This window comes from Lentzea sp. NPDC051213, from assembly GCF_044455585.1.
GTDB lineage: Bacteria > Actinomycetota > Actinomycetes > Mycobacteriales > Pseudonocardiaceae > Lentzea.
This window is the reverse complement of record NZ_JBITEX010000002.1, coordinates 1172032-1229078: the sequence shown is the minus strand read 5'-3', so window position 1 is coordinate 1229078 and position 57047 is coordinate 1172032. Positions and strand designations below refer to the sequence as shown.

The following is a 57047-nucleotide window of genomic DNA, read 5'->3' as shown; positions in this document are numbered from 1 at the left end:
CCGCTGTCGCGGTGCTCGACGGTCACGGACGTGATGCGGTCTCCGTCGGAGCGCGCGGCCACGGGCCGGTACGGCTGCAGCACGGTGAGCAGGCCGCTGCCGCGGAACGGGGCGAGCATCTCGTCGATCACCGCCACGGCCACGCGCGGCTCGTGGCAGAGCCTGCTCACGTTGCCGGCGCCGGGGTTGAGCTCACGCCAGGCCCTCGCGCGCGGGGTCAGCGGGTAGTTGCGGCGGTAGTGGTCGCGGATGCCGTCGCGCAGCGCGCGGTACGAGGCCGTGACGCCGAACCGTTCCACCCAGCTGTGCTCGTCGGGCGGCACGGCCTGGCTGGTGAGCTGCCCGCCGAGCCAGTCGAACTCCTCGGTGAGCACGACTCGGCGCCCGGCGCGCAACAGGGCGAGTGCCGCGGCGACACCGCCGAGTCCGCCGCCAACGACGACGACGTCCCCAGAAACATGGTCGAGCAAGGTTCCTCCAGATCAGCCGAGCGTCGAACCCTCGACGAACTCGCAGGCGAGAAGTTCTTGCGGGGAGGTGCCGTGTTCGAGCACCTCGGTGAGCGCCTGCACCGCCCGGCGGCCCATCTCGCGCCGGGGAATGCGGAAACCGGTGAGCGCCAGGTCTTCCGGCGCCGGGCGGGTGGCCGCGCCGAGCATCATCACGGACAGGTCGCCCGGGACCGACAGGCCACGCTCGCGGGCGGCCAAGACCAGTGCGGCGCCGTCGGATACCTCCTCGGTGAGCACGGCGGTGACGCCCGACTCGCGCAACAGATCGAGCGACGCCATCTGCACGTGCAAGCCTTCGACGCCCCGTGCGGCAACGGCTTCGCGGAACCCGCGCAACCGGTCCGCGGACGACTCGGCACCCGAGCCCGGACCGACGTAGGCGAGCTTGCGGTGTCCGAGCGCGACCGCGCGCCGCACCAGGTCGCGCACCGCCGTGACGTAGTCGGCGCCGACGTGCGGCACCGGCCCGCCCGCGTCGTCACGCCGTCCGATCGAGACGAACGGGACGCCTTCCCTGAGCAGTTGCGCCAGGTCGTCGCGGTCGACGGTGCGGCCGAGCAGCAGACAGCCGTCGGCGAGCCGGACCCTGCTGTCGTCGCTGAAGATCCGCCGCCGCTGTCCCGCCGCCTTGGCGCTGGTGAACAGCAGCAGGTCGCAGCCGATGTTCTCGGCCTGCTCCTCGATGCCCTCGAGGAACGGCTGGTAGAAGTCCGCCTTGGTGCTCGGGAACACCGCCTCGTAGGTGAACACGCCGAGGATGCGGTTGCGCCGGTCGTGCAGCCTGCGCGCGATCGGGTTCGCCACGTAGCCGGTCCGGCGGATCACCTCCAGCACCCGCGCACGGGTCTCCGGCGCGATGCGGACGTTGCCGTCCTGCCGGTTGTTGAGCACCAGCGACACCGTCGCCTGGCTGACGCCTGCCATCCGGGCGATGTCCTGCTGGGTGAGACGACGGGTCATGAGCACTCCCGAGTGCCAATTCGAATTGGCACGGATTCTGCGACGCCGCCACCCCGCCCGTCAAGCCTGCAATAATTCGAATTAGCTCCTTGACGCGGACGGCGGCACACGTGAAGGTCTGCCTCGAAGGAGGTAGGCCCGTGAACTCATTCAGCCGACGCAGCCTGATCACCGGCGCCACCGCGCTCGGACTGCTCGCCGCCCTGCCGGGACGCGCTCTCGCCCTGCCACCGGTGACGCCGGACCGCCGCCAGTTCGCGCCCGCGGAACAGCGCTTCGCGCCGTACCTGATGGCGGTGTCGCCGATGCTCTCCGACATGGAGCCCGGCGGCTTCTTCGGCGGTGGCTGGTGGCGCAGCCCGAACGTGTCGTACAACGCCCGCGTCCAGGAGCACGTCTACACCCTCGCGTTGTTCGCGACGCAGTCCCGCACGTGGAACCCCTACCGCGGCAACGCGGAGCTGCTGTCCGCCCTCGACCGCGCCCTCGGCCACTACCTCGGGCTGCAGCACGCCGACGGCTCGTGGCCGGAGTATTCGCCGACCGAGCACTCGCTGGCGGCGACCGGTTTCGCGATGGGATACCTGAGCAAGACCAACACCCTGCTGAGCCGGGCCGGCGTGCTGGCGGCGCGGCAGACCCAGATCACCGCCGCGCTGCAGCGCGCGATGACGTGGTTCCTCAACCCGGCCAACGGCACCGTGTGGCAGCCGAAGATCCACTTCTCCAACCAGGTCACCGCGGGGCTCGCGGGCTCGGCCCTCGCACTCAGGCAGAACCCGGATCCCGTTCTGCGGCAACGACTGACCGAGGCCTTCACCCGGCTCGCCGCCACCGGGCAGAGCCCGGCCGGGTACTTCTACGAGGAGACCGGCGCGGACACGAACTACAACTTCGAGGTGATGCTGCCGGAATTGGCCGACGCGTGGCGGCAGTCCGACGACGCCACCCTCGTGACCATGACCCGCAGGTACACCGACTGGCTCGGCTACAACCTGCTGCGCGAACCGGACGGCTCCGGCTGGTTCGCCAACGTCGCACCGAACTCCCGCACCACGTCGAAGTTCTACGCCGATGTGCGCCCCGATCCCGAACGCACCGCGCTGAACAACCAGTTCGTGCCCGCGGTGCCGGCCCTGGCCGCGTTCATGTCCAGCCGGGAGGACCTCGCGGCCGCGCGCGCGACGTGGGCGGCGAACCCGGCGCCCGTGCCCGCACTGGTCAAGCCGGACACCTCACCCCGGATTCTGGCGCACGCGATCTACGACGAGCGCTACCCCACCTGCGCCGCCCGGACCGCGGCCATCGCGCGACTGCCCTACCGGCGGGCGCGGTTCACCGAGATCCGCAGCGACCAGGGCCAGGACTTCCTGTTCCTGCGCAGGCCGCAGTTCTACCTGGGCGGCTACTTCGGGACCAGGCGCGCGACCACGTTGGCCCGCACCGGACTCACGTTCCTGTGGCACCCGGTGGCGGGCACGGTCGTGCAGTCGATGAACAACAACAACCACGCCTGCTGGGCCACCGTGTTCTCCGGCCAGGTCCCCGACGCCAACGGGCCGCAGGAGGCCGAGTTCCTCGGCGGCGAGCCGTACCGCTTCCGGTACCGGACGCCGAGCGGATCGGTGGTCACCGAGGTGACCGTCGCGGCCGACCGGATCACCCGCACGGTCACCGCGAACGCCGCGGCCGTCGAGCAGATCCCGTTGGTGGTGAAGGATTCCGACATCGTCGAACTGGACTCGCGCGGGCTCACCCTCACCCGCGGCAAGGTGGCGCTGCGGTTCGACTGGGCGCAGTCGCTGACCCCGGACCTGCGGCCAGCGTCGACGATCACCTATCCAGGCCGCCGGATATTCATCCTGACCGTGCCGCACAGCGGAGCCTTCACGGTGACGATCTCGGTTCTGCGTTCATAACTGCCGCGTCAAACAATGGAAACATTCCACGTCGAATGGCGTAGCGCGGTCACCTAGGCCATCAGGCGTATTTTCCGCCGCACCCCCGCAATTCTCTGCACTCAAGCCCGCCTCCAGGTAGTGTCGGTCATTGCTGAATGGCACTCCTGGGGGTGGGCGTGCCGCAGCTCCATGGGGGTGGGGGTGTCGCAGTGGTGCCTGTGTCCAGGCGCCGGGGAGGGTTGTCCCCGGAGCATTTCGTGCCTGTTTCCTGGCAGAAGTGGAAGCTGATCGCCTATCTGGCGATGCTCGTCTTTTCGATCATCTTCGGGTCGACGTATTCCGGCCCGTTCACCGTGCCCGTCCAGGTCTTTTGCATCATTTTCGGGGCACTCCAGTTCATCGGCATCTTCGGGTTGATGCACGAGTCCGCGCACGGGCACTTGGCGGCCAACAGGAAGGTCAACCGGCTGCTCGGGGAGGCGATGTCGCTCATCGTCGGGACGTCGTACCCCGGCTACCGCGCCGCGCACCTGACCCATCACGCGCGGTTCCGCACGGAGGCCGATCCGCAGGAGATCATCTTCCCGAAGCGGTCGGCACCGGCGACGATGGCGCTGCTCACGGTCGCGTCGGTCGTCGGCGCGCCGATCTTCCTGCTGGTCCGCGCGCCGATGATCGCGCTCAAGCACACCGGCGTGCTCCGGGCCCTGTGGGGACCGATCGCCGCGGTGGCGCTGTACGCGCTGCTCAGCCAGGTGCTGCCGAACGAGCAGTGGTACTTCCTGCTGTGGACGATCCTGGCGGGATCGGTGCTGGGCAGCCTGAACGACATGGTCTACCACCAGGGGCTGGTGGCCGAGGACACCCTGCAGGCGTGCACGTCGTTCGACTGCGACGCCTTCGGGCAGATGTTCCTCAGCGGCGCCAACCGGCACGCCGAGCACCACGCCTACCCGGACGTGCCGGGACCGCGGCTGGTCAAGGTCGCCAAGGTGCTCCGTGAGGACTTCCAGTCCCGCGGGATCCCGTACGAGCGCAGCTTCACGGTGGCCTACCTGCGGCGCTTCTTCACCAATCCCCTCTTCCTGCCGCTGGCCTCGCCGCAGGAGCAGGACAAGCCGGCGAGGGCCGACGCGTGACCCGGATGCTCTCGGCCCCGCTCGGGGTGCTGGGCACCGGCACGGCCTTGCCGGGACCGCCGGTGTCGAACGAGGACATGGTGCGGTTCATGGCACTGGGCGCCGGCGCGCACCGCTCCCGGTTCGTCGGGAAGATCGCCGACCAGCTCGGCGTCTACCAGCGCTTTCTGTCCCGCGATCGCCTCGCGACCCGTGAGCTGCCCCGAGCTGGCGACACGAACCCGGAACTGTCCGCGCGAGCCGTGCGTGACGCTGTGGACCAGGCCGGGCTCACGATCGACGACGTCGACCTTCTCATCGGGCACACGACCACGCCGCACACGCTGCTGCCTCCGAACGTCTCGTGGGTCGCCGACCACCTCGGCTACGCCGGGCACTACCTGGAGCTGCGGCAGGCGTGCACTGGCTTCGCCAACGCGTTGATGATCGCCAGCTCGATGCTGACCTCCAAGGCCGCCGACCGCGTGTGCATCGTCGGCAGCGAGACGGGCTCCGTGCTGTTCGACGTCGACGAGGCCCGCAAGGATCGCGGCCAGCTCGTGAACGCGGCGCAGATGGGCGACGGGGCGGGCGCGGTCGTGCTGTCGCGGTACGCCGAGGACGGCGGCGCTCACCTGTCCAACGTCTACTTCGGCACGCTGGGCCTGGGGAAACCCTCCGCCTTCAGCCTCATCACTGGTGGTTCCTCCCGGCCCGCGCACGCCACCGACCAGCCGGGGACGAACTTCTTCGTCAACGACTACAACCTGGCGCGGGCCGAGGGGCTCGACCTGTTCCACGCGGGGTTCGCGGCGCTCAAGTCGGTGGGCCTCGACGAGCCCGAGGTCGCGAGGTACCTGACCCACCAGGCGAACGGCCGCATGGGCGAGGTGCTCTCCCCCGTCCTCGGCATCCCGGAGAAGAAGTTCCACAACTGCGCCGCCGACTACGGCAACACCGGCTCCGCCTCGACCTGGATCGGCCTGCACAGCGTGCGCTCACAGCATCTGCTGCAACCGGGACAGGTGCTCGGCGTGCTCGGCGCGGAGGCGACCAAGTTCATGTTCGGCGGCTTCTCCTACGTGGAGGGCGAGCCATGCGACTGAGCCTGATGTTCTTCGCCGGCGCGCTGGAACCCCGTGCCGCCGACCAGTACCGGACCGTCCTGGAGCTCGCCGAGTTCGCGGACCGCGCCGGGTTCGCCGGCCTCTGGCTGCCGGAACGGCACTTCTCCACCTTCGGCTCCCCGTTCCCGAACCCGGTGCCGCTGCTGGCCGCCGTCGCCGCACGCACGCAACGGCTGACCTTGCGCACCGGCAGCCTGGTCGCGCCGCTGCACGATCCGCTGCGGATGGCCGAGGACCTGGCCGTCCTGGACAACCTGTGCGACGGCCGGCTGGAGGCCGGGTTCGCCTCCGGCTGGTCGCCTGCCGACTTCGCCTTCTACCCCGATCGCTACGAGCGGCGCCACGCCGTGCTCTTCGAGTTGATCGACGAGGTGCAGGCGCTGTGGCGCGGCGGCCTGCACGAGGCCCTTTCAGGCACCAACGAGGTCATCCGGGTGCGCGCGTTGCCGCGTCCGGTGCAGCCGGAGCTCACGGTGTGGATCGCCGCCTCGCAGAGCATCGAGACCTTCCGCAGTGCCGGTCGGCGTGGGGAAGGCGTGGTCACCCACGTGCTCGACGGCAACCTGCAGAAGCTCGAGGAGAACATCGCGGCCTACCGCGCCGAGTTCGCGGCGGCCGGTCGTGATCCGGCGGACGGCCGCGTCGCGCTGATGCTGCACACCTACCTCGGCGCCGACCGGGACGAGGTGGTCGAGCTCGTCCGCGCCCCGTACCGCGACTACCTCAAGTCCATCACGCCGCTGGCCCGCGGCCTCGCCACCGCCAGGAAGCGCGGTGTCGACGTCGACAGGATGAGCGCCCGGCACGTCGAGGAGTTCACCCGGCTGCACTTCCAGCGCGCACTCGACGGCCGCTCGCTCATCGGCACCGTCGACGACGCGCGGGCGACGCTCAAGACCGTGCGCGAGCTCGGCGTCGACGAGGTCGCGTGCCTCGTGGACTTCGGGTTGCGCGGCGAGCAGGTCCGCCGGCAGCTGCCGTTCCTCGCCGAGCTGAACGAGTCCCAGGGAGCTCTCGATGACTGACGACGACCAGACGCGCATCCTCGGCCTGCACTGGGAGAAGACCGAGTTCGAACCCTGGCCGGGTGCGGCGGTGGGCACGGAGTGGGTCCTGCTGTCGTGGGGGCCGAGCCGGGCCGCCGACGCTCTGGCTGTGGTGCTGGGCGACGAGGGCGCGGGCGTCCGGCGGGCGGACCTCGCGACTGAGGACGTCGGCGCCACTGTCTCGCGCGAGGGCACGCGGGGAGCTTTCGTGCGCTTGCCAAGCACGGAAGGCCCCCGCGTGCGGCAAGAAGCCGGCGCGCGGTACGTGTTGTTCCTCGACGAGACCGTGCCGATGACCGGGTCCGGCGCCACGAACTGGGACTGGGCCCACGCGGCCGTCCGCCTGTGCCAGCAGGTCGCTTCCCAGCCGGGAGCCAAGCTGTGGATCGTCACGCGGACCGGGCTGCACGGCCCCGGCACCCACGAGGTGACCCGGCCGGAACACGACTTCGCCTGGGCACTGGGCCGCTGCCACGCCGCCGAGAGCTTCGAGAGCTGGGGCGGCCTCGTCGATCTGGACGTCGACGACCCGGCCACCGCGGGCCGCATGCTGGCGGACCACCTCCTCTCCGACTCCGGCGAGGACGAGGTGCTGCTGCGCGACGACGGCCCACTCGTGGCCCGCCTCCGTGCCTCGACGCTGCCACCGACCGCCAGCGGCCAAGGCCTGTCGCCGGAACGGCTGCACGTGGTCAGCGGCGGCGCGACGGGGCTGAGCTTCGAGGTCGCCCGCTGGCTGGCCCGCCGCGGCGCGAAACGCCTGCTGATCCTCGGCCGCAGCCCGCTGGACGCCGACCGCGAGCGCAACCTCCGGCTGCTCGAGAGCCTGGGCTGCGCGGCGAAGTACGAGGTCCTGGACGTCGGCGACCCGACGGCCGTGCACGCACTCACCGACCGTCTGCGCGGCGACCCTCTCGGCGGGGTATTCCATCTCGCCTCGAATTGGCGGCTCGACGGCCAGTCCTGCGTGACCTCGCTGAAGACCGCCACCGACGAGCAGATCGAGGTCCTGCTCGGAGCCAAGGCCAGTGGCGCATTGCTGCTGAGCCAACTCGCCGAGGACCTCGGTGCCGAGGCGATGGTGCTGTTCTCGTCGGCGGCCGCCACGCTCGGGTCACCGGGGCAGGCCGGGTACGCGGCGGCGAACGCGGTGCTCGACGGAGTGGCCCGGCGCCTGCACCGGGGTCGGGTCCGGGCCGTCAGCATCGCGTGGGGTCCCATCGGCGAGGTCGGCTTCGGTGCCACGCGGGAGGGGTCGCAGCTGCACGACGTGTGGGAGCGGCTCGGGCTGCGGCGGCTGACCGTCGACCAGGTGCTCTCGACCGTCGGCATGGCGCTTGCCCAGGACGAGCCCAACCTCACGGTCGCGGCCTGGGACGAGTCGGCTGACCTGCTGGCCGGTGCGCGGCCCGTGCTCGAAGCGCTCGTCGCGACCGAACCGCAGGGCCTGTCGCTGGAACGGCTGGGCGACCAGGCGGACCGCGTCGGGTTCATCGTCGAGGTCGTCCGCGAGCACCTCGCCCGGATGCTGTCGTGCGCGCCGCAGGAGGTCGATCCGGGCAAGGCGCTCGGGTCGTTGGAGATCGACTCGCTCATCGCCCTCGAAATGCTCTTCGTCATCGAACGCGAGTTCGCCGTCCGGCTCGGGCTGGACGAGGTGCTGGCCGGGATGGACAACACCCTGGTGGCCATGGCCGAGCTGCTCGATCAGCGCATCCGGGAGGACGGCCGATGAAGAAGGTCTGCGTCAGCGGGCTCGGGATCCTGACCGGGCAGGGGTCGAACCTGAAGGAGTTCTGGGAGGGTCTGGTCGACCCGTCGCCCGCCTTCGCGCCGCCGTCGGCCTTCCCGCAGGTGACCGTGCCGGTCGCGGAGATCCGCACGACCGACTGGATCACCGAGTCGGCTGTCTCGAACCCGGCGCTGGTCGACCGGTCGGCGCTGCTGGCCGTGGCGGCCGCGCGCGGTGCGCTGGAGGACGCCGCTCTGGACGCGGGCTCGTTCGAACCGGACCGGGTCGCGGTGATCGTCGGCAGTGGCGCTCCCGGCCTCGCGACCCTGGACGAGCAGTACGAGCTGCTCTACCGGCAGCGCCAGACGAAGCTGACCCCGCTCACCGTGCCGAAGATGATGGCCAGCGCCGCGCCGAGCTGGATCAGCATGACGTTCGGCTTCCGCGGCCCCGCCTTCGCCGTCGCCAGTGCCTGCGCGTCGGCGACGCACGCGATCGGGATCGCCGCCCAGCTCATCGAGTCGGGCGTCGTCGACGTCGCCGTGTGCGGCGGCACCGAGGCGTGCCTGGTCGAGGGCGCCCTGAGGGGATGGATGTCCCTCGGGGTGCTGACGTCCGACACCTGCCGTCCCTTCGCCGCCGGCCGCAGCGGTCTGGTGCTCGCCGAGGGCTCCGGCATGCTCGTGCTGGAGTCCGCCGAGCACGCGCGGGCCAGGGGGTTCGTGCCCAGGGCGAGGGTGTCCGGCTTCGGCTGGAGCGCGGACGCCGGGCACCTCACCCGGCCCGCCGCCACGGGGATGGCGGCGGCCGTGACGACGGCGCTGCGCTCGGCCGGGATCTCCCCCGCGGAGGTCGACTACATCAACGCCCACGGCACGGGCACGGCCGCCAACGACCCGGCCGAGACCGCGGCGCTCAAAACCGTTTTCGGCGACTCGGTGCCGGTCTTCTCGTCGACGAAAGGCACCACCGGCCACGCTCTCGGTGCCTCCGGGGGAATCGAGGCGGTGGCCGCACTCCTGACCCTCGAACACGGCGTGGTTCCGCCCACGGCCAACTTCGACGGACCGGATACGGAATGCGACCTCGACTGCGTGCCGAACATCGCGCGAGGACACAAATCCCGCGTGGTGATGTCGAACTCGTTCGCATTCGGAGGGCTCAACGCGTCAGTCGTGTTCGCGCGCACGTGAGCGGGCACGCAGGAATTGGGGGATCACCGTGGCTTTTTCGATATCCGCAATAGCGACAGTGCTGGGGTATTTCGTCTCGGGCGGCATCACGTGGACCTTCCTGGAATGGCTCCTGCACGGGCAGCTCTTCCACACCCGCAAGCTCCGCAACCCGTTCGCCAAGGAGCACGCGCTCCACCACGCCGACCCGCTGCACATGGTCGGCTGGCCCCGCAAGCTCCTCGGGGTCGCGTTCGTGACCGGCACCCTCATCGCGATCCTGCGGCTGGCCTCCGGGCACTACGAGGCCGCGGCCTTCCCGGTCGGACTCGGGCTCGGGTACGTCCTCTACGAGACGATCCACCGGATCATCCACCTGAAGGCGCCGCGCACGGCGTACGGGCGGTGGTTGCGGCTGCAGCACGTCCAGCACCACTTCCACACTCCCAGAAGGAACTTCGGCGTCACGTCAGCCGTGTGGGACCGCGTCTTCGGCACCTACGTGCCGTTCACGATGCCGCTGGCGGTGCCGGAGCGGCTCGCGATGCCGTGGCTGATCGACCGCGAGAGCGGGAAGATCGCCGACGAGTTCGCGGAGGACTACGTGCTGGTGCGCCGGATCCGGGACGTTCCCGCGGGCGCCGACCGTTGAGCTGGATCCCTTTCGTCCGCGTCGCGGGCGTGGCGTACCTCGGTTTCATGGTGTTCTCGAGTGGCCCCTTGCTGTTCCGGGTCGTCCTCGGGGCCGTGGCGGCAGTCGTGGTGCTCACCTGTCACCGATGGCAGGCGTTCGCGCTCTTCGCCTCCCCGTTCCTGATCCAGCTCCTGGTCTACGACCGGCAACGCGTGCTCTCCCCCGCCGTCACGGGGAGAACGGTCGACGTCACCGGTCCGCGCGACTGGGAACTGGCCTGGTTCGGCATCCCGGCCGGGCAGGGCGAGGTGACGCCGCCCGAGTGGTTCCAGAGCCACACGTCGCCGGTGCTCGACGTCGTCTGCGGCCTGACCTACCTCGGGTTCATGTACGGGTTCGTGCTTCTGGCCGCCTGGTGGCGTTTCCGGGAGAAGCGCACGGATGCGCAGGTCGTCATGTGGTCGCTGCTCGCGCTGCACCTGATCGGCTACACGCTGCACTTCCTGCACCCGACGGCGCCGCCCTGGTACGTCATGGACTACGGCACCGGACCGGCCGTGCTCACCGCGCCCCCGGACGCGGCGGGCGGTCTGCGGTTCGACGAGCTGCTGGGCGTCCACTGGTTCTCCGGGCAGTACCGGGCCAGTTCCAGCGTCTTCGGCGCGCTGCCGTCCCTCCACGTTGGACAGACGTTCCTCGCCGCGCTGTTCGCGACCCAGTACCGCTCGCTGCGCGTGCTCGCGTGGTCGTTCTTCGGCCTCGTCCTGCTGGCGTCGGTCTACCTGAACCACCACTACGTCGTCGACGGGATCGCCGGCATGGCCATCGCCGGTCTGGTGTTCGCCGCCGTCGTGTACCTCACCCGGCTGCGCCGGCGCGCACCCGCTTCCGGCCCGGCGTCCACCAGTTGAGGTCGCCGAGGACCGCCATCGTGGCCGGGACGAGCAGGCAGCGCACGACGGTCGCGTCCACGGCGATCGCGACCGCCAGGCCGACGCCGAACATCTTGATCGTCGGGTCGTTGTTGGGCACGAACGCGAGGAAGACGCCGACCATGATCGCCGCCGCCGCGCTGATCACCCGGCCGGTGCCGAGCAGGCCCTCGCGCACCGAGCGCAGGTTGTCCCCGGTCAGCTGCCAGCGCCGCTGGACGTCGCTGAGCAGGAAGACCTCGTAGTCCATCGACAGGCCGAACAGCAGGGCGAAGAGCATCAACGGCACGAAGCTCGGGATGGGCACCGGACCGGACAGCCCGATCCAGGTCACGCCCCAGCCCCAGGTGAACACCGCCGTCAGGACACCGTAGGCCGCACCGATGGAGATGAAGTCCATGACGGCGGCCTTCAGTGCCAGCAGCGGCGCCCGGAAAGACAGCAGCAGCACCAGAACGGACAGCAGCAGCACGGCCCCGATGACGAGCGGCAGCTTGTCCGTGACCCGGTCGGCAAGATCGACCCTGGCCGCGGTGTTGCCGCCGACGTGCACGGTCATACCCGGCACGGACTGACTTCGCAGGCGGTGCACCAAGTCCGCCGTCGCCGGGTCACCGCCCGAAGTCGACGCGATCGCCTGAACCGTGACGACCCGTCCGTCACCGGACGGCGTCGGCGGCCCGACGGCGGCCACGCCCGGCTGGGCTCGCACCATCGCCACGAGCGGGGCCAGGCGGGGATCCTGGGCGCTGGCGACCGGCGTCGAGAGTTGCCCGAGCACGGTGAGCGGCGTGCCCGTGCCGGGACCGAACGCGGCGGAGACGGCGTCGTTGGCCTGACGGACGGCGGTGACCTCCGGCGAAGACCCGGCGTCGAGCTGACCGAGCCGCAGATCCAGCGCCGGCGCGGCGAGCAGGACCAGCAGCACGACCGCGGAACCGCCGGCCAGCCACGGCCGCCGGGTCACGCGGTCGGCCTGGCGCGCCCAGAACCCACCGGAACCGGCGCGGCTCGCCAGCCGGTTGTAGAGCTTCCCGCCGCGGGCGAGCCGGGATCCGGCGAGCGAGGTCAGCGCCGGCAACAGGGTGAGCGCGGCCAGCACGGCGGAGAAGACCGCGATTCCGCACGTCCAGGCCAGCGTCTGCAGCAGCGGCACCCCGGTCAGGCTCAGCCCGGCGAGCGCCACCGCGACCGTCACCCCGGCCACGACCACCGCCGTGCCGGAGTCGCCGGCCGCGCGTTCGATCGCGTCGGGCACCGACAGGCCCTCACGGGACAACGTGCGGAACCGGCTGAGCAGGAACAACGAGTAGTCGATGCCGACGCCGAGGCCGATCATGAGGGCCAGGGTCGAGGCTTGGGCGGGCATCGACGTCAGGTTCCCGGCGAGCCCCACGATCTCCAGCGTCGCGAACACCGAGAGCGCCGCCGACAACAGCGGCAGCGCCGCGCCGACGATCCCGCCGAGCGCGAGGAAGAGCACGAGGGCGGCGAGGAGCAGGCCGAAGTACTCGTTGCCGGTGCTGCCCGACCCGTCGATCACCTGGGCGAACCCGCCGCCGGGAAGCACTCGCAGCCCAGCGTCCCTGGCGGGCCCGGCGGCGTCGATCACGGTCTGTGCCATGGGCTTCTTGAGCTCTGCCCGGCGGACGTCCAGGCCGACCGTGAACCAGCCGGTGCGGCCGTCCGCGGACAGCGATCCGTCCTTTGTGGCCGGTGGCTTCACCGTGGTGACGTGCTCGGCCCGTTGCAGGGAAGCCGCCGTCGCTGCCAGCACACCGTCGTCGAGCCTGCCGCCGGGGGCCACCAGGATCACGGTTCCCGAGGTGAGCGGGGCTTCCGGTGACGCGGTCAGGTCCCGCACGAGCTGCGCGTCGGTTCCCGGCAGGCTCACGTCGTTGTCCGTCGGCGTGCCGATCATTCTCGCGCCGATCACCAGCGCCAGCACCACGAGCAGCCACGCACCGATCACGGCGAACCGGTGCCGGACGCTCGCCCTGCCCACCGCCGCGACGGCTCGCGCTGCCCGGCCGTCCTGTGCACTCATCGTGTCAATCCCCCAGCCCTCACCGCAGTGGAGGGCGATGTGAAGTCAGTTTTCCGCCGCTGCGCACGAACCGGCGCGGCGCGATCCTGGAGATCCAGGCCAGTCCTTTGTAGATCGGGCCCGGCACCGAGATCACCTTGCCCCTGCCGACGTCGGCGAGGCAGTCTCGGACGACCCGCGGCGCGTCGAGCCACAGGCGCTCGGACGCCTTGTCGACGCTGATCCCGGAGCGCTGGTGGAACTCGGTGCGCACCAGTCCCGGGCACAGCACCGTCACGGTGACCCCGGACGAGGCCAGTTCGCCCGCCAGGCCCTCGCTGAACGCGATGACCCACGACTTCGCCGCCGAGTACGTTCCTCCCGCGACCCAGCCCGCGACGCTGGCGACGTTGATGATCGTGCCGCTGCCGCGGTCCCGCATGGCGCGTCCGGCGGCGTGGCTCACGACCAGGACCGCGCGGCACAGCACGTCGAGGAGTGCCTCTTCTGCGGCGCGCTCGTTGTCGAGAAACCACTGCTGGAGTCCGAATCCGGCGTTGTTGACCAAGACGCCGACGGTACGCGCACGGTCCGCGATGCGCTCGACGTCGGCGCGCACGGACAGGTCGGCGAGGACGGTCTCGACCTCGACGCCGTACTTCGCGGCCAGCTCGGCCGACACCGCGGCGAGCCGATCGTCCTCGTTGGAGACGAGCACGAGGTGATGGCCGCGCGCGCCGAGCTGATGTGCGAACTCCAGCCCGATGCCCGAGGTGGCACCGGTGATCATCGCTGCGGTCATGCGCGACGGGCTTTCGCGACGGCACTACCGCTCTGGCGCAGGAACCGCCGCGGTACCAGACGCAGGGCGAGCACGATCGCCTTGTACATCGGCCCGGGAACCGAGAGAACCTTGCCCTTGGCCGCGTCACGCAGACAGGTGCGCACCACCCGCCGGGCATCGAGCCACGCCCTGGCGGGGATCGCGCCGGTGCCGATCCCGGCTCGCTGGTGGAACTCGGTGCGGACGAAACCGGGGCACAGCGCGGTGACGGAGACGCCGGACGCGGCGAACTCGCCGGAGAGGCTCTCGCTGAACACGGTGACCCAGGACTTCGCCGCCGAATACGTGCCGGAGGCCAGCCAGCCGGCCACACTGGACACGTTGATGATCTGGCCCGTGCCGCGCTCCTTCATGCCCCTGCCCGCGGCGTGGCAGAGGGCGAGGACGGCCCGGCACATCACCTCGAACATCTCCTCCTCCGCCGCCAGGTCGTTGTCCAGAAAGCTTTGGCGCAGACCGAATCCGGCGTTGTTCACCAGCGTGTCGACGGTCCTCGCCCGCGCGGCGACCCGCTCGACGTCCGCCCGGTCGGCCAGGTCGGCGACGAGCACCTCGGCCGTGACGCCGTAGGCTGCTTCGAGTTCGGCGGCCACCTCGCGCAGCCGCGTCTCGGTGCGGGCGACGAGAACGACCGCGTCCCCGCGGGCTGCCAGCTGACAGGCGAACTCGAGTCCCAGACCGGCCGTGGCACCCGTGACGAGAGCGGTTGGCATGCCTCGACTCTAGCGAGAGCGCCACCCGTTCCGAGGTGGATCAGATGTATTCCACCACGCTGTTTATGCCGTGCCGCAAGGAATTCACTCCCTGAGCAACGACTCCTCACGGCCGGGGTTTCGCCGCGCCGACAGCACGAAGAGCACCACGGCCACGAGCCCCAGGATCAGGGACGTCCAGATGTTCAGGCGCAGACCGAGGATCTGGTTCGCCGGATCGACCCGCAGCGCCTCGATCCACAACCGGCCCGCGGTGTACAGCGCCACGTACAGCCAGAACGCGCGGCCGTGGCCGAGCACGAACCGGCGGTCCGCCCAGATCACCACGGCGGCCACCCCGAAGTTCCACAACAGCTCGTAGAGGAAGGCGGGGTGGAAAGTCCCCAGCACGACCGGCATACCGTCCGGGCCGATGACGGCGCGGCCGGCCGACTGGTCCCACTCGTAGATCCGCAACGCCCACGGCAGATCCGTGGGGCCGCCGTACACCTCGTTGTTGAACCAGTTGCCCAGGCGGCCGATCCCCTGTGCCAGCGCGATTCCAGGTGCCGCGGCATCGGCCATCGGCGGCAGCTTCACCCCGGCACGTCTGGCGCCGATCCACGCTCCGAGCGCGCCGAGGGCGATGGCACCCCAGACACCCATGCCGCCTTCCCAGATGTACAACGCGCGCAGCGGGTCGCCGTCCGGGCCGAAGTACGGCTGCCAGGACGTGATCACGTGGTACACCCGGCCGCCGACGATCCCGAACGGGACCGCCCAGGTCGCGATGTCCATGACGGCACCGGGTCTGCCGCCACGCCGCACCCACCGGCGTTCGGTGAGCCACACGGCGACGAGGATGCCCGCGATGATGCAGATGGCGTAAGCACGCAGTGGTAACGGCCCGAGGTGCCAGACACCCTGGGCCGGGCTTGGAATCGTGGCAAGAATCAAGGACGGCTCATCCCCCAGAACCATCACGTCAGCATAGCCACGGATCTTCGTGACTGTCAGGCGGTGGCCCCCAGGACCCGAGGGGCCACCGATCCCTCAGGCGCGGCGCAGCGTGATCTCGTCGATCAGCGTGCCGTCCTCGGCGAGCGCCCGTACGGTCATCGTTCCCGGGGTGACGTCGACGGCGACCAGGCTGTAGCCGCGATAGCGCACACGTGACCAGGCGACCTCGGTGTCGGTGTGACTGTCGCTGTTCTTCTTGAAGCACTTCATCGTCGGCGAGCCACCGGTGTTCTCGTGGTCGAGGTAGCTCTCGGGTGCGTCCTTGTAGAACATGTCGAGCGCTTCACCGCCACCACCGGCCGTGATGTACGTCGTGCCGTCCGCGGAGGGGACCGCGGTGCCGCGCGGCCTCACCTGCTTCGTGCCCTTGCCCGCCCGGATCGGGTCGGTGCGTTCGTACAACCGGTTGTGGGCGTTGAGAACCAGGTCCACCTTGTGCTTGTCGAACACCGGCGCCCACTTCTGCTGGGCGACGCTCTCGGCACCGCCCGCGTCGGCGGTGGAGTACGGGGCGTGGTGCAGGTAGACGACGATGAAGTCGATCGTGGGGTCGGCGCGCAACGCCTTGAGCCTGCTGTTCAACCAGGTGAGTTGCTTTCCCTTGGTGTGGTCCAGGTTGGCGCTGTTGCGGTTGCAGATGTCGTTGCTGTCCAGGCTGATCAGGCCGACGTTCTGGTAGCGCCACGAGTAGACGCCGGTGGCGACCGCGTTGTCCGGCATCGTGAACCGGGCCTTGACGCCGCTGTAGCCCGTGCTGGAGTACCAGTCCTCCATCTCGCGGTTGCCGAGCGCGATCATCCACGGCGTTCCCGCGGCGACGATCTCGTTCTGCGCGAAGTACGAGTTCCACCGCGCGGCGTCGAACTCGTCCGTGCCCGTGTGCCCGCCTTCGTTGTTGGCAGCGCCCTTCTTGATGGCGTAGCTCAGGTTTCCCAGCGCCAGGTGGAAAGCCGGAGCCTGATCGGCGATCAGGCTGTTGAGCCTGCGGGCGTTGTAGCCGACGCCGTGGTCGCCGAACGCGGTGAACGAGAACCCGCCCGGGCTGCCCGGCGCGGTGCGGAACGTGGCGATCTCGCCGAGGCGTCCGCTGGTGGTGGGGTCGTAGTCCCGGTGTCCCACGACGTAGTGGTAGGTCGTGCCCGGCGTCAGGTCGGTGAGCCGGACGTGCAGGTAGTACTGGCTCATCGTGGCCGGCGTGCGCGGCGGGAAGTCGTGTTCTGGTTTCTGCCAGTCGAGTTTGCTGTCGAGCCTGCGCATCTCGGCGGCGATCGGACGGCCGAACTCGCCACCCTTGGTCGCGATGCGGACGTACGGCCCGCTCACCTGGCTCAGTTCCTGCCAGGAGATCACGACCTGGCGAGACGGGTCGGCACCGAAGGCGAGGTGGCGGCCGAGCGGCCGGAGGGTCGAGTTCTGGGCTGCCGAGGCGGCTGAGGGACGCAGGACGGCCGCGGTGGCGAGCGCGGCACCGCCCAGTGTGAACAACGCCCGGCGCGAGTGCTGGTTCATCGGTGTTCCTCTCAGCTGCGCCGCAGCGTGATCTCGTCGACGAGCGTGCCCGTCTCGGTGAGTGCGCGGATCTTCAGCTGCGCGGGGCTGCCGTTCGCGGCCGGTGTGGCGTCGACGGCGACGAGGCTGTAGCCGCGGAACCGCACCCGCGACCAGTCGACCTTGATCATCGCCTCCTCGCCGCTCTCCTGGTCGAGCCGCATCGTGGCGGTGGCGTCCCTGACGTTGCCGAGGTAGGAGTCGGCGATCTTGGGGTCGACCCATTTGTTGATGCTCTCGCCGCCACCGCCCGCGGTGATGTAGGTGGTGCCGTCCTTGGCGGGATCGATGGTGCTGCGCACCGGCGCCCGGCGGGTGGCCTTGCCCGCGCGGATCGGGTCAGTCCGTTCGTAGACGTGGTTGTGCCCGTTGAGCACCAGGTCCACCTGGTACTGGTCGAACAGCGGCGCCCACCGCTGCTGAGCACCGAGCTCGGCGCCGTTGGAGCTGGACGTGGAGTAGGTGCACTGGTGGCAGTAGGCGACGATGAAGTCGATCGTGGGGTCCGCGCGGAACCTCGCGAGCTGGGCCTTGAGCCACGTCTGCTGCCTGCCGCCGGTGTAGTCCAGGTTGGACGGACTGTTGAAGCAGATGTCGTTGCCGTCCAGGCTGATCAGGCCGACGTTCTGGTAGCGCCACGAGTAGATGCAGGTCGAGCCGTCCCACGCGTTGTCGGGCATGGAGAACCGCGCCCGCATGCCGCCGTAGCCGTGGTTGTCGTACCAGCCCTCCATCTCGTGGTTGCCGAGTGCGACCATCCACGGGATGCCCGCCGCGATGACCTCGTTCTGCTGGAAGAACGAGTCCCACTTCCGGGCGTCGTACAGGTCCTCCGCCGGGTGGCCGCCCTCGCCGTTGAGCGCGTAGCTCAGGTCGCCCATGGCGACGTGGAACCGCGGCGCGAGGTCCGCGATCAGGCTGTTGGTCGCGAGCGCGTTGTAGCCGACGCCCTGGTCACCGAACGCGGTGAAGGAGAACCCGGCCGTACTGCCCGCCGCGGGAGCCGTGCGGAACGTGGCGATCTCACCGACCCGTCCGCTGGTCGTCGGGTCGTAGCCCTGATGGCCGACCACGTAGTAGTAGGTCGTGTTGGGCACGAGGTCGCCGAGCCGGACGTGGAGGTAGTACTGGGTCACGGCCTTCTCGAGGTGCGGCGAGAAGGTGTGGTCCGGTGTCTGCCAGGCCAGGTCGCTGGTCAGCGCGCGGACCTCAGCGGGGACGGCCTCACCGAACTCACCCGCGACCGTGCCGATCCTCAGGTACGGCGCGGTGACCTTCGCCGGTGTCTGCCACGAGACCACGACCTGCCGCGACGGATCCGCGCCGAAGGCGAGGTGCCTGCCGAACGGCCGCAACGCGGAGCCCGCCACCGTCTCGGAGGTCAGCAGCACGGCAGGGGCCGCGACGGCGCCGGGGGCCAGCACACCGCCGGCGAGCGCGACACTCCCGAAAGTACCGATCTGGAAGATCTTGCGGCGCGAGTAGCCGCGCATGGCGTCGTCGTACCGCTCGGCGATGCGAGGGTGCGCGGACGCCTTTCTGGGTGGAGGATTTTCACGCATGCACCGACGCTAGGGAAAGACTCTTTACGAAGTCAATGGCGAGTGCGATGCGCGGTTTTCATCCGTGAACTGCCGGTATTCTTCCGGTGTTTCCGCATGCGTTCTCGGCGGACATGTCCAGAATGGGGATTTCGCGGGCCCGGCGGTCGTGCCTCCGCCGGGTCGGCTCGTGGTCAGTCCAGGGCGACCCAGCCGCCGTCGTTCTCGTCGTCGGTGCCGAGCAGGACGTCACGCCCGCCGGTGAGGGTGACCGCCTCGATCTTGTGGCCGTCGAACGTGCCGAGCAGCCGCGGCGTCTTGCTCAGCTCGACGCTCACGGTGTCCTGGCGCGGCACCAGGCGTCCGGCCTCGCGCAACGACGACGTGAACGGGCCGTCGTCACCGGGGTCCACCGCCGAGGAGATCAGCAGCGAGCCCTGCCCGGTGATCGCGATGTCCGACGCGTGCCGGACGGACTCGTCGTTGCCGGCAGTGCGGTACTGGACGGACGTGACCTTGCCGAACCCGTGGTCGCGCACCGAGAAGTACGCCGAGAACAGGGTCGAGGCCCTGGTCCCCGCGCCGCGGTCCGCCCACACCGCGACCAGCCGTGATCCGGCGGCGTGCAGCGCGAAGCTCTCCATGTTGTAGGCCGTGTTGTCGCCCGGCAGGTCGAAGGCCGCGAGCACGCTCACGACGTCACCCTTCACCCGCAGGTGGAAGGCACGGCTGTCGCTGGCCACCGCGACGAACTCGTCGGACCGGCCCGGCACGCGGGTGACCGCCTCGAGGTCGACCGGCGTCTCCCCCGCCCAGGTCAGCGTCCGCACCGCGGTGACCTCGCCGGCGCGGAACACCATCCGGCGGGCGCGGTCCTGGCCCGCCTTCTTGTTGTCGACGACCGAGAGCGCTTCGAGCCGGTCACCCCGCGCGGACAGCACGGCGAGGCCGCTGACGCCCTCGGTGATGCCGCTGCCGACCCGCTGCCACTGGGTGGCCGCGGCCGTCGCGGTGGTCGGGACGAGGAGTGCGGCAGTGAGTGCGAGCGCGCATCCGCGCAGCAGAAAACGGGACAAGGAATCGTTCCTTTCAGGTCGAACGGAGCCCCGGAATGCTTCTGTGCACACCCGGCAATGCTTGCCGACGGGTGTGTTGCCGGTAATCGCGACGCATTCCCGGCGCGTGGAAGTCACTCGAACCTGGCATAGTGGCGCCGTGTCGTCAATTGTCCGCCGCAGCGCTTTTCCGTTAATCGTCTCGGCGGGTGTCGCCGGAAAGACGGTGCGGCACCCGCCGCCATACGACCTGGGTACTAAGCCCCGAGTATGACGACGCGCGAGCAGCGAAGTGGATAGGGTCCGTCCTGGGGTTACCGCAGACCCCGAAGCCCTTGCCGCCGAAGGGGAACGTGCGCCATGAGAGACGTTCTGCACTCAGCAACCACCGTGCGCTCACGGGTGACCGAGTGGATGGGACGGCGGCTGCTCGCCCGGCTCAGCCGGACCGGGTTCGACCTCGAGTCGTCCTGGTTCGTGCCATCACGCGTGATGGCACCGTTGCGGCGCAACGGTTTGGACCCGGTGCCCGAGCTCGCGCGGATGCACGCCGCGGGCCCGATCACCCGCCTGCCGCTGCCGGTGACGGTGTGGCTCGTGACCGGCTACGACGCGGCCAAGCGGGTGCTGGTCGACGCCGAGTCGTTCAGCAACGACTTCAGCCACTTCAAGGAGCTCGGTGTGTTCTCCGCCGAGGCACCGGGCGGGCTGGGCTTCAGCGACCCTCCCGAGCACACCCGGCTGCGGAAGGTGCTGACGCCGGAGTTCACCATGAGAAGGCTCTCCCGGCTCGTGCCGCGGATCGAGACCATCGTGGCGGACCAGCTCGACATCATGTCCATGAAGGACGGTCCGGTCGACCTCGTCGAGGACTTCGCGCTTCCCGTGCCGGCGCTCACGATCTGCGAACTGCTCGGCGTGCCCGCGAGCGAGCGCGAGGAGTTCCAGCGGCGCAGCGTGGCGCGCTTCGACCTGGGCGGGGCCGCCACGGCGTCGCTGTCCGCCGTGTCCGAGTCGATCGTCTACTTCCGGGAACTCGTCCGGGCCCAGCGGCTGGCCCCGACCGACGGACTGCTCGGCGAACTCGTGCGCAAGCACGGTGACGAGCTGGACGACGACGAGCTGGCAGGCCTGGCCGACGGCCTGGTCACCGGCGGCTTCGAGACCACGGCGAGCATGATCTCGCTGGGCACCCTCGCGATGCTGCGCTCCCCCGACCTGATGGACCACGTCCGTGGCGACGAGGAGGCTGTGAGCGGGCTCGTCGACGAACTGCTGCGCCACCTCACCGTGGTGCAGGTCGCGTTCCTCCGGGTCGCCCGCCGCGATGTCGACATCGCCGGCACGAAGGTGCGCGCCGGGGACATCGTCGCGTGCTCGCTGTCCCAGGCGAACCGCGACCCGAGCGTGTACGGCGCGCCCGACGACATCTGCCCGGAGCGGTCCGCAGGGCAGCACCTCGCGTTCGGCTACGGCGCCCACCGGTGCATCGGCGCCGAGCTCGCCAAGATGGAGCTGCGCATCGCGTACCCGGCGCTCGCGAAGCGGTTCCCCCGGATGCGGCTGGCGGTCGAGCCGGGCGCGCTGTCGTTCCGCAAGCTGTCCATCGTCTACGGGCTGCACTCCCTGCCGGTCGACCTCGGCAGCCCGACCCGGTCGGCGGAGGAGCACCTGCTCGGCTGAGGTGAGAACCGCAGCACGTTCTCGCCCCATCCGGTCACCGGATGGGTAGAACGAGATCATGACGACGCCACGTGTCACGGTCTGCCGGGGTTGCTGTTGCGGCACCGCTCGCAAGCATCCCGACGTCGACCACGACCAGCAGCTGGAGGTCCTGCGCGGGCGCCTGACCGCGGTGCGCGTGGCGGACTGCCTCGACGCGTGCACCGAGTCCAACGTGGTCGTCGTGCAGCCCAGCCCGGCCGCCCGCGCAGCCGGGGCGAAGCCGGTGTGGGTCGGATCCGTGCTGGACGACGACGCGGTGCACGGCGTGATCGACTGGATCGACGCCGGCGGTCCCGGCCTCGCTCCCCCACCGCCCTCGGTCTCCGCCCGCATCGTGCCCGCGCCGGCGGTGAAGCCGGACCGGCAGGAAGCTGCCGATCCGGCTTGATCCCGTCCTAGAACTCCTCGTCGAACGACACCGTGCCGGTCACGCCGACCTGGTACGCCGACACCCGGCGCTCGAAGAAGTTCGACAGCTCCTGCACATCCTGCAGCTCCATGAACGCGAACGGGTTCTTGGAGCCGTAGATCGGCTCGATGCCGAGCACCTGCAGCCGCCGGTCGGCGACGTGCTCGAGGTAGGACCGCATGTCCGCGACCGACATGCCGGCCACGCCACCACCGAGCAGGTCCTCGGCGAACTGGACCTCCGCGTCGACGGCCTCGCGCAGCATCTGCCGCACCTCTTCGTACAGCGACTCGTCGAACAGGTCCGGCTCCTCGCGCCGCACCGTGTCCACGACGTCGAACGCGAACGCCATGTGCATCGACTCGTCGCGGAACACCCAGTTGGTGCCGGACGCGAGGCCGTTGAGCAGGCCGCGCGAGCGCAGGAAGTACACGTAGGCGAAGGCGCCGTAGAAGAACAGGCCCTCGATGCACGCCGCGAAGCAGATCAGGTTCAGCAGGAACGAGCGGCGGTCCTCACGGGTGCGCAGCTCGGTCAGCGCGGAGATCGAGTCGATCCACTTGTAGCAGAACTCGGCCTTCGCGCGGATCGACGGGATCGTCTCCACCGCGGCGAACGCCTCGATGCGGTCGTTCTCGTCGGGCAGGTAGGTGTCGAGCAGCGTCAGGTAGAACTGGACGTGCACGGCCTCCTCGAACAGCTGGCGCGACAGGTAGAGCCGGGCCTCCGGCGCGTTCACGTGCTCGTAGAGGTTCAGCACCAGGTTGTTCGCGACGATCGTGTCGCCGGTGGCGAAGAACGCGACGAGCCGGTTGACCAGGTGCCGCTCGGCCTCCGACAGCTTGTTCAGGTCCGCGAGGTCGGAGTGCAGGTCGACCTCCTCGACGGTCCACGTGTTCTTGATCGCGTCACGGAAACGCTCGTAGAACAACGGATAGCGCATGGGCCGCAGCGTGAGGTCCATGCCGGGGTCCAGCAGGGCGAGCTTGCGGGTGGTGTTCTCGAGGGTGGTCACTGGCAGGCCTCACAGGACTCGGGGTTTTCCAGGGAGCAGGCGACGGCGTCGGCCGACGTGACGGTCGGGACGGTGACGGTGGCCTGCTGGATGCGCGTCGCCGGACGGGAGCGCAGGTAGTACGTGGTCTTCAGCCCGGCTTTCCAGGCGTAGAGGTACATCGAGGAGAGCTTGCCGATCGTCGGCGACGCGACGAACAGGTTGAGCGACTGGCTCTGGTCGATGTACGGGCCGCGCGCGGCGGCCAGTTCGATCAGCGCCTTCTGCGGCAACTCCCAGGCCGTGCGGAACAACGAGCGCACCTCGGCGGGCAGTTCGGCGATGCCCTGCGCGGACCCGTCGTCCTGCTTGAGCCGGTTGCGGACCGCCTCGGTCCACAGGCCGCGCGACTTGAGCTCGCGCACCAGGTAGGAGTTGATCTGCAGGAACTCACCGGACAGCGTCTCGCGCTTGAACGTGTTGGACACCTGCGGCTCGATGCACTCGAAGCAGCCGGCGATCGACGCGATCGTGGCGGTCGGCGCGACGGCGATCAGCAGCGAGTTGCGCAGGCCGTGCTCGGCGATCCGCTCGCGAACGGCGGTCCAGCGTTCGGTCTGCGTGGGCGTGACGCCCCACAGGTCCGGCTGCAGGTCGCCCTTGGCCGCGCGAGTCTCGGCGTAGGCGGGGTGCGCCCCCGCCGACGAGGCGAGCTCGGCCGACGACTCCAGGGCCGTCAGGTAGATCTCCTCGGCGATCCTGGTCGACAGCTCCCGCGCCTGCGGTGAGTCGAAGTCCAGGCGCAGCTTGAAGAACACGTCCTGCAGGCCCATGACACCGAGCCCGACCGGGCGCCAGCGCGGGTTGCTGCGCGCCGCCTGCTCCGTCGGGTAGTAGTTGATGTCGATCACCCGGTCGAGGAACACCACGGCCGTGCGGACGGTGGTGCGCAGGCGTTCCCAGTCGATGCCGCCATCAGCGACGTGCGCACCGAGGTTGACCGAGCCGAGGTTGCAGACCGCGGTCTCCTCGTCGCTGGTGACCTCGAGGATCTCCGTGCACAGGTTGGACAGGTGCACCACGTTGCCGGGTTCGGCGGTCTGGTTGCAGGTGCGGTTCGCGGTGTCCTTGAACGTCATCCAGCCGTTGCCGGTCTGCGCCAGCGTGCGGATCATCCGTCCATAAAGGTCACGAGCCTTCACCGTGCGCACGGCACGACCGGCCTCTTCGGCACCGCGGTAGGCGCGGTCGAACTCGTCGCCCCAGAGGTCGACGAGCTCCGGCACCTCGTCCGGGTCGAACAGCGACCAGTCCGCGTCCGCCTCGACCCGGCGCATGAACTCGTCCGGGATCCAGTTCGCGAGGTTGAGGTTGTGCGTGCGGCGGGCGTCCTCGCCGGTGTTGTCGCGCAGCTCCAGGAACTCGTCGATGTCCGGGTGCCAGGTCTCGAGGTACACGCAGGCTGCACCCTTGCGGCGGCCGCCCTGGTTCACCGCCGAGACCGAGGCGTCCAGCGTGCGCAGCCACGGCACGATGCCGTTGGAGTGCCCGTTCGTGCCGCGGATCAACGCGCCGCGCGAGCGCACCCGTGACCACTGCACGCCGATGCCACCGGCGAACTTGGACAGCCGGGCGATCTGGGCGTACCGGTCGTAGATCGACTCGAGCTCGTCGCGCGGCGAGTCCAGCAGGTAGCACGAGGACATCTGGGTGTGCACCGTGCCGGAGTTGAACAGCGTCGGCGAGCTGGGCAGGTAGGCCAGCGACGACATCAGCCGGTAGAAGTCGATCGCCTCGGACGCGGTGTGCGACAGGCCGCACGCGACGCGCAGCAGCCAGTACTGCGGCTGCTCGATGACCGAGCGCTTCGCGGGGTGGCGCAGCAGGTAGCGGTCGTACACGGTGCGCAGGCCGAAGTACTCGAACCGGCGGTCCGCGTCCAGGTCGATGGCGTCGTCGAGCTTGCGGGCGTTGGCCGCGACGAACTTCGCGGTCGCGTCGCCGATCAGGCCTTCCGCGTGCCCGAGCGCGACGCTCTGGCTGAAGGACTGCACGCCCTGGCGGCGCACTTCCTTCTCGATGTAGGCGGCCAGCAGACCGGCCGCCAGCTTGGAGTACTCGGGTTCCTCGGCTACCAGCGCGGCGGCGGTCTGGATCGAGAGACGGTCCAGCTCCTCGGTGGTGGCACCGTCGTACAGGCCGCTGATGGTCTTGGTGGCGACCCGCAGCGGGTCCACGTCGTGCAGACCCACCGTGCAGCGCTCAACCGCGCGCACGATCTTGTTGAGGTCTACCGGTTCGAGTGAACCGTTGCGTTTCTTGACGCGCATGGTGGTGGTGACAGTGTCGACCGCCGTCACAGCTCTCTCCTCGCGAGCTAGGTGGCCACGAGAGCAGCGAGGAGTAGACGGGCGCGCGCGACCGCCACGTCCTCCCGCCCTCCCTCGGGGCCGCGGACGCCCGCACGCAGGCACGTGCGGGGTGCTGGCAGGTCTTCGGACTCGTGGGCACGCCTGTCGGCTCCTACCGGCCGTCGCTTCCCAGACATCGGTGTCCAGTGCTTCTGACGGCTTTCGTTCCCACTCACCGCTGCGGGGCAGTCCCGGATTCACACCGGGTTCCCTCTTGCGACGACCGATCTGGATGATCGGCCGAACCAGCTTCGAGGCACAATACATGGACGCCGGGAGCGATCCACCACCTACATGTAGTGGGCGTGTCGCCTACTTGGAGCAGCTCCAAACGATCACTCTGTGATCACGACGACCGAGGGGGCGGAACCGTGGATCACACCACCCGCTGGCAGCGGTACTGGGACCGCAAGTCGGCGAACTACGACGATCAGATGGGCGTCCTGGACCGCAAGGTCTTCGGCGACTCCCGCCGCTGGGCCTGCTCGCAGGCCACCGGGGAGGTCCTCGAGGTCGCCATCGGCACCGGACTCAACCTGCCGTTCTACCCCGCTGCCGTCACCTTGACCGGCCTCGATCTCAGCGAACGGATGCTCGACCTCGCGCGATCCCGCGCCCGGGAACTCGGCCGCGAAGTGACGCTGCAGCAAGGAACCGCGCACGCCCTCCCGTTCGCCGACGGCGCGTTCGACACCGTGGTGTGCACGCTGGGGTTGTGCGCCATCCCCGACCCCTCGGTCGCGGTCGGCGAGATGATCAGGGTGCTGCGTCCCGGCGGGCGGCTGATCCTGCTCGACCACGTCGCGGGCTCGGCCCGGCTCACCCGCGGCGTGCAGTGGCTGGTGGAGCGAGCCACGATTCCGCTGGCAGGCGAGCACTTCCGCCGCCGGCCGCTGCTCCTGCTCCAGGCACGCGGCCTCGAAGTCGAGCAACGGCAACGCTTCAAGCTCGGCCTGGTGGAACGACTCGTCGCCCGCAAACCCGTGGAGGACTGATGGACGTCCGTGTCGAGACTTCAGGCACCACAACGGTGATCTGGATGGACCGCCCGGACCGGCGCAACGCCGTCGACGGCCCGATGGCCGCCGAACTGCGGGACGCCTTCCTCGCGTTCGAGGCGGATCCCGGCCAGCGAGTGGCGGTGCTCGCGGGCGCGGGCGGGACGTTCTGCGCGGGCGCGGACCTGACCTCGGTCAGCGACCCGTTGCGGCGCAACGAACTCGACCCCGACGGCGGTGGCACCGGCCCGATGGGACCGACGCGGTTGCAGTTGAGCAAGCCGCTGATCGCGGCGGTCAGCGGCCACGCCGTCGCGGGTGGACTGGAGCTGGCGCTGCTCGCGGACCTGCGGGTCGTCGAGAGCGATGCGGTGTTCGGCGTGTTCTGCCGGCGGTGGGGCGTGCCGCTGATCGACGGCGGCACGGTGCGCCTGCCGAGGGTCGTCGGGCTGGGGCGGGCGCTGGACCTGATCCTGACCGGCCGTCCCGTGCACGCCGACGAGGCGCTGGCGATCGGGCTGGCCAACCGGGTCGTCGAGCCTGGCGAGGCCGTACCCGCGGCGCTGCGGCTGGCCTCGCAGATCGCCGCGTTTCCGTTCGAGTGCGTGCTCGCTGATCGGGCGTCGACCTACGCGGGTCTTGACCTGCCGCTGGCGGAGGCGTTGCGCGCTGAGGGGGCGGCCGGGGTGCCGATCGTGCGGCAGGAAGGGGTTGCCGGCGCGGCCCGGTTCGCGTCTGGGGCGGGGCGGCACGGTCACTTCGACGGCGGGCCGGGGTAGATCGGTGGCGAGCAGGTTCACGTCCGGCACGGTCACTTCGACGACCGGCCGAAGCAGCCTGCCCCGCCCGATTCACGTCCAGCGCGGTCACTTCGACGGCGGCCCGGGGTAGACCGGCGGCGAGCCGGTGTCCATAGGTGGCACGACCTCCCCACCCTTGCGCACGACGAACGCCATGTCCGGGTAACGCTCGTGCAGCGCACCGGCGAAGTCGCCGGCCTCGTTCACCGACGTCACCTCGACGCCCGATCCGTCGACCTTCGGTCCCACAGCGGAAATGGTCAGGCCACGGCCTTTCCAGTACTCGCGGTCGTCCATGACCCGCCCGCCGGCCGCCTTCATCTCGGCCAGCGAGTACTTCGCGTCGCGGAACTCCACCCGCACGCCGGACGCGGCCTTACCGACCTCGGCGTCGAGCCGAGGGTCGGGCTTGCGGTAGACCACCAGGGACGGCACCTCGTGCCGGAGTTCGAGCCCGGCGAAGGTGCCGGTGAACGACTCCAGCAACGGCTGGATCGCGGCCGCGGCGGCGGTGAGCGCGGGGTCGACGGGCGGCGGACTGCCCTGCTCGGTGGCGTTCCTCCCGCAGGAGGCCACGAGCATGGCCAGCAGCGCGACCACGACAGCCTTGCGCACCATCACCCCTCCGCGTCCGGTCTGGTTCCGTCCTGCACAGAGGACGGAACCAGACGCCTCCCAGGTTGCTCAGCCGGTGGTGGTGTTGAGCCGCACGCCGACCCTGGCCATCGAATTCTGCAGGTCGGCGAAGAACACCACCCTGGAACACACCCGGCCGGGTGGCACGTAACCCTGGCACGGCTGCTCGAAGTTGGACCCGGTCGCCATTCCGCTGATCACGCCACGGGCGAGCACGCCGCCGTCGTTGGTCGGGCTGACCACGGGCCCGCCGCTGTCACCGTTGCCGACGATGCCGATACCGCGGGTGCCGGTCACGTCGGCGCCCTGGACGAGGTTCGTCACGCGCCCGACGCCGTTGGACGGCGGGTCGTAGGTGATCGTGATGTTGGTGCCGGTGACCCGGATGTCGGCGCCGGGGCACACCGTGCCGGAGTACGAACCGGACAGGCAGAACGCGTTGCCGGTGCTGTTCGGCGTCCAGCCGCGCACCGACACGCCGTCGTTCGTGCCGGGATCGCCGGCGGGCGGGTTCATGTAGCTGCCCCAGTAGACCCCGGCTCCGTCGATGGCCGGCGTGAGAATGAGCTGCACGTCGATGTCCGTCGCCCGGCCCGCCGGAATGGTGTTTCCGTAAACGTTCTGCTGGAGGTTCCCGTTCGCGTCGCGGTACAGCGCGCTACCCCACGTGCCTTCACCACAATGCGCAGCGGTGAGCAGATAGGTGGCGGCACCGTTGAGACCGGTCACGCCGAACGCGCTCGAGCACGAATTGCCGTTGGCGCGGCGGTGGATGTAACTGCCACCCCAATACGGTTCGGTGTCGAACGCACGGGTGGTGAACGAGACCTGATCGGTGGCGGTGACCTTCAGCGGCACCGTGCTGTCGAGTGCCGGAACCACCTGCCGGGCCTGCTGCGGCGCGACCTCCGCCGGCAGGCCGTGCAGGCCGACGTCCAGCCCGGTGCCGTCGGGCCGCGGGCTCACCTTCATCATCCGCTGACCCGTGCGCGGCCCGTTGAACAGTGGCTTTCGCGAGATCCGGTCGGCCTCCGCCAGCAGTTCGGCCTCGGTGTAGGGCGCCTGCCGCACCTCGACCGCGATGCCGTCCGCCGCCTTGATCCGGCCGACGACCGCCGCGGGCGGGGTGCCTTTCCAGTACAGCGTCACTTTCCCGTGGTCCGGATCGACGACCACGCCGGAAATGCCGCCGGATTCACCGCTCGTGCGGATGTCCTTGACGAGGCTGTCGATCTTCTCCTGCTTCTGCCAGAGATTCGTCGTGATTTCGACGCGCGCAGGTCTTTTGGCGTCATCGCCCGCCAATGCGGACGGTGCGGCGGCTGCGAAAAGAACGGCAGCACACGTGAAGACAGTCGTGTGCCTCAGAAGTGGCTTCATGAATGACCCCCCAGTCATTTGCATCGCACCCCGATCGTGGCAGCGCTCCTGTCCGCACCACAAGCGTCCGTTCGGAGCAGCCGACACCCGGAAGGTTCCATACACCAGCGAATCAAATACAGCGCTATTCCGTATTGGACGTATGAGTCGGACCCGTCCTAGCGTGCGGTCATGAAAACGATCGGGATCGTCGGCGGCCTGGCATGGCCGAGTTCGATCGTCTACTACCGGGTCATCAACGAGCTGATCGCGCAGCGTTCGGGCGACGGCGGTCTGCACAGCGCGAAACTCGTCATGGCACAGACCGATTTCGCGGAGGTCGAGCGCAACCAGCGACTCGGCCGGTGGGACGTGGTCGGTCAGCTGCTCGCCGAACAGGCCACCAGGCTGAAGGCGGCCGGTGCGGACTTCTTCCTGGTGGCGTGCAACACCGTCCACGCCGCCGCCGAACACTTCGAGAACGCCGTGGATCTCCCGTTCCTGCACGTGGTCGACCCGACCGCGCGCCGGATCCTGGATGGCGGCTTCCACACCGTCGGGCTGCTCGGCAGCCGCTACACCATGATCGGCGGCTACTTCGTGGACCGGCTACGGGAGCGCTACGGCCTGGAAGTGCTTGTCGCGGAAGGAGAACACCGGGACCACGTGCACAACGCGCTGTACGACGAACTCGCCAAAGGGATCTTCCGGCCCGAGACGCGCAAACGGTTCAAGGCGGCGATCGCCGACCTGGTGGACCGGGGAGCGGAAGTGGTCGTCCTGGGGTGCACCGAGTTCGGCATGCTCGTCGAGGCGCAGGACAGCCCGGTGCCCCTCGTCGACACCGCGCTCGTCCACGCCGAGGCCGCCGTCGACCTGGCGCTGAGCACGCCGGAGACGAGGGCTACGGCCGGCGGAAGATCGTGATGGAGTGGCCGACCTCGTCGATCCGCGTGCTGCCGGAGACCAACGCCTTGAGGCGATCGTCAGCCTTGGCGATGGCCGAATCCGACACGACGAGCAGCCCGCGCACCTGATCCGGTGGCACCTCACGTGGATCGGCGGCGTCGATGCCGTAGTACGACGGCACCCCGCTTCCCTTGTAGACGAGCCAGATCCGCTCACCGGGGTAGCGCTGCCGCAGGCGGTCCGCCAGCCGGCCCAGGTCCTGGCCCCAGTCGACGTTCGAGTCGTGCAGCCGCTGATGGGTCTCCGCCGGCCCGCCGAACGCCTCGTTGGAGTACGGCAGGTAGTAGGGGAACGTCCGAAGCGAACTGACCGCGGCGAAGACGACTAGAACCGCCACTGCGACATGCACCCACCGCCGCCGCACGGCGACCACACCGGCCACCGCGACCGCCAGGAACATCGGCACGAAGATCGCGTACCGGACGCCCAGGTCACGGTTGCCGGTCATGGCCGCGGCCAGCAGCACGGCCGTGGGAAGGAGGACGTACAACGCTGCCGGGCGCAGCCGCCGCACCGACACCAGCGCGACGGCACCGGCCAGCCAGAGCGCCAAGGCGCCCAACGGTGTCTTCACCAGCAGCGCGGCCGGCAGGTAGTACCACCGCGAACCGAGGTAGTGCGTCCCGAACAGGAAACCGCCCCACACCCGCTCCTCCAGGCCGAACTGGACGCGCATGCCGTCCCGGAACGGCTCGGGGAACGGCAGCCAACGCATGCCCTCAACGTCCGGCAGATCCGCCGGTGACTCCCAACGCAGCTGCGGATCCACCACGAGATAGGACATCCACACGACGGCAACCGCGGCCATGACGAACCAGAAGAGCCGAGCCCGCAGGCCGGCCAGTGCGGCCAGGACCAGCAACACCGGGACCACAGCCAGGGTGCTCATCTTCGTGGCGAGGGCCGCGCCAAGGGCGAGTCCCGCGAGGGGTAGGTAGAGACCGGGGCGGCTGCGGGCTCGCCACAACAGCCACACCGACGTCAGCAGGAAACCGGCCGCCGGCACGTCGAGCGTGGCCAGCGACCCGTGCGCGATGACGTCCGGCGAGAACGCGTACACGGCGAGCGCCGCCAGCCCGCCCGCACGGCCGGCGACATCACTGGCGAACCCGAGCACGACGAGCCCGAACAGCAGTGTCAGCACGATCATCGGCAGCCGCGCCAGCAGCAACAGCCTGGCCGGATCGTTGCCCGACTCGTAGAGCACGTGCCGGCCGAGCTGCGTCTGGTCGCCCGCGAAGGCCGGGTCGAGGCGCACGTCGGCGAAGGCGAGGCCCGCCGCCATGATGAGCTTGCCGAGCGGCGGGTGCTCCGGGTTGTACCGCAGGCTGTGCTGCTGCAGCTGGACGATCGCCGCGCCGACGTAGACCGGCTCGTCGATCGTCGGGGACTGCCGCACGGCCGTCGTGATCATCACGATCGCCATCTGGGCGAGGAGCGCGACCACGACGAGCGTGAACCACCACCGGCGCGGGGGACGTGCGACAGCAACTGGCGACGGGGCCGGCGGCGTCAGCGACGGTGCTTTCCCAGAGGTGAGCATGTCCACCACTACTAGACAGACACGCCTGCCGAATGGTTGTCAACGGGCGGTTCGGCGTCTGTCCCACCAAATCGCGGCTGCGGTGATCACCGCACCCGCGGCCGATGGGGCCCGTGTTGACGGCCGCGACGGACGTGCCCTTCATAGTGAACCCGCAGCGGGTCGTCCGCCGGGTACTCGGCGCGGCCTTCAGCGTGACCACCCCGGAGTCCGGGTCGGGCCGCGCGCACCCTCGTCGAGGGGATGGACCGCCTGCGCTCGATCCTGCAGGGACGCAACCCTTTCTGACCGGTCTGGAGTTCTCGATGTCCGTTGTTGGCGCACTACCACCGCGCGACCAGCACACGGTCCGGCGAACTCGTTCTTCGGGTTTGCACCTCGGCATTCGAGGGCCGCTCCCGATCGTTCTGCACGTCCACGGTGACGGCTGGGGTGCAGGACAGGCAACGAAACGGCGTCCGGAAGTGCGAGACGATCGAGTCGCTCACCTGCACAATCGACGTGTCCGAACGCGAACGCGCCGATCCTGCCCGCAGCAGCGATGCTGGCGGCCCAGCGACACCACCTACCGACCGGCGAGACTCGCTGATCTCCCCTGCACGCCGCGGACGTCACAGGGCTCCCACCCACCACCGTTGTGGTCGCGGGCAACGACCCGCTGCACGACGAAGATCTCGCGCAGGCTCGACGCCGCTGGGTTCCCGTCGGGTTCTGTGCCCTACCCGCGGATGGCCCACGGCTTCATGAACGTGCCTCGAATGTTCGCCGATGCACCCGACGCGATGACGAAAGTCGGTGTGGCACAACGACGTTGATTACAGGTCTAGGCCCTGACGGGGCGCGCAGTTTCTTCAGCGAGCTCGTGTTTCTTTGAGCGCCTACACGATCACCTGTATCCGCAATGATTCGACACACCGCCATCACAAGTGGTCGACAAAGTTGGCCAGCAGCAGCCCCAGAAAGACGACCAAGAACACGGCAGCCGCCCACCGCAGGATCCGTACTGCGCGGCGCAGGCGCTCGTATCTGTGCCTGTGCTGCCGAACGATGATCCATAGCTCAACGTGCGCAGCCTCAAGGATGTGTGCGTGGTCCTGAGTCAAGGCGACCGACTGGAACTCGTTGAATGACGTCAGATGTCGCGACGAGTACGAGCCGTTGAAAATCGGAGAAGGGGGTAAATCTGCTCCCTCTGCGAATAGTGTTCTACTGTCCTTGATTGTCACCAAGGCGCCTGCCGCAGCGATCAAGGACGCGACAACCATGGAAGCGCTCGTGGCCAGGCCTACGCTGAATCCGGCGAGAAGCCAGGAGTTGTCCCAGCCACTCGAACCGAACAACTGTGCGAGGATCACCGCGTTGCCGGCCGAAAGCAGCGCTCCTGCACTCAGAACAACTGCAGCTCGGCTCGCCGTCGACGCACGCAGCCTGTCATAGCGGTCGATGTGCCATTTGACAAGCGCGACCTGGTCTGTCAACGCACCCGATGCTTCACTGGCCGATTGCATCAGCCAAGACCTCCAACCTGCCACCCTGCTGGCGGATACCAGCGAAGCCAATACCCGAGTAGACACGCGGTGCCGTCGCTCTCTGGTGCCGGGCGCTGAGGCGGAACGATCTTATCGAGGTCATGTACTGAGGGAGACCGCCCAACAGGTGAGGGGGCCGGCGTTGCTCGCCAACGAAGAAGTGTGGCTGGACAGGGTCGCCCCAGACGTCGTCACGGCCCTCAGCGAATGGACCGAGACAGCCGCAGTGGAGCTGGAATGGCGCGCCTGGCTGTCCGGTCGAAGCGGCTCCGCGATTGCGCGCGTGCGCACGAAGGTCCGAACTGGACGACGGGAACAGATCCTCAAACTGATCCCTCCAGAACTAGGGAAGCTGGAATCGCGCAACGTCAGCCTTGCGAAGCAGCACTCTCCAAGCGCATTCTTCGACAGGCACATCATTCCGACCATCGTCTCCGAAAAGCTTCCGGGATGCTCTTGGTACCTCCACGTCCAGGATGTGGGTGGCGGGGACGTGAGCAGTTGGGTGCCTCTCGCCAATATCATGATCGATCCCGCATTGGGTGACCACTGCGCTTCCATAATAAAATCAGTACACCTGGAGTGGAACGCCGAGCAGCCTTACGAGCACACTGAAGTCCCAGTCAACGAATATGTGCACAAGTCCATCGCAGACTACCTGCGTCCCGGCTGCGGACTCAGCACTTTCACCCAGGAAACGGGACTAAACCTCGAAAAGCCCGACCCATACGTGGATTTCTCTGGCCGAAAAGAGCGTCTACCTAACCCCCTAGCATTGCTGCGCCCGACAGACGAAGTGATCGAGATCTGGTCTGGCTTGTGCCATGGAGATCTGCACGTGCACAACCTACTCGTGCCAACCAAGCCAGTGATTGACGCGAACTCATACAAACTGCTCGACCTTGGAAGATTCACATACAACGGGCCATTGGCACGAGACCCGATGAAGTTGCTCGGATCGATAGCCGCCGAATGGCTGCCCGATCTTGCGCCCGACACCGGCCTCCGACGACGACTCGCAGAGTTGATCGTAGAACCAGACACCACCTCAGAGACTCCTCCGACCACGGGATATCGCGCGGTAAGCCAACGAATCCACGAGGCATCAGAGCTCCTCGCACTCGAGAGCGGCGCCGGCCACGACTGGCCGCGCCAGAAGTTGCTCGCACTGGCGATCGTGGCCCTGAGGCTCACATCCCAACACGCCCGATTCCCGTCCATCGCCGATCGTCGGTGGTTCTTCGAAGTTGCCGCACTTGCAACGCGTGCGTTCCACAATCTCGACCACACAAACCGAAATCAGCCCGGCGCACCAATTGAAATGCACAGAGCGGCAGCAGTCCACGAATTGGAATTCGACGAACCTGCAGCTGACCGAAGCGCACCGCCTGAGGCAAAGATCATCCAGCTGCGTCCGCGACCACATCCGGACGTTGTCCCAGAACTGCTCCTGCAGCTCTTACACGGAATCGATAACCTCTCACCGACGTCCAGCGGCGAACGCCTCGCAGACATCGGAGAGGGGCTGCGGGCACTAGCAACCCGACTGGAACACATCCTCGAAGATGCCGGGGACACTCTCGAGGTGCAACTCGAACTCAGAGCGGTTCGCGAGAAGCTCATCAGGATGTCCAACGCTGTCATCGCCCACAAGGTGCTGCCTGACATCCGCCAGGCAGGCGAAGAGTTGCGCCGTTCTGCGGACCAACGCTGGACCCGCAGCCAGAATTGACTCGCCGTGATCAGCCTATCCTCAACACTGGAGAATTGGCGTGATGAGGCCGAGCGCGTACTCGACGAACTTCAGAAAGCACCGGGAAAAGGTGGCAGTTACAAGGATAAATTCAGAGAATGGAACAAGACCGCAATAAGGGTACACAGGTCGAGTGAGAAGCTTTCCTCTCTCATGCACGCGCGCCGCAGAGAGTTCAGCAAACGGAACATCGCCATCAAAACAAAACTGGCCACCATTGCCACCTGGGAAATGGCAGCAACAAACCTGATTACCGTGCTCACCGGAATTACCGAGCAGCACGCGGGAAGCAAAACCCCCACCCGAACGGCCGACCAAATGAAAAGAGAGGCGCGCGCAGCTACGGAACTGCTTTTCGCCGTCAGACACTCTATGCTGGAAGCCATCGAGAGCATTGAGGAGCTCATCGTTGAGGTACGCAGCAAGTCCGAAAGCGCTGCGTCGATTCCTCGTCTAGAAGTCCGAGTGGACACGCACCGGTTCCGCCCTTCTGATGAAACGCTTCCAGACCTGAATGATGCGTCCTGATATGTCGAGTGAGGCGAGCCGGCCAGCGTCGTGGCCTGCTCTGCGGATCACTTCGGAGGACCGCTCGCGAGGACAACCAGGCTGGCATTCGCAGGGGTACGGCACTCAGTTGAGCCTGCTGCTACCGTGGGTGTGGAGATCAACGTCCCTGACGAGGAGTTCGACGTGCTGGTAGGTGAAGACGACATCTCCGGGTGAGCCCGGAAGGTGACAGGCCATGAGCGGCAACGCCGTGGTGGCCACTTCGTCGTTCCCCTGTCCATACGCGCGGTAGTCCCCGCGCAGCACCCTCCCGAGGTCTCTCCCATGTCACTTGTCGTGTCCAACCTGTCCTTCGCCTGGCCGGACGACACCGCGGTCTTCGACGGCCTGTCCGTCACGTTTCCCGACGGCCACACCGGTCTCGTCGCCCCGAACGGCGCCGGGAAGTCGACGCTGCTCAAGCTCGCCGCGGGGGCGTTGACGCCGGCCGAGGGCAGCGTCACCGCCGACGGCGTGATCGGCTACCTCCCCCAGGACCTGCCGCTGACCGCCGAACTCACGGTGGCCGAGGTGCTCGGCATCGCGGAGGTCCTGCGCTCCATCGCGGCCGTGGAGTCCGGCGACGTCGGCGAGGAGCACTTCACCGTCATCGGCAGCGACTGGGACATCGAGGAACGCACCCGCGCCCAGCTCGACCGCCTCGGTCTCGGCGACCTCGCGCTCGACCGCACGCTCGGCACGCTGAGCGGCGGGCAGATCGTCTCGCTCGGGCTCGCGGCCCAGTTGCTCAAGCAGCCGGACGTGCTGCTGCTCGACGAACCGACCAACAACCTCGACCTCGATGCCCGCCGCCGGCTCTACGCCGTGCTGGACGACTGGCGCGGGTGCCTGGTCGTGGTCAGCCACGACCGCGCGTTGCTCGACCGGATGGACCGCGTCGCGGAGCTCGACGGCGGCGAGATCCGGTTCTACGGCGGCAACTTCAGCTCCTACGAACAGGCGGTCACGGCCGAGCGCGAGGTCGCGGAGAAGAACATCCGCAGCGCCGAGCAGGAGGTCAAGCGCGAGAAGCGGGAGATGCAGCAGGCCCGTGAACGCGCCGCCCGGCGCGCCTCGAACGCGCAGCGCAACCTGTCCAACGCGGGTCTGCCAAGGATCTTCGCCGGCAACATGAAACGCAACGCGGAGGTGTCCGCCGCCAGGGCCGACGGCACGCACGCGAACCGGCTCAGTGCCGCCAAGGACCGGCTCGACCAGGCCGAGCGCTCGGTGAAGGACGAGCAGAAGATCAGCCTGGAGCTGCCGCAGACCGCCGTGCCCGCCGGACGCACGCTCTTCTCCGGCGCGGGCATCCGGGTGCGCGAGCTGTTCGAGGGCGTGGACCTCACGATCCGCGGCCCGGAACGCATCGCGCTCGCCGCCCCGAACGGCGCGGGCAAGTCGACGTTGCTGCGCGTCATCGACGGTTCCCTGACGCCGGACAGCGGTGAGGTGAAGCGGGCCGACGGCCGGATCGCCTACCTGTCCCAGCGCCTCGACCTGCTCGACGACGCCCGCACGGTGGCCGAGAACCTGGCCGCGGCCGCTCCGGCGATGCCGCCCGCGGAGCGGATGAACCTGTTGGCGCGCTTCCTCTTCCGGGGCGCGCGGGCCCACCTGCCGGTCGCGGCGCTGTCCGGTGGCGAGCGGCTGCGCGCCACGCTGGCGTGCATCCTGTTCGCCGAACCCGCGCCACAACTGCTGTTGCTCGACGAACCCACGAACAACCTCGACCTCGTCAGCGCCGCGCAGCTGGAGAGTGCGCTCAACTCCTACCAGGGCGCGTTCGTCATCGTCAGCCACGACGAGCGGTTCCTGAACGAGGTGAAGATCGACCGCTGGTTGCGCCTGGACAACGGCGTGCTGCTCGACGGAGCTATGCCGAACGAGTGAAGGATGCGAACATGTGTTCGTGACCGCCGCGACCATCCTGCACGCCGACCTGGACGCGTTCTACGCGTCCGTCGAGCAGCGGGACGACCCACGCCTGCGGGGCCGCCCGGTGATCGTCGGCGGCGGGGTGGTGCTGGCCGCGAGTTACGAGGCCAAGGCGCGCGGCGTGCGCACCGCGATGGGTGGCGCGCAGGCGTTGCGGCTGTGTCCACACGCGATCGTCGTGCCACCGCGGATGTCGGCGTACTCCGCCGCGAGCAAGGCGGTGTTCGAGGTCTTCCGCAACACCACGCCGCTGGTCGAGGGCCTGTCGATCGACGAGGCGTTCCTGGACGTCGGCGGCCTGCACCGGATCGCCGGTCCGCCGGAGGTGATCGCCGCACGACTGCGGGCGGACGTGCTCGAGCTGGTCGGGCTGCCGATCACCGTCGGCGTGGCCAGGACGAAGTTCCTGGCCAAGGTCGCGAGCGCGGTGGCCAAGCCGGACGGGCTGCTGGTCGTGCCACCGGACGGTGAGCTCGAGTTCCTCCACCCGTTGCCGGTCGAACGGCTGTGGGGCGTCGGCGAGGTGACCGCGGCCAAGCTGCACGACCGCGGCCTGCACACGGTCGCCCAGGTCGCCGCGTTCGACCAGCGAACCCTGGTGGCGATCCTGGGCAAAGCGGCCGGCAGGCACCTGCACGCGTTGGCGCACAACCAGGATCCGCGTCCGGTGCAGACCGGGAGACGCCGCCGTTCGATCGGCTCGCAGCGGGCGCTGGGCCGCCGGCCACGCACACCCGACGACCTCGAGGCCATCCTCGCCTCCCTCATCGACGGCGTCTCCCGGCGCCTGCGCACGGCCCACCGCGCGTGCCGGACCGTGGTGCTGCGCCTGCGTTTCGCCGACTTCACGCGGGCGACCCGCTCACACACGTTGCCGCATCCCACGACGGCAACGGATGTGCTGCTGACGACGGCGAAACTGCTTCTCACCACGGCGATGCCCCTGATCACGAGCCGCGGCATCACGTTGCTGGGCGTGTCCCTCGCCAATCTCCAGGACGAGAACCCGATGCAGCTCATGCTCCCGTTCGAGGACCACGAGCCGGGCGCGCTCGACTCCGCACTGGACCACGTGCGGGACCGCTTCGGCACCTCGGCGGTGACGCGGGCGGTGCTGCTCGGGCGCGACCCCGGCATCTCGGTGCCGCTGCTACCGGACTGACGAGGCGTGCGTCAGGCGTTCATGGGGAGGCGGCGCAGCGCGGACTTGAGCACCTTGCCCGACCCCGTGCGCGGCAGTTCGGCCACCACCTCGACGTGCACCGGGATCTTGTACTTCGCCAGCCGGGGCAGCAGGAACTCCCGCAGGCCGGCGGCGTCGAGAGCGGAACCCGGTCGTGAGCGCACGAACGCGCGGCCGACCTCGCCCCAGCGTGCGTCGGGGACGCCGACCACCGCCACCTCGGCGACGTCGGGGTGGTCGGCGATCACGTTCTCCACCTCGGCCGGGTACACGTTCTCGCCGCCGGAGATGTACATGTCCTTGACCCGGTCCACGACGTACAGGTGACCGTCGTCGTCGAGGCGGCCGATGTCGCCGGTGCGGAACCAGCCGTCGTCGGTGAACGCGGCGGCTGTCGCGACGGGGTCGTTCCAGTAGCCGGGGGTGACGTTCGGTCCCTGCACCTCGATCTCACCGTTCCCGGCGAGCCGGATGTCGTCGAAGAACACCGGCACACCGGCGGATCCCGCCTTGCGCACGCTGTCGCCCGCCTCCAGGAACGTGGCGCCCGGCGCGGTCTCGGTGAGGCCGTAACCCTGGCAGAACACCAGACCTCGTTCCTGGTAGGTCCGGATCACGGCGTCCGGCACGGCCGCTCCCCCGCACATCAGCATCCGCACCGACGACAGGTCGGCGGTGCGCCAGTGCGGGGAAGCGGCGAGGTCGCCGTACATCGTGGACACCCCGAACATGTACGTCACCCGGTACTTCTCGATCAGGGCGACGCACTCGCCGATGTCCCAGCCGGGGGTGATGACGCTGCGGCCGCCCTTGATGAAGGTCGGCAGCAGCGTCTGGGTGAGAGCGGCGACGTGGAACAGCGGCGCGGTGACGAGCGTGACCTCGTCGCTCGCGAGGTCCGCGCCCACCAGCAGGTTGAACGTGTTCCACAGCAGGTTGGCGTGGCTCAGCACGGCGCCCTTGGGCCTGCCGGTGGTGCCGGAGGTGTAGAGGATCAGCGCGGGGTCGTCGATCGCGACCGGCACGTCGAGCGGTGCGGACGAGCCGGCGGCGAGCCACTCCTCGTAGCCGTCGAGCGAGATCGCCGCCTGGTGCTCTGCCCGGTGCGACGGCGCGTGGATCAGCACGCGCGCGCCGCTGTCGGCCAGCTGGTAGTTGAGCTCCGCGGGGGTGAGGCGGAAGTTCAGCGGGACGAAGATCGCGCCGAGCAGGTGGGCGGCGAACATCGTCTCGGCGAACGACGGATGGTTGGGGCCGAGGTAGGCGACCCGGTCACCACGCCCGACGCCGAGTTGTTCCAGTTGCCGCGCCAGCCGCGTGGTGCGGTCGGCCAGTTCCGCGTAGGTGGTGGAGACGCCGTCGAAGGTGAGAGCGTCACGCGCCGGCGCGATTCGGGCGCGGCGCGCCGGCCAGCTGCCCAGTCCCGCGTTCCGCATTCCGGTCTCCTGTCAGGCTCGTGCGGCTGGTCTCCTGCAACGCCAACGTGCACACGACGGTGAGCAGGCAGAACGCCGCGAGGATGAACGAGATGGCGGTGGTGCCCGAAACAGACTGCACCTGGGCGAACAGCAGCGGGGCGAGCCCGGCGCCGAGTCCCGCCAGCTGGTAGCCGAGCGAGGCGCCGGTGTAGCGGCTGCCGGTGCTGAAGAGCTCGCTGTAGAGGGCGGCGAGCGGGCCGTACATCATCGGGTGGATCACGGCCTGCCCCAGCACGAGGGCGATGATCAGGAAGCCGTTGTCCACCAACGGGAAGAGCACGAACCCGAACGCTGCCATGATGACCGCGCCGGCGAGCACCACCGGCCGCCTGCCGAACTTGTCCGAGGCCGCGGACCAGCCGAGGATGCCGAGCACGGCGAGCGCGGACGACAGCGTGAGGGCGTTGAGGATCACCTGCCTGCTGGTGCCGGCCTGGACGCCGTACGCGAGCACGAACGTCGTCAGCGTCGACTGCGCGACGAACGCCGAGAGGCCGACCCCGATGGCGAGCAGCAACGTGCGCGGGTGGTTGCGCAGCACGTCCATCAGCGGCGCGGAGGAGCGCTTGCGCTCCGCCTTGAACACCGGCGTCTCCTCGACCTTGCTGCGCACGAACAGGCCGATACCGAGCAGCACCAGGCTGAGCAGGAACGGCACCCGCCAGCCCCAGTCGAGGAACGCCCGCTCCCCCACCAGCGCCGCGGTGCCGGTGAGCGCGGCGGTCGACAGCACCATGCCGCACGGCGCGCCGGCGTTGGTGAAGCTCGCCCACAGGCCACGGCGTGAAGTGGCGTGCTCGGCGGACATCAGCACCGCTCCGCCCCACTCACCGCCGACCGAGATGCCCTGCACGACCCTCAGCAGCACGAGCCCGGCCGGTGCGAGCCAGCCGATCTGGGCGTAGGTGGGCAGCACACCGATGAGGAAGCTCGCGATGCCCATCATGCTCATCGTGAGCACGAGCATCTTCTTGCGCCCCAGCAGGTCGCCGAAGTGTCCGAAGAGGACACCGCCGAGCGGGCGGGCGAGGTAACCGGTGGCGAACGTGCCGAAGCTCGCGATGGTCGCGACCAGCGGGTCCAGCGAGGAGAAGAACACCTTGCCGAACACGACCGCGGAGGCCGTGGCGTAGAGCAGGAAGTCGTAATACTCGATCACACTGCCGAGGAAGCTCGACGCGACGGCCCGGCGTAACTGCGTTGTTGTCGCCATGACTTCACTTCACCTTATGCGTAGTGGCGGTAAACGGCGCGTGCGACGCACGCGGGCTTCTCTGACCCCTCGATCTCGACCGTGAAGTCGACGACCATCTGCACGCCGTTGCCCGCGACCTCGTCGGCGGACACGACCTGGCCCTTCAAGCGGATCTTGGCGCCGACCGGCACGGGCGCGGGGAACCGCACCTTCTCCAGGCCGTAGTTGACGCTCATCCGCACGCCCCCGATGGCCAGCAGGTCACCGAAGAGCGGGATGAGCAGGGACAACGTCAGGTAGCCGTGCGCGATCGTGCCGCCGAACGGGCCGGCCGCGGCTCGTGCGGGGTCGACGTGGATCCACTGGTGGTCGTCGGTGGCGTCGGCGAAGGTGTTGACGCGCTCCTGGTCGACCTGGAGCCAGTCGGTGTAGCCGAGGTCGGTGCCGGCGAGGGCCCTGAGTTCGTCCAGTCCCTGTACAGCGGTGGTCATGCGTCCTCCTTGACGAGTCCGAGCAGGCGGGCGGCGTTGTGCTTGAGGATCTTCGGCCGCACCTCGTCCTTGATGTCGAGCGCGGCGAAATCTTGAAGCCAGCGGTCCGGCGTGATCACCGGGTGGTCCGAGCCGAACAGGACCTTGTCCTGCAGCACGGTGTTGGCGTAGCGGACCAGGTTCGGCGGGAAGTACTTGGGCGACCAGCCGGACAGGTCGATGTACACGAACGGCTTGTGCGTGGCGACCGCGAGCGCCTCGTCCTGCCACGGGAACGACGGGTGCGCGAGCACGATCTTGAGGTGCGGGAAGTCGACCGCGACGTCGTCGACGAGCATCGGGTTGGAGTGCTTGAGCCGGATCCCGCCGCCACCGGGCACCCCGGCACCGATCCCGGTCTGTCCACTGTGGAACAGCGCGGGCACGCCGAGCTCCTCGATCACGTCGTAGAGCGGGTAGGCCATCCGGTCGTTCGGCGCGAAGTCCTGCAGGCTGGGGTGGAACTTGAAGCCGCGCACGCCGTGCTCCTCGACCAGCCTGCGCGCCTCCCGCACCGCCGCGCGCCCCTTCCACGGGTCGACGCTCGCGAACGGGATGAGCACGTCGGCGTGCTCGGCGCAGGACGCTGCGATCTCCTCGTTGGCGATGCGCGGGTGGCCGGTGGCGTGCTCGGCGTCGACGGTGAAGATCACCGCGGCCATCGAGCGTTCGCGGTAGATCTCGGCGGTCTCGGCGATCGTGGGCTGGCGGTGGGCCGCCTTGAAGTACTTGGCGGAGGCCTCGATCAGCGCCGGGCTCAGGGAACTGTGGCCGTCACCGGAGATCTCGGCGTGCGTGTGCACGTCGATGGCCACCAGGTCGTCGATGTTCATGGCGCCACCGGAAGCGGAATGCCGTAGGTCTCGGGCTCGACCACGTCCCACTGCCCGGCGATCGCGTCCGCGCTCCAGCCACCGTCGGCGAACAGCACCTGCTTCTCGGCGGGGTGCCGCCACAGCGCGAGCCGGTCGCCGCCGATGCCGATCGCCTGCCCGGTCACGCCCTTGGCCGCGTCGGAGGCGAGGTAGACGATCAGTTCCGCGACGTCGCCGACGGTGCCGAGCCCCTCGTCGCGCCGCACCCAGTCCGGCAGCGGCTCGCCGGTGCGTTCGGCCTCCTCGATCAACGGCCCGAACGCGGGAATCGTCTTGGTCATCTCGGTGGCGGCGACCGGGACGACCGCGTTCACCGCGATGTCCGATCTGGAGAGCTCCAGCGCCCAGGTGCGCGCCATCGCGACGATGCCGGCCTTGGCGGCGGCGTAGTTGGTCTGGCCGAAGTTGCCGCGCTGCCCGGCCGGTGACGAGATCAGCACGAGGCTGCCGCCCGTCCCCTGCTCCCGCATCCGCACCGCCGCCGCGCGGGCGCAGGTGAAGGTGCCGCGCAGGTGGACGTTGATGACGGCGTCGAAGTCGTCGTCGCTCATCTTCCACAGCACCCGGTCGCGCAGGATGCCCGCGTTGGTGACCAGCACGTCCAGCCGCCCGAACTTCTCGACCGCGGCGTCGACCAGCAGCTGGGCGGTCTCCGCCGACCCGACCGGGGCGACTACGGCGTGGCCGCCGATCTGCGCGGCGACCTCCTCGGCGGCGTGGTCCACGTCGTTCACCACGACCTTGGCCCCGTTGCGCGCCAAGGCTTCCGCGTACGCCCGGCCCAGCCCGCGCCCGCTTCCGGTGACGATCGCGACCTTTCCCGACAGATCCATCCGACGAGTCCTCTCCGTTGGGGTCGACACCAACGTACGTCATTTTGGTGACGGTCGTCTAGATTCTGCCCAACATGTATCGTGACAGCGTGACCCCGCAGTCGCTGATGCTCAACTTCCTCGGCCTGTACGTCCTCGGCCGGGACATCGCCGTGTACTCCGGCAGCGTGATCGACGTCTTCGGACGCGTGGACGTGTCGGAGGAGGCGGTGCGCTCCACGCTGACCCGGATGACCGCCCGCGGCTTGCTCGCCAAGCACCGCAACGGCCGCAAGGTCTACTTCGGACTGACCAGCAGAGCGGGCGACGTGCTGCAGGACGGCGAACGCCGCATCTGGCAGACCGGCGCGGTGAACACGGACTGGGACGGCACCTGGACGCTCGTCGGCTTCTCCCTGCCGGAGGGCCGCCGCGGCGACCGGCACGACCTGCGCTCGCAGCTGCAGTGGGCAGGCTTCGGCCCGATCCAGAACGGCCTGTGGATCGCGCCCGGCACCCGCGACGTGACCGAGATGGTGGAGAGCCTCGGCCTGACGGAGAACGTCACGGTGTTCACCGCACAGCACGCCAAGCCGACGGAGGCGGCGGACCTCACCCGGCGCGCGTTCGACACGGCCGCGATCGGCGCCCGCTACCAGGACTTCCTCGCACGCTGGGGTGGCCGCAAGCCGCTGCCGGAGCTACCGGACGACCTCGCGCGCCAGCTCGTGCTGCACTCGGACTGGCTCGACCTGGTGCGCCAGGACCCCCACCTGCCCGCCGAGCTGCTGGCCGCGGACTGGCCGGCGATCGAGGCCGAGCAGCTGTTCCAGACGCTGGCGACCCGTTATGCGGAGACCGCGGCCCCGCTCGCCGCCGTCATGGAGTCGATCAGCGTCTGAAATTCAAGCGGGTGTTCATTCCCGTTGACCGGGGTCCTTTCACTTTTACGTTCTGACTCCGCTGCTTAGCCGGGAGGAATACCGTCGGAAGGCTCTCGTTCCGGCCACGAGGAGTCCCATGTCCACCTCGCTGGGTTTCGCGGAGGCGTTGCGCGCGGCCATCACGGCGCGCGGTCTCTCGCTCGAACGCCTCCGCGACCACCTCGCCCGGCGCGGTGTCTCCCTCAGCTTCGCCACCCTGAGCTACTGGCAGACCGGCCGCAGCCTGCCCGAACGGCGGGCGTCCCTGCTCGCGGTCGGGCACCTGGAGGACGTGCTGGAGGTCGCGCCCGGCACGTTGACCGCTCTGCTCGCGCCAGGGGTGCGCGCCATCAGACGGCAGGAGAACGGCATCGGCGCGCTGTGGCCGGCGCCCGCGGTGATCGACGACGTGGTCGGCCAGGTCGACACGCACTGGGACCACCGGCTCACCCGCATCAGCCAGCACGACCACGTGACGGTGGGGCCGGAACGCGGCGAGCGGAGGTTCCTGTCACGGCAGGTGCTGCGCGCCGAGGAGGACGGCCCGGACCGCTGGGTGGCGATCGTGCACCTCGACGAGCACGACCGGCCGCTGCCGTTGATCAGACCGCGCCACAACTGCCGGCTCGGGCGCGTGGTCACCCGTCCCGGCGAGGGCCTGCTGGTGGCCGAGCTGCTGTTCCGCGCGCCGTTGCGCCGCGGGCAGACCGTGATCACCGAGCACGAGATCGTCAACCACGCCCCGTACCCGCTGGCCACGAACTACGAGCGCAAGTTCCGGCGCCCGGTGCACGAGTACGTGCTGGAGGTGTCGTTCGACGGCGCCGCGCTGCCCCGCACGTGCACGAGGCACGTCACCGACGTGGACGGGACGCGCCAGGAGTTCGGGGTGCGGCTGGACGAGGGCAACGCGGTGCACGGCGTCGCGCTGAAGTTCGGCCCCGGTTGCTACGGCTTCGAGTGGAGCTGGTGACGGATCCCGCTCGGGGATCCGCCACCACCCGGCACCCGGCTAGACCGTGACGGCCCAACCGCTCAGAACACCCGTGTCACCGGGACCGTTGTCCCCGATGCGCAGTGTCCAGGTGCCGCCCGCGGCCTCCCCCGCCGCCGGGACCAAGGTGAACGTCCTGCCCGCGGGGAACGGCGTGCAGGTGTAGTTGCCACCCGGCCACCTCAGCAGCGGGTACCAGCGGCCGCTCGGGCCGACGAGCGTGACGTTCAGGTCTTCCAGGCAGGTGTGCGTGGCGTCGACCTTGACCGTGATCGGGTTCGCGGCCGCCCCGGTCGCCGTGGATCGCACGGCGCTGACGGCCACCTGGTAGTCACGGATCGGGTAGTCCGTGTCGTTCGTGAACGTCCGGCCGCCGGTGTCACCGGGCGCGGTGCGCGCGGACACCGCGACGGTCGGCTTCGACCTGTTGCCAGCCGCATCGGTCGCCTGGACGGTGAAGCTGTACGCGGTGTCGGGCTTCAGGTTCGCCACCGTCGCGGTGGTGCCGGTGACGGTCGCGGCCAGCGTGCTGCCGTTGTAGACCTCGTACCCGGTCACCCCGACGTTGTCCGTCGAGGCGTCCCAGGCCAGCGACACGCTGCTGGACGTGGTACCGGTCGACCGCAGGTTGCCGGGGGTCGTCGGCGGCTCCTCGTCGCCGCCGCCGGGCGGGGTGCTCACCTTGACCTCGGCGCTCGCGGCCGATGCGTTGCCCGCGGCGTCCTTCGCCTTGATCGTGAACGTGTAGGTCGAGTCAGGCTTCAGACCGGACACGGTCGCGGTGGTGCCGGTGACGGTCGCGGCCAGCGCAGACCCGTTGTAGACCTCGTACCCGGTCACCCCGACGTTGTCCGTGGAGGCGTCCCAGGCGAGGGACGCGCTGGTCGACGTGCTGCCGGTCGACCGGGCGTTGCCCGGCGCGCTCGGCGCCGTCGTGTCGCCGGACCCACCCGTGACGAGCGTCAGCGACCACTTCCGCAGCGCCTCGTTCACGGGCTGGAAGATCGACAGGTCGTCGTCCTGGGTGGGGTTCTGCACGCACTGCGACGGGCCGCCGTCGTGCAGGCCGACCGCCTTGTCGCCGAGCAACCAGCCGCCGCCGGAGTCCCCGCCGCGCGAGCACGCCGTGGTCCAGGTCAGGTCCTCGATGATCAGGCCACCGCCGTAATCCACGGCCTTGTGCGTGTACTTGACCTCGCCGCACTGCCATTTCGAGGTGTTGCCGGAGTGGCAGACGCGGTCGCCGACCATCGCCTCGGCCGACCCGGTCACGGTGATCGCGGGCTGGCCCCAGGTGTTGACCGCCGCGGACAGCGTCCAGCCGGGCTCGGTCACCGCGACCACGCCCATGTCGCCTTCCCGGGCGTTGACGCTGCGGGAGCCGCCGACGTTCGACGTGCCGAGCTTGTTCTGCTGGCCGCTCTGGCCGTAAGCGGCCTGGTTGGCGTCGTTCGTGCAGTGGCCGGCGGTGAGGAAGTGCTTGCCACCGTTGGAGTCCGTCGCGGCGAACCCGATCGAGCAGTTCGACTCCGAACCCGGCCACCACGGGCTGCCCGGCTGGACGGTGCCGGCCTGCTGCGACTGCTGTGACTTCGTTTGCACGACGTTCACACCGGCGCCAAGCGCGCGCACCTTCGTCAGGAACTGTTCGGTGGCTTGGGTCTTCTTCGACGTGTTGACGGTGACGTCGACCTGGTTGTCCTTCAGGTCGACACCCCAGCTGTACACGCCGGGCACGCCTTGCCCGACCAGCTTGCGCACCTCGCCGAGCAACCGGTCCAGCTCGGCGGCGCTCCTGCCGACGATCGTTGCCCTGACACCGAGCGCACTGGCCTGTTCGGCGGCCTTCGCGCTCGTCACCGAGACGGTGAGCGCCTTCGCCTCGGGGTCGAACCAGTGGCCGGCCAACTGCGCGCGCAGGTCCTGGGGCAGGCCCTTGAACTTCTTGTGCGCCTCGTCCTGCGCCACGAGCTGGGTGCGCGCCTGCTCGGCCGAGACTCCCAGCGCCTCCGCCACCCCATTCACCGCGGCGGGCGGCACCGAGGGTTCGGCGACCGCGCCGCCCTGGACCACGGCGAGCACCACCGCCGCACCACATGAGGCAGCTATTGCTTTTCTTCCCAATCGCATGACCGAAACTCCTTCGCAGGCAGGGTGGCGAAAACGTAAGCCAGACCTGCACTTCGAAGGCACGTTTAACTTTTCAGTTCGAATTCCAGAAATCCCGGCCGAGTGCCTTTCTCAGGCACTGCTGAGAAAGCGCACCAGCTCGGCGGTGACGAACCGCGGGTTCTCCTCGACGAGCCAATGCCCAGCGTCCGGCACGTCGGCCGCACGCACGATGTTGGTCAGGCGCGGGGCCGCGATGGCGCGGATCGGGTCGAGTTGTCCTTGCGCGGTCAGCAGAAGAGTCGGCGTGCTGACGGGCGCGGCCGCCGTGGTGTCCCGGACGTCGCGGTCGAGACTGCGGTAGAGGTCGAAGCCTCCGGCGAGGACCTCGGGCCTGCGGTAGGTGCGGGCGTACTCGTCGATCTCGGCGCCGGTGAACGGCGAGCGGTCCGCCGTTCCGCCGAAAGCCGTGCCACCGAAGGACACCTGCGGGTAGAACAGCGCCAGGTACTCGCGGACGTCGTCGCCCACCACGGTTTCCGGTACGCGGCGCTGCGAGTGGAACGCGATGTGCCAGCTCAGCGAGCGGTAGGCGGGCGCGTCGATCCCCGGGCCCGGCAACGGCAGGTCGAGGTAGCCGAGCCGGGCGGTGTCGCCGGGGAACTGGGCCGCGTACTGGAACGCCACGGCGGCACCGAGATCGTGCCCGACGACGTTGGCGTCACGCAGGCCGAGCCGGTCGGCGATCAGCGCGTGCACGTACCGCGCGAGGGTCGCTTTGTCGTAGCCGGACGGGGAACCGCTGCTGTCGCCCAGACCGGGCAGGTCGATGGCGTAGACGGTGTGGTGCTCGGCCAGTTCGGGCATGATCTCCCACCAGCCGTACCAGGTCTGCGGCCAGCCGTGGATCAGCACGACCGGGCTGCCGCTCCCGCCGGTCACGTAGTGCATGCGCACGCCGTCGACGTCGGCGAACTCGTGCCGGAACGTGCCGGCGAAGTCCGGGTCGTGCTGGGTGATGGCGGCGTAGGCGGGCACTTCCGGAGCGGTGGCGCAGGCGCCGAGCAGCAGGGCGAGTGCGGCCAGTGTTGTGCGGATCATGATTTCCTGTTCTGTTTCACCGTGTTCAGCGGCCGGTGCGGCCGTCGATCAGCTCGCGGAGGATGTCCGCGTGGCCCGCGTGACGGGCGGTTTCCTCGATCATGTGGGTGAGCGTCCAGCGCATGCCGGTGAGATCGGTGCACCCGTCGAGGACCTCGTTCGCGAGTGCCACCGCCTCCCGGTAGCGGGCGACGACCTCCGTGACGCTGACGTTCCGGCCGGCGCGGAACGTGGCCTTCCAGTTGGTGACCTCATCACCGAGGAACGTCGCCCGTTCGACGCACGTCAGATGGTGGACGAGGCCGAGCAGGTTCGTGCCGGAAGGCACACCGGCGATGCGGACCTGTGGTTCCGGCGCGTCGTCGACCTTGCGCACGATCGAGGCGCGCAGGTAGTCGAGGAAACCGCGCAGCACCTCGGCTTCACTGCCTCCGGTCCGGGGTGGTGGCTTGTCTCGACGCATGCCGGAAGTCTTGCCAGGCCCGGCGCCGACTGGCACGAAAACTTGCCGTTCTGGCAAGTTGGCGGACGTGGACGACGAAACGAAGGACGTGCTCGACTCGGTGGGGCCGCGGCTGCGCGCGCTGCGGCATCAGCGCGGGGTGACCCTGGCCGAGCTCGCGGAGAAGACCGGCACTCCGGAGAGCACCCTGTCCCGGTTGGAGACGGGACAACGCCGGGCCACGCTCGAGCTGCTCCTGCCGCTGGCCCGCGCCCACGACGTGCCGCTCGACGAGCTCGTCGGCGCGCCGCGCACCGGCGATCCGCGCATCCACCTCAAGCCGATCAAGCGGTACGGCATGGTGTTCGTCCCGCTGTCCCGGCGGCCCGGTGGCACGCAGGCGTTCAAGATGCTCATCCCCGCCGTGCCGGAACCGCTGGAACCGACGCCGCAGACCCATGACGGCTCCGAGTGGCTGTACGTCCTCAACGGACGGTTGCGGCTCGTGGTCGGTGATCGCGATCTTGCGCTGTCACCCGGTGAGGCGGCCGAGTTCGACACGTCCGTGCCGCACTGGCTGGGCAGCGCCGACGGCGGCGCGGTCGAGTTGCTGATTCTCTTCGGCCCACAGGGAATGCGCGCACACGTGCGTTCGAAGTGAACGACCCTGGGCCGTCAGTCCTCCGGCACCCAGTCCAGCAACCGCACCTTCGCCACGGTGCGGACGTGCTTGCGCATCGCCGCGGCCGCCTTCTTGGGTTCCCCCGCGGCGATGGCGTCGTAGATCGCGGTGTGCTGCGCCAGTGAACGGGACGGGCGGCCCGGCTGACGCAGCGACTCGTTGCGGCTCTCGGTGATCTGGCCGGCGATGGTCTTCATGAAGTCCGCGAGCAGCGAGCTGTGCGCGGCGGCCGTGACCGCGGCGTGGAAGCGCCGGTCGCCCTCCACGCCAAACCCGCCGCCGGCGATCTCGTCGCTCATGAAGCCGAGTGCCTGCCGGATGTCCTCCAGCTCGGCGTCGGTGCGGCGTTCGGCGGCGAGCTCGGCGAGCTTCGTCTCCAGTGCCTCGCGTGCCTCGAGCACGTCCGGGAGGCGCTTGCGGCGTTCGACGAGCTGCTCGACCGGTTCCACGTCGAGGGTGTCGCGGACCAGGTAGGTGCCGCCGCCGTGCCGTGCTTCGACGAGGCCCTGGACCTCCAGCACCACGATCGCCTGCTTGACCGACGCGCGGCTCACCCCGAGGCGCGTGGCCAGGTCGCGTTCGGCCGGCAGCCGGTCGCCCGCGTGCAGGTCCGCCTCCGCCACGTACTCGCGCAGGCGATCCAGCACCTGCTCGTACAGGCGGGACTTCACCATCGGCCGCAGTGCCTCTGACATCGGTCCAGGGTAGCCCGCCGAGTGGCTCAGCCACTAGGCCACCTCTTGACAGCTGCTGGACAGAGGGCGGAAAGTGGCTGAGCCACTTGGCCACTGTCCTCTGGGAGCCCAACGACGGGAGCGCCCCCGATGTCCCCCGAACTGATTTCGATCCTCGTGCTGGTCGTGGTGTTCGTCATCGCCACGACCAGGTCGGTCAACATGGGCGCGCTCGCGTTCGCCGCGGCCTTCGGGGTCGGCACGCTCGTCGCGGACATGAAGACCGACGAGATCTTCAAAGGCTTCCCCGGCTCGTTGTTCGTCGTGCTGGTCGGCGTGACGTTCCTGTTCGCCATCGCCAGGGCCAACGGCACCACCGACTGGCTGGTGCACATGGCTGTCCGGCTGGTCGGCGGGCGGATCGCGCTGATGCCGTGGGTGATGTTCGCGATCACCGGAGTGCTGACGGCGATCGGTGCCGTGAGCCCGGCGGCGGTCGCGATCGTCGCGCCGATCGCGATGGGCTTCGCCGCGAAGTACCGGATCAGTCCGCTGCTGATGGGCGTGATGGTGGTGCACGGCGCGCAGGCGGGCGGCTTCTCCCCCATCAGCATCTACGGCACGATCGTCAACGGCATCGTGGCCAAGGAAGGCCTGCCGGGCAACGAGATCGTGCTGTTCCTGGCCAGTGCCGTGGTGAACCTGCTGATCGCGGCCGTGGTCTTCGTGGTGCTCGGCGGTCTGAAGCTCGCGAGGCAGCCCGTGGAGGCTCCTGCCCTGGTCCGCACCGGTGGCGGAGGCGGCGACGGCGAGGAGGTCGAGGAACGCGTCGCGCTGACCACTCCGCGCATCGCCACGCTCGCGGGCCTGGCCGCGCTCGTGGTGGCGGCGCTGGTGTTCGATCTCGACGTCGGCCTCGCCGCGATCACGGTCGCGGTGCTGCTCAGCGTGGTGTGGCCGGAGCAGAGCAAGCAGGCGATCACCCAGATCACCTGGCCGACCGTGCTGCTGATCTGCGGCATCCTGACTTATGTCGGCGTGCTGCAGGCGATGGGCACGATCACGTGGGCGGGCAACTCCGTCGCCGGCGTCGGCGCTCCGCTGCTCGCCGCGCTGCTGATCTGCTACATCGGCGCGATCGTGTCGGCGTTCGCCTCGTCGGTCGGCATCATGGGCGCGCTCATCCCGCTCGCCGTGCCGTTCCTGTTGCAGGGCGACGTCAGCGCGGTCGGCCTGATCGCGGCGCTCGCGGTGTCGGCGACCGTGGTCGACGTGAGTCCGTTCTCCACCAACGGCGCGCTGGTGCTCGCCGGTGCGCAGGACGTCGACCGCGACAAGTTCTTCAAGCAGCTCATGGCCTACGGCGGGATCATGGTCGCGGCGGCACCGCCGCTGGTCTGGCTCGCCCTCGTCGTCCCCGGAATCTGGTGAGTCATGTTCCCCAAGTCGCAGTCGGATCGCGTCGCACTCCGCTTCGGTGACCGCACCCTCACTCACGCCAAGCTGGCCTCGTGCGCGGGAGCCCTGGCGCAGCAACTCGCCGGGCTGCCGAGGGTGGCGGTCTGGGCGACGCCGACCATCGAGACGTGCGTGGCGGTCGTCGCCGCTCTGCTCGCCGGGGTGCCCGCCGTGCCGCTCAACCCGAAGGTCGGCGAACGCGAGCTCGCCCACATCGTGGCGGACAGCGCACCTGCCGCCATCCTCGCGGCTCCCGGCGAACGTCTCCCCGAAGGCCTGCATGCGGTGCCCCGCAAGGACGTCACGCTCGACACCGGATCCGCCGAGCTGCCACCGGAACCGGGGCCCGAGGCGCCGGCGTTGATCGTCTACACCTCGGGCACCACCGGGTCACCCAAGGGCGTGGTGCTGCCACGCCGCGCGATCGTGTCCACATTGGACGCGGTGGCGGACGCGTGGGGGTGGACCGGCAAGGACGTGCTGGTGCACGCGTTGCCGCTGTTCCACGTGCACGGGCTGATCCTCGGCGTGCTGGGTCCGTTGCGCCGCGGCGGCACGCTGCACCACCTCGGCAAGTTCTCCACCGAACTGGTCGCACAGGCGCTCGCCGGCGACGGCACGATGCTCTTCGGTGTGCCGACGATGTACCACCGCATCGCCGAGGAGGTCGGCTCCACGCCCAGGCTCGCGAACGCGCTGAGCTGGGCGCGGCTGCTGGTGTCGGGTTCGGCGGCGTTGCCCGTGCGCGACCACGAACGCATCGCCGCCGCCACCGGGCAACGGGTCGTGGAGCGGTACGGCATGACCGAGACCCTGATGAACACCAGCGTTCGCGCGGATGGTGACCGCAAACCCGGCGCCGTCGGCGTGCCCCTAGCCGGTGTCGAGGTCCGGCTCGTCGACGACAGCGGCGCGGAACTGCACGAAACCGGTGCGGTGGGCGAGATCCAGGTGCGCGGGCCGAACCTGTTCACCGAGTACCTCAACCGCCCGGACGCCACCGCGGAGGCGTTCGCGGACGGCTGGTTCCGCACCGGCGACGTGGGCACGCGCGACGGTGACGGCTACTACCGGATCGTCGGGCGCAAGGCCACGGACATCATCAAGAGCGGCGGCTACAAGATCGGCGCCGGGGAGATCGAGAACGCCCTGCTGGAGCACCCGGCGGTGGCGGAGGTGGCGGTGACCGGCGAGCCCGACGACGACCTCGGCGAGCGGATCATCGCCTGGGTCGTGCCCGCGGGTGCGGCGCCCGCCGCGTCCGAGCTGGTCGACCACGTCGCCCGCCTGCTCACCCCGCACAAGCGCCCTCGCCTGGTGCGGTTCGTCGAGTCGTTGCCGCGCAACGACATGGGCAAGGTGATGAAGCGTGCGCTCCGGGAGTGACCCGGCGCGCGGGATGATCGGCCTGGTGGCGTCGGCGTTCACCGAGCTGCCTGCTCCGTCCGAAGTGGACGGGGAGCTCGAGTGGACGGGTGGCCCTCTGCCCGGACCCGACGGGCCGATCGGGTGGCCGGGCTACGCCGAGGCCCTGGCCCGCGCCACCGAACGCACCGGCGAGCACGAGTCCGTCGTCTGCGGCATCGCCGACATCGGCGGCGTCACGACCATGGTGGTGTCGTTCGAGTTCGGCTTCCTCGGCGGCTCACTGGGCACCCGCACCGGCACCAGGATCCAGCAGGCCTTCACGCACGCACGAGACCACGCCCTGCCGGTCGTGTCACTGGTCGCGACCGGCGGCAGCCGCATGCAGGAGGGCACGCCCGCACTGACCCAGCTGCAACGGATCGCGCTCCAACTCGTGCTCACCCGCGAGGCCGGACTGCCGCACATCTCTGTCCTGCGCGATCCCACCACCGGCGGCGGCTGGGCCACGCTCGGGGCGGGCGCCGACGTCGTGCTGGGTCTGCACGGCGCCCAGGTCGGGTTCGCCGGGTCGCGGGTGCGCCCACCGGGGTACTCGGTCACCCAGCAGTTCGAGGCCGGCCTGGTCGACCAGCTCGTGTCGCACGAGGAGCTGCGCGCCCGGCTGGAACGGTGGCTGCGGCTGCTCACCACCCCCGCGACGGACGTGGCCGCGCCGCCGGCGTTGGGCTCGCCGACGTTGCCGGAGACCGGGTGGGACGCGGTACAACGCGCACGTGCGCCCCAAAGGCCGCGCGCCCCGGCCTACCTCGAGGCCTGGTTCGACTGGCACGAACCGATCAACGGAGATCGCTGCGGCGGCGTCGATCCCGGCGTGCTGTGCGGGTTCGGGCAGCGCGACGGCGTGACGATCGCCTACGCGGCACAATGCGGCACGGCCACCCGCCCGGCCGGGTTCCGCACCGCCGCGCGGCTGGTCCGGCTGGCAGACCGGCTCGGCATCCCGGTGCTCACGCTGGTGGACACACCGGGCGCGGCCAACGATCCGGCCGCCGAGCAAGCGGGGGTCGGCGCGGCGATCGCGGACCTGTTCACGGCGATCGCGGCCGCGCGTGTGCCGGTGACGACACTGCTGATCGGCGAGGGCGGGTCCGGTGGGGCGCTGGCCTTCGCGGCACCGGGGCGGATGTGGGTGACGCCGGACAGCTACTTCGCGGTGATCTCGCCCGAGCTGGCGGCGGCGATCCTGAAGCGCGAGCCGTCCAGTGCGCAGGCGACGGCCGATCAGCTGCGGTTGCGGCCGCAGGACCTGGTCGAGCTCGGGATCGCGAATGGAATCGCGGGCGGCCCGGCGGCATGATCCGCAGTGCCCGCTGATCATGCGACCACGCGTTCACCGATGCCGAACTCGCAAACGGAATCGCAGGCGGCCCGGCGGCACGATCCGCCATACCCTCTGATCACGCGACCGCACCTTCACCGATGCCGAACTCGCAAACGAAACCGCAAGCGGCCCGACGGCACGATCCGCCACACCCGCTGATCACGCGACCACACATTCACCGACGTCGAACCCGCAAACGAAACCGCAAGCGGCCCGACGGCACGATCCGCCACACCCGCTGATCACGCGACCACACGCTCACCAATGCCGAACTTGCAAACGGAACCGCATGCGGCCCAGCAGCATGATCCGCCATACCCTCTGATCATGCGACTGCACGTTCACCGATGGGGCCAGGGACCGCGCGTGGTGCTGGTGCACGGCGCCGTGCTCGGCGGCCGGGAGGCCTGGCGGGCCCAGCGGCCGCTCACCGAGCGGTGGACGCTGCTCGCACCCGACCGGCCGGGCCACGGCCAGTCGCCGCCCGCGCGGCAGGACTTCGAGCCGGAGGCCGCGCTCGTCGCCGACCAACTTCTCGACGAACCGAGCCACGTCGTCGGACTGTCCTACGGCGGCATCGTCTCCATGTACGCAGCCGCGGCGAGGCCGGAGAACGTGCTGTCACTGACCATCATCGAGCCGCCGGCCTCCGGGGTGGCCCGCGGCGTCGCAGCCGTCGACGAGTACGCGGCGTCGGTGCGGTCGTTGATCGAGCTCGCCGCCGACCCGGTGGAGACGTTGCGGCGCTTCTTCGTGGTCGCCGGAGTTCCGGTCGAGGTCCCCGACGAACCCCACGAGACGCTGCTCAAGGGCATCCGGCAGCTGCTCGGCGCCCGCCCGCCGGACGAGGCCGAGCCGCCGCTGTCCGCGTTGCGCGCCGCGGCCTTCCCGATCCTGGTGATCTCCGGCGGCCACGGCGAGGCTTACGAGGTCATCTGCGACACGATCGCCCGGGAGACCGGTGCGCAGCGGGCCGTCTGCAAGGGACGGGACCACCTCGTGCCGGAAGCTCCCGGGTTCAACGCGGTGCTGGAGGACTTCCTCAGCCGGGCGGCAGAGCCAGGTCCTCCCGGTCGGCTCTGAGCAACGCCTCCCCCACGAGGGTCGACCGCGTGCGCCGCCACACGCGGTCGTCGACGATCGAACCGGCGGGGAGTCCGGCCGCCGCGGTGACCGGCTCGACGAAGCCGAGCGAGGTGGTCATGTCGAACGGGTCGACCCGGAGCAGGTTCGCCAGGCCGTCGTCGCAGTAGAACCTGACCAGGTCGGAGAACATCTCGCCCAGCTCACCCGGCAGCGCGGCGCGGAAACGCTGCTCCAGGGCAGCCATCAGGTCCCAGCCAATCGTGGTTCTCGCCCGGCCGCGTCGCCAGATCGTGTCCATCAGGTTGACCGCGTCGTCGTAGTTCCCCGGCAACAACCTCGGGTCGACGCCCATCAGGTGTCCCACCACGGACCAGATGTGGAAGAGGTCGCCGAAATCGCTGTCCGGTGACAGCACCCAGGACCTCCGCAGACCCTGCGGCAGGCAGACGGTCAGCGTGCCCACCGTCGCGGCCAGATCCTCCTGGTTCGCACGGAGCAACTCCGGGTCCACGTACTGGCGCGCCGCCGCGTGCAGCAGCCTGATCTTCTGCACCGTCCGCAGGCCGCGGCCGCCTGGATCGAGCAGACCCCCGTCCGCCAGCACGTCCTCGAGCAGCCGGGTGGACTCCATGCCCTGGCGTGTGTGGCGCAACGCCCACGCCGAGCCGTAGCGAACCGGCAGCAGGTAGCAGCACAGCAACGTTGCCAGGTGCGGCCCCAACCGGTCCCACAGCTCCTGCCCGCGCGCGAGCACCGCGCGATCCGCCCACTCCGGCAGGCCGGCCGACTCGGCGAAGTACCGGCGCACCAACGGCGGCAGGTCCTGCGGCACCTCGTCGCCGTTGCGCACGAACCCGGCCAGCACCTCGTTGACCCGGTCCACCGCACCGAGCTCGTACACCTCGGCGATCGCGGCGTCGGCCAGCGGATCACCGGTCTGCCGCAGCGAGTCCAGCACCGCGCCCTCGATCTGCCGGAGCGTCACCTTCCCGAATCCCATCCACTTCCCGAGCGAGCGAGGCACCTCGGGTTTCCGCCCGGCCGAGCGGGCGGCGAAGCCGGCCAGGAGGATCTGCCGCAGTTCTTCCGCGACCTCGTCGGAGATCGGGATCGCGTAGTCGTCGTCACGGCCGGTCCTGGTCTCGTACACGACCATGCACCAGCGCCACCGGCCGATCCGGGGGGTGAACAGGTCCTCGTACCCGATGCCGTCGTGGCCTCCCCACGTCCGGACCAGGCGGCCCGCGGTCGACACGTCGTCGCTCTGACGCTCGACGATCGCG

50 protein-coding genes and 1 riboswitch (2 of these 51 only partly in view) are annotated in these 57047 nt (G+C 69.4%); of the genes, 25 read left to right on the top strand and 25 right to left on the bottom strand.

Going from position 1 to position 57047, the window contains the following annotated elements; all coding sequences use genetic code 11:
- Together ACIA8G_RS12355 and ACIA8G_RS12350 are read right to left on the bottom strand one after the other, a co-directional pair.
- On the bottom strand, positions 1–470 hold the 5' end (the start) of the coding sequence (locus ACIA8G_RS12355; protein ID WP_396418456.1) for an FAD-dependent oxidoreductase. The gene continues 1138 nt to the left of window position 1, outside the view; 470 of the gene's 1608 nt are visible here — the first part of the coding sequence; the start codon lies at positions 468–470; its stop codon lies off the left edge, out of view.
- Positions 471–482: 12 nt separating this feature from the next.
- Positions 483–1472, bottom strand: coding sequence for a LacI family DNA-binding transcriptional regulator (locus ACIA8G_RS12350; protein WP_396418455.1), 990 nt, complete (start codon positions 1470–1472; stop codon positions 483–485).
- 140 nt (positions 1473–1612) lie between these two features.
- Here ACIA8G_RS12350 and ACIA8G_RS12345 point away from each other — a divergent pair, with 140 nt between their 5' ends.
- From ACIA8G_RS12345 to ACIA8G_RS12310, 8 genes are all read left to right on the top strand, one after another.
- Entirely contained in the window at positions 1613–3391 is a 1779-nt protein-coding gene (locus ACIA8G_RS12345; protein WP_396418454.1) for a hypothetical protein, read from the top strand.
- Positions 3392–3630: 239 nt separating this feature from the next.
- Positions 3631–4512: a fatty acid desaturase family protein gene (locus ACIA8G_RS12340; protein WP_396418453.1), complete on the top strand. Its 882-nt coding sequence runs from the start codon at positions 3631–3633 to the stop codon at positions 4510–4512.
- A gap of 5 nt (positions 4513–4517) precedes the next feature.
- Complete coding sequence (locus ACIA8G_RS12335) at positions 4518–5597, top strand: 3-oxoacyl-ACP synthase III family protein (protein ID WP_396418699.1); 1080 nt, start codon at positions 4518–4520, stop codon at positions 5595–5597.
- On the top strand, positions 5588–6643 hold the full coding sequence (locus tag ACIA8G_RS12330; RefSeq protein ID WP_396418452.1) for a MupA/Atu3671 family FMN-dependent luciferase-like monooxygenase: 1056 nt from the start codon (positions 5588–5590) through the stop codon (positions 6641–6643). Before ACIA8G_RS12335 ends, ACIA8G_RS12330 begins: the two co-directional genes overlap by 10 nt.
- On the top strand, positions 6636–8399 hold the full coding sequence (locus ACIA8G_RS12325; RefSeq protein ID WP_396418451.1) for an SDR family oxidoreductase: 1764 nt from the start codon (positions 6636–6638) through the stop codon (positions 8397–8399). Before ACIA8G_RS12330 ends, ACIA8G_RS12325 begins: the two co-directional genes overlap by 8 nt.
- A complete protein-coding gene (locus ACIA8G_RS12320; protein WP_396418450.1) occupies positions 8396–9589 on the top strand; it encodes a beta-ketoacyl-[acyl-carrier-protein] synthase family protein in 1194 nt (397 codons plus the stop codon). The genes ACIA8G_RS12325 and ACIA8G_RS12320 overlap by 4 nt, the downstream gene beginning before the upstream one ends.
- Before the next feature lie 58 nt (positions 9590–9647).
- Positions 9648–10220 (top strand): sterol desaturase family protein, encoded by a 573-nt coding sequence (locus tag ACIA8G_RS12315; RefSeq protein ID WP_396418449.1) that lies wholly within the window; start codon positions 9648–9650, stop codon positions 10218–10220.
- Positions 10217–11113 (top strand): phosphatase PAP2 family protein, encoded by an 897-nt coding sequence (locus ACIA8G_RS12310; protein ID WP_396418448.1) that lies wholly within the window; start codon positions 10217–10219, stop codon positions 11111–11113. The genes ACIA8G_RS12315 and ACIA8G_RS12310 overlap by 4 nt, the downstream gene beginning before the upstream one ends.
- Here the strand turns inward: ACIA8G_RS12310 and ACIA8G_RS12305 are convergent.
- The 7 genes from ACIA8G_RS12305 to ACIA8G_RS12275 all read right to left on the bottom strand — a co-directional run bounded on the left by ACIA8G_RS12305 (position 11061) and on the right by ACIA8G_RS12275 (position 19881).
- Positions 11061–13181, bottom strand: coding sequence for an MMPL family transporter (locus ACIA8G_RS12305; RefSeq protein ID WP_396418447.1), 2121 nt, complete (start codon positions 13179–13181; stop codon positions 11061–11063). The genes ACIA8G_RS12310 and ACIA8G_RS12305 overlap by 53 nt on opposite strands.
- A gap of 19 nt (positions 13182–13200) precedes the next feature.
- On the bottom strand, positions 13201–13962 hold the full coding sequence (locus tag ACIA8G_RS12300; protein ID WP_396418446.1) for an SDR family NAD(P)-dependent oxidoreductase: 762 nt from the start codon (positions 13960–13962) through the stop codon (positions 13201–13203).
- Positions 13959–14717 carry an SDR family NAD(P)-dependent oxidoreductase gene (locus tag ACIA8G_RS12295; protein ID WP_396418445.1) on the bottom strand — a complete coding sequence of 253 codons (759 nt, stop codon included), beginning with the start codon at positions 14715–14717 and terminating at the stop codon, positions 13959–13961. Before ACIA8G_RS12295 ends, ACIA8G_RS12300 begins: the two co-directional genes overlap by 4 nt.
- 84 nt (positions 14718–14801) lie before the next feature.
- Positions 14802–15677 (bottom strand): prolipoprotein diacylglyceryl transferase, encoded by an 876-nt coding sequence (gene lgt / locus ACIA8G_RS12290; RefSeq protein WP_396418444.1) that lies wholly within the window; start codon positions 15675–15677, stop codon positions 14802–14804.
- Between the two features lie 72 nt (positions 15678–15749).
- The gene (locus ACIA8G_RS12285) at positions 15750–17225 is read right to left on the bottom strand and encodes a purple acid phosphatase family protein (protein WP_396418443.1); all 1476 of its coding nucleotides are present in this window, start codon (positions 17223–17225) and stop codon (positions 15750–15752) included.
- 11 nt (positions 17226–17236) lie between these two features.
- Complete coding sequence (locus ACIA8G_RS12280; RefSeq protein ID WP_396418442.1) at positions 17237–18826, bottom strand: purple acid phosphatase family protein; 1590 nt, start codon at positions 18824–18826, stop codon at positions 17237–17239.
- Positions 18827–18999: 173 nt separating this feature from the next.
- A complete protein-coding gene (locus ACIA8G_RS12275; protein WP_396418441.1) occupies positions 19000–19881 on the bottom strand; it encodes a hypothetical protein in 882 nt (293 codons plus the stop codon).
- 339 nt (positions 19882–20220) lie between these two features.
- On the opposite strand from ACIA8G_RS12275, the gene ACIA8G_RS12270 reads away from it, so the two are divergent.
- Both ACIA8G_RS12270 and ACIA8G_RS12265 read left to right on the top strand, forming a co-directional pair.
- Positions 20221–21543: a cytochrome P450 gene (locus ACIA8G_RS12270; protein ID WP_396418440.1), complete on the top strand. Its 1323-nt coding sequence runs from the start codon at positions 20221–20223 to the stop codon at positions 21541–21543.
- A 58-nt stretch (positions 21544–21601) separates the two neighbouring features.
- On the top strand, positions 21602–21973 hold the full coding sequence (locus tag ACIA8G_RS12265; RefSeq protein ID WP_396418439.1) for a hypothetical protein: 372 nt from the start codon (positions 21602–21604) through the stop codon (positions 21971–21973).
- A gap of 7 nt (positions 21974–21980) precedes the next feature.
- Here ACIA8G_RS12265 and ACIA8G_RS12260 read toward each other — a convergent pair whose 3' ends face one another.
- Both ACIA8G_RS12260 and ACIA8G_RS12255 read right to left on the bottom strand, forming a co-directional pair.
- On the bottom strand, positions 21981–23009 hold the full coding sequence (locus tag ACIA8G_RS12260) for a ribonucleotide-diphosphate reductase subunit beta (RefSeq protein ID WP_396418438.1): 1029 nt from the start codon (positions 23007–23009) through the stop codon (positions 21981–21983).
- On the bottom strand, positions 23006–25348 hold the full coding sequence (locus ACIA8G_RS12255; protein ID WP_396418437.1) for a ribonucleoside-diphosphate reductase subunit alpha: 2343 nt from the start codon (positions 25346–25348) through the stop codon (positions 23006–23008). The genes ACIA8G_RS12260 and ACIA8G_RS12255 overlap by 4 nt, the downstream gene beginning before the upstream one ends.
- A gap of 108 nt (positions 25349–25456) precedes the next feature.
- A riboswitch (cobalamin riboswitch) is annotated at positions 25457–25664 on the bottom strand.
- Between the two features lie 106 nt (positions 25665–25770).
- Here ACIA8G_RS12255 and ACIA8G_RS12250 point away from each other — a divergent pair.
- Together ACIA8G_RS12250 and ACIA8G_RS12245 are read left to right on the top strand one after the other, a co-directional pair.
- The gene (locus ACIA8G_RS12250) at positions 25771–26394 is read left to right on the top strand and encodes a methyltransferase domain-containing protein (RefSeq protein ID WP_396418436.1); all 624 of its coding nucleotides are present in this window, start codon (positions 25771–25773) and stop codon (positions 26392–26394) included.
- Positions 26394–27176, top strand: a complete 783-nt coding sequence (locus ACIA8G_RS12245; RefSeq protein ID WP_396418435.1) for a crotonase/enoyl-CoA hydratase family protein — start codon at positions 26394–26396, stop codon at positions 27174–27176. Before ACIA8G_RS12250 ends, ACIA8G_RS12245 begins: the two co-directional genes overlap by 1 nt.
- An 87-nt stretch (positions 27177–27263) precedes the next feature.
- On the opposite strand, the gene ACIA8G_RS12240 is transcribed toward ACIA8G_RS12245, so the two are convergent.
- Positions 27264–27815: a hypothetical protein gene (locus ACIA8G_RS12240; protein ID WP_396418434.1), complete on the bottom strand. Its 552-nt coding sequence runs from the start codon at positions 27813–27815 to the stop codon at positions 27264–27266.
- A gap of 66 nt (positions 27816–27881) precedes the next feature.
- Positions 27882–29213 carry a hypothetical protein gene (locus ACIA8G_RS12235; protein ID WP_396418433.1) on the bottom strand — a complete coding sequence of 444 codons (1332 nt, stop codon included), beginning with the start codon at positions 29211–29213 and terminating at the stop codon, positions 27882–27884.
- Positions 29214–29384: 171 nt separating this feature from the next.
- Here ACIA8G_RS12235 and ACIA8G_RS12230 point away from each other — a divergent pair, with 171 nt between their 5' ends.
- Positions 29385–30119 carry an aspartate/glutamate racemase family protein gene (locus ACIA8G_RS12230; protein WP_396418432.1) on the top strand — a complete coding sequence of 245 codons (735 nt, stop codon included), beginning with the start codon at positions 29385–29387 and terminating at the stop codon, positions 30117–30119.
- On the opposite strand, the gene ACIA8G_RS12225 is transcribed toward ACIA8G_RS12230, so the two are convergent.
- On the bottom strand, positions 30097–31704 hold the full coding sequence (locus ACIA8G_RS12225; protein ID WP_396418431.1) for a phospholipid carrier-dependent glycosyltransferase: 1608 nt from the start codon (positions 31702–31704) through the stop codon (positions 30097–30099). The two genes, ACIA8G_RS12230 and ACIA8G_RS12225, sit on opposite strands and share 23 nt — an antisense overlap.
- A gap of 595 nt (positions 31705–32299) precedes the next feature.
- On the opposite strand from ACIA8G_RS12225, the gene ACIA8G_RS12220 reads away from it, so the two are divergent.
- Entirely contained in the window at positions 32300–32578 is a 279-nt protein-coding gene (locus tag ACIA8G_RS12220; RefSeq protein WP_396418698.1) for a hypothetical protein, read from the top strand.
- 46 nt (positions 32579–32624) lie between these two features.
- On the opposite strand, the gene ACIA8G_RS12215 is transcribed toward ACIA8G_RS12220, so the two are convergent.
- Positions 32625–33212: a hypothetical protein gene (locus ACIA8G_RS12215; RefSeq protein ID WP_396418430.1), complete on the bottom strand. Its 588-nt coding sequence runs from the start codon at positions 33210–33212 to the stop codon at positions 32625–32627.
- A gap of 163 nt (positions 33213–33375) precedes the next feature.
- On the opposite strand from ACIA8G_RS12215, the gene ACIA8G_RS12210 reads away from it, so the two are divergent.
- The 4 genes from ACIA8G_RS12210 to dinB all read left to right on the top strand — a co-directional run bounded on the left by ACIA8G_RS12210 (position 33376) and on the right by dinB (position 38635).
- The gene (locus ACIA8G_RS12210; RefSeq protein ID WP_396418429.1) at positions 33376–34965 is read left to right on the top strand and encodes a hypothetical protein; all 1590 of its coding nucleotides are present in this window, start codon (positions 33376–33378) and stop codon (positions 34963–34965) included.
- A gap of 6 nt (positions 34966–34971) precedes the next feature.
- Positions 34972–35514, top strand: coding sequence for a hypothetical protein (locus ACIA8G_RS12205; RefSeq protein WP_396418428.1), 543 nt, complete (start codon positions 34972–34974; stop codon positions 35512–35514).
- Positions 35515–35820: 306 nt separating this feature from the next.
- Positions 35821–37428 (top strand): ABC-F family ATP-binding cassette domain-containing protein, encoded by a 1608-nt coding sequence (locus tag ACIA8G_RS12200; protein WP_396418427.1) that lies wholly within the window; start codon positions 35821–35823, stop codon positions 37426–37428.
- A 13-nt stretch (positions 37429–37441) separates the two neighbouring features.
- Complete coding sequence (dinB, locus tag ACIA8G_RS12195) at positions 37442–38635, top strand: DNA polymerase IV (RefSeq protein WP_396418426.1); 1194 nt, start codon at positions 37442–37444, stop codon at positions 38633–38635.
- An 11-nt stretch (positions 38636–38646) separates the two neighbouring features.
- Here dinB and ACIA8G_RS12190 read toward each other — a convergent pair whose 3' ends face one another.
- The 5 genes from ACIA8G_RS12190 to ACIA8G_RS12170 are packed head-to-tail and all read right to left on the bottom strand — an operon-like array spanning position 38647 to position 43567.
- Positions 38647–40092: a long-chain fatty acid--CoA ligase gene (locus tag ACIA8G_RS12190; protein ID WP_396418425.1), complete on the bottom strand. Its 1446-nt coding sequence runs from the start codon at positions 40090–40092 to the stop codon at positions 38647–38649.
- Entirely contained in the window at positions 40031–41347 is a 1317-nt protein-coding gene (locus ACIA8G_RS12185) for an MFS transporter (protein ID WP_396418424.1), read from the bottom strand. Before ACIA8G_RS12185 ends, ACIA8G_RS12190 begins: the two co-directional genes overlap by 62 nt.
- Positions 41348–41361: 14 nt before the next feature.
- Positions 41362–41820, bottom strand: a complete 459-nt coding sequence (locus ACIA8G_RS12180) for a MaoC family dehydratase (protein ID WP_396418422.1) — start codon at positions 41818–41820, stop codon at positions 41362–41364.
- Positions 41817–42692, bottom strand: coding sequence for an amidohydrolase family protein (locus tag ACIA8G_RS12175; RefSeq protein ID WP_396418421.1), 876 nt, complete (start codon positions 42690–42692; stop codon positions 41817–41819). Before ACIA8G_RS12175 ends, ACIA8G_RS12180 begins: the two co-directional genes overlap by 4 nt.
- On the bottom strand, positions 42689–43567 hold the full coding sequence (locus ACIA8G_RS12170) for an SDR family NAD(P)-dependent oxidoreductase (RefSeq protein ID WP_396418420.1): 879 nt from the start codon (positions 43565–43567) through the stop codon (positions 42689–42691). The genes ACIA8G_RS12175 and ACIA8G_RS12170 overlap by 4 nt, the downstream gene beginning before the upstream one ends.
- Positions 43568–43656: 89 nt before the next feature.
- Here ACIA8G_RS12170 and ACIA8G_RS12165 point away from each other — a divergent pair, with 89 nt between their 5' ends.
- Positions 43657–44448 (top strand): PaaX family transcriptional regulator C-terminal domain-containing protein, encoded by a 792-nt coding sequence (locus ACIA8G_RS12165; RefSeq protein WP_396418419.1) that lies wholly within the window; start codon positions 43657–43659, stop codon positions 44446–44448.
- A gap of 118 nt (positions 44449–44566) precedes the next feature.
- Complete coding sequence (locus ACIA8G_RS12160; RefSeq protein WP_396418418.1) at positions 44567–45442, top strand: multiprotein-bridging factor 1 family protein; 876 nt, start codon at positions 44567–44569, stop codon at positions 45440–45442.
- Between the two features lie 39 nt (positions 45443–45481).
- Here the strand turns inward: ACIA8G_RS12160 and ACIA8G_RS12155 are convergent, their stop codons facing one another.
- The 3 genes from ACIA8G_RS12155 to ACIA8G_RS12145 all read right to left on the bottom strand — a co-directional run bounded on the left by ACIA8G_RS12155 (position 45482) and on the right by ACIA8G_RS12145 (position 49136).
- The gene (locus tag ACIA8G_RS12155; RefSeq protein ID WP_396418417.1) at positions 45482–47593 is read right to left on the bottom strand and encodes a fibronectin type III domain-containing protein; all 2112 of its coding nucleotides are present in this window, start codon (positions 47591–47593) and stop codon (positions 45482–45484) included.
- Between the two features lie 111 nt (positions 47594–47704).
- Positions 47705–48673, bottom strand: coding sequence for an alpha/beta fold hydrolase (locus ACIA8G_RS12150; protein ID WP_396418416.1), 969 nt, complete (start codon positions 48671–48673; stop codon positions 47705–47707).
- 25 nt (positions 48674–48698) lie between these two features.
- The gene (locus ACIA8G_RS12145) at positions 48699–49136 is read right to left on the bottom strand and encodes a DinB family protein (protein ID WP_396418415.1); all 438 of its coding nucleotides are present in this window, start codon (positions 49134–49136) and stop codon (positions 48699–48701) included.
- 67 nt (positions 49137–49203) lie between these two features.
- Between ACIA8G_RS12145 and ACIA8G_RS12140 the strand changes: the two genes are divergently transcribed.
- Complete coding sequence (locus ACIA8G_RS12140; RefSeq protein ID WP_396418414.1) at positions 49204–49776, top strand: helix-turn-helix domain-containing protein; 573 nt, start codon at positions 49204–49206, stop codon at positions 49774–49776.
- Positions 49777–49790: 14 nt separating this feature from the next.
- Here the strand turns inward: ACIA8G_RS12140 and ACIA8G_RS12135 are convergent, their stop codons facing one another.
- Positions 49791–50492 carry a FadR/GntR family transcriptional regulator gene (locus tag ACIA8G_RS12135; protein WP_396418413.1) on the bottom strand — a complete coding sequence of 234 codons (702 nt, stop codon included), beginning with the start codon at positions 50490–50492 and terminating at the stop codon, positions 49791–49793.
- Positions 50493–50621: 129 nt separating this feature from the next.
- Between ACIA8G_RS12135 and ACIA8G_RS12130 the strand changes: the two genes are divergently transcribed.
- The 4 genes from ACIA8G_RS12130 (at position 50622) to ACIA8G_RS12115 (ending at position 55761) form a co-directional block, all read left to right on the top strand.
- Positions 50622–51902, top strand: coding sequence for an SLC13 family permease (locus tag ACIA8G_RS12130; RefSeq protein ID WP_396418411.1), 1281 nt, complete (start codon positions 50622–50624; stop codon positions 51900–51902).
- 3 nt (positions 51903–51905) lie between these two features.
- A complete protein-coding gene (locus ACIA8G_RS12125) occupies positions 51906–53315 on the top strand; it encodes an acyl-CoA synthetase (protein WP_396418410.1) in 1410 nt (469 codons plus the stop codon).
- Between the two features lie 13 nt (positions 53316–53328).
- Positions 53329–54654 (top strand): carboxyl transferase domain-containing protein, encoded by a 1326-nt coding sequence (locus tag ACIA8G_RS12120; protein WP_396418697.1) that lies wholly within the window; start codon positions 53329–53331, stop codon positions 54652–54654.
- A gap of 351 nt (positions 54655–55005) precedes the next feature.
- Positions 55006–55761 (top strand): alpha/beta fold hydrolase, encoded by a 756-nt coding sequence (locus ACIA8G_RS12115; protein WP_396418409.1) that lies wholly within the window; start codon positions 55006–55008, stop codon positions 55759–55761.
- On the opposite strand, the gene ACIA8G_RS12110 is transcribed toward ACIA8G_RS12115, so the two are convergent.
- Positions 55721–57047: the 3' portion of an oxygenase MpaB family protein gene (locus tag ACIA8G_RS12110; RefSeq protein ID WP_396418408.1), read on the bottom strand. The gene runs 971 nt beyond the window's last position; only the last 1327 of its 2298 coding nucleotides appear in the window; its start codon lies off the right edge, out of view; it ends in the stop codon at positions 55721–55723. The genes ACIA8G_RS12115 and ACIA8G_RS12110 overlap by 41 nt on opposite strands.

Coding starts and splice junctions, on each gene's coding strand:
- ACIA8G_RS12350 (WP_396418455.1), bottom strand. CDS start 1,472: ATGACCCGTCGTCTCACCCAGCAGGACATCGCCCGGATGGCAGGCGTC.
- ACIA8G_RS12335 (WP_396418699.1), top strand. CDS start 4,518: ATGCTCTCGGCCCCGCTCGGGGTGCTGGGCACCGGCACGGCCTTGCCG.
- ACIA8G_RS12330 (WP_396418452.1), top strand. CDS start 5,588: ATGCGACTGAGCCTGATGTTCTTCGCCGGCGCGCTGGAACCCCGTGCC.
- ACIA8G_RS12325 (WP_396418451.1), top strand. CDS start 6,636: ATGACTGACGACGACCAGACGCGCATCCTCGGCCTGCACTGGGAGAAG.
- ACIA8G_RS12320 (WP_396418450.1), top strand. CDS start 8,396: ATGAAGAAGGTCTGCGTCAGCGGGCTCGGGATCCTGACCGGGCAGGGG.
- ACIA8G_RS12305 (WP_396418447.1), bottom strand. CDS start 13,181: ATGAGTGCACAGGACGGCCGGGCAGCGCGAGCCGTCGCGGCGGTGGGC.
- ACIA8G_RS12300 (WP_396418446.1), bottom strand. CDS start 13,962: ATGACCGCAGCGATGATCACCGGTGCCACCTCGGGCATCGGGCTGGAG.
- ACIA8G_RS12295 (WP_396418445.1), bottom strand. CDS start 14,717: ATGCCAACCGCTCTCGTCACGGGTGCCACGGCCGGTCTGGGACTCGAG.
- lgt (WP_396418444.1), bottom strand. CDS start 15,677: ATGGTTCTGGGGGATGAGCCGTCCTTGATTCTTGCCACGATTCCAAGC.
- ACIA8G_RS12285 (WP_396418443.1), bottom strand. CDS start 17,225: ATGAACCAGCACTCGCGCCGGGCGTTGTTCACACTGGGCGGTGCCGCG.
- ACIA8G_RS12280 (WP_396418442.1), bottom strand. CDS start 18,826: ATGCGTGAAAATCCTCCACCCAGAAAGGCGTCCGCGCACCCTCGCATC.
- ACIA8G_RS12270 (WP_396418440.1), top strand. CDS start 20,221: ATGAGAGACGTTCTGCACTCAGCAACCACCGTGCGCTCACGGGTGACC.
- ACIA8G_RS12265 (WP_396418439.1), top strand. CDS start 21,602: ATGACGACGCCACGTGTCACGGTCTGCCGGGGTTGCTGTTGCGGCACC.
- ACIA8G_RS12245 (WP_396418435.1), top strand. CDS start 26,394: ATGGACGTCCGTGTCGAGACTTCAGGCACCACAACGGTGATCTGGATG.
- ACIA8G_RS12240 (WP_396418434.1), bottom strand. CDS start 27,815: ATGGTGCGCAAGGCTGTCGTGGTCGCGCTGCTGGCCATGCTCGTGGCC.
- ACIA8G_RS12235 (WP_396418433.1), bottom strand. CDS start 29,213: ATGAAGCCACTTCTGAGGCACACGACTGTCTTCACGTGTGCTGCCGTT.
- ACIA8G_RS12230 (WP_396418432.1), top strand. CDS start 29,385: ATGAAAACGATCGGGATCGTCGGCGGCCTGGCATGGCCGAGTTCGATC.
- ACIA8G_RS12225 (WP_396418431.1), bottom strand. CDS start 31,704: ATGCTCACCTCTGGGAAAGCACCGTCGCTGACGCCGCCGGCCCCGTCG.
- ACIA8G_RS12215 (WP_396418430.1), bottom strand. CDS start 33,212: ATGCAATCGGCCAGTGAAGCATCGGGTGCGTTGACAGACCAGGTCGCG.
- ACIA8G_RS12200 (WP_396418427.1), top strand. CDS start 35,821: ATGTCACTTGTCGTGTCCAACCTGTCCTTCGCCTGGCCGGACGACACC.
- ACIA8G_RS12190 (WP_396418425.1), bottom strand. CDS start 40,092: ATGCGGAACGCGGGACTGGGCAGCTGGCCGGCGCGCCGCGCCCGAATC.
- ACIA8G_RS12185 (WP_396418424.1), bottom strand. CDS start 41,347: ATGGCGACAACAACGCAGTTACGCCGGGCCGTCGCGTCGAGCTTCCTC.
- ACIA8G_RS12180 (WP_396418422.1), bottom strand. CDS start 41,820: ATGACCACCGCTGTACAGGGACTGGACGAACTCAGGGCCCTCGCCGGC.
- ACIA8G_RS12175 (WP_396418421.1), bottom strand. CDS start 42,692: ATGAACATCGACGACCTGGTGGCCATCGACGTGCACACGCACGCCGAG.
- ACIA8G_RS12170 (WP_396418420.1), bottom strand. CDS start 43,567: ATGGATCTGTCGGGAAAGGTCGCGATCGTCACCGGAAGCGGGCGCGGG.
- ACIA8G_RS12160 (WP_396418418.1), top strand. CDS start 44,567: ATGTCCACCTCGCTGGGTTTCGCGGAGGCGTTGCGCGCGGCCATCACG.
- ACIA8G_RS12155 (WP_396418417.1), bottom strand. CDS start 47,593: ATGCGATTGGGAAGAAAAGCAATAGCTGCCTCATGTGGTGCGGCGGTG.
- ACIA8G_RS12150 (WP_396418416.1), bottom strand. CDS start 48,673: ATGATCCGCACAACACTGGCCGCACTCGCCCTGCTGCTCGGCGCCTGC.
- ACIA8G_RS12145 (WP_396418415.1), bottom strand. CDS start 49,136: ATGCGTCGAGACAAGCCACCACCCCGGACCGGAGGCAGTGAAGCCGAG.
- ACIA8G_RS12135 (WP_396418413.1), bottom strand. CDS start 50,492: ATGTCAGAGGCACTGCGGCCGATGGTGAAGTCCCGCCTGTACGAGCAG.
- ACIA8G_RS12130 (WP_396418411.1), top strand. CDS start 50,622: ATGTCCCCCGAACTGATTTCGATCCTCGTGCTGGTCGTGGTGTTCGTC.
- ACIA8G_RS12125 (WP_396418410.1), top strand. CDS start 51,906: ATGTTCCCCAAGTCGCAGTCGGATCGCGTCGCACTCCGCTTCGGTGAC.
- ACIA8G_RS12120 (WP_396418697.1), top strand. CDS start 53,329: ATGATCGGCCTGGTGGCGTCGGCGTTCACCGAGCTGCCTGCTCCGTCC.
- ACIA8G_RS12115 (WP_396418409.1), top strand. CDS start 55,006: ATGCGACTGCACGTTCACCGATGGGGCCAGGGACCGCGCGTGGTGCTG.